The organism is Rhodococcus sp. UFZ-B548 (assembly GCF_903819475.1).
In the GTDB taxonomy this organism is placed as follows: domain Bacteria; phylum Actinomycetota; class Actinomycetes; order Mycobacteriales; family Mycobacteriaceae; genus Rhodococcus_F; species Rhodococcus_F erythropolis.
Genome location: NZ_CAIJDS010000014.1, coordinates 63,529 through 121,199 on the forward strand (window position 1 = coordinate 63,529; position 57,671 = coordinate 121,199).

The 57,671-nt window shown below is 62.5% G+C and carries 51 protein-coding genes and 1 pseudogene (1 of these 52 running past the window's edge); 24 read left to right on the plus strand and 28 right to left on the minus strand.

All coding sequences use genetic code 11. The features are described 5' to 3' along the window. The 3 genes from H7C86_RS14595 to H7C86_RS14605 form a co-directional block, all read right to left on the minus strand. Positions 1-2,546, minus strand: a 2,546-nt coding sequence (locus tag H7C86_RS14595) for an isopeptide-forming domain-containing fimbrial protein (RefSeq protein ID WP_259349124.1), incomplete at its 3' end; no start/stop codon positions are given. 979 nt (positions 2,547-3,525) lie between these two features. Continuing rightward, positions 3,526-4,221: a glycoside hydrolase family 25 protein gene (locus tag H7C86_RS14600; RefSeq protein ID WP_370334015.1), complete on the minus strand. Its 696-nt coding sequence runs from the start codon at positions 4,219-4,221 to the stop codon at positions 3,526-3,528. Between the two features lie 107 nt (positions 4,222-4,328). Continuing rightward, positions 4,329-5,666 (minus strand): amylo-alpha-1,6-glucosidase, encoded by a 1,338-nt coding sequence (locus H7C86_RS14605; RefSeq protein ID WP_019746148.1) that lies wholly within the window; start codon positions 5,664-5,666, stop codon positions 4,329-4,331. Between the two features lie 110 nt (positions 5,667-5,776). Between H7C86_RS14605 and H7C86_RS14610 the strand changes: the two genes are divergently transcribed. From H7C86_RS14610 to H7C86_RS14620, 3 genes are all read left to right on the plus strand, one after another. Continuing rightward, entirely contained in the window at positions 5,777-6,475 is a 699-nt protein-coding gene (locus tag H7C86_RS14610) for a haloacid dehalogenase type II (protein WP_069146768.1), read from the plus strand. 72 nt (positions 6,476-6,547) lie between these two features. Continuing rightward, entirely contained in the window at positions 6,548-7,459 is a 912-nt protein-coding gene (locus H7C86_RS14615) for a cation transporter (RefSeq protein ID WP_080909396.1), read from the plus strand. Between the two features lie 119 nt (positions 7,460-7,578). After that, positions 7,579-8,940, plus strand: coding sequence for an HNH endonuclease signature motif containing protein (locus H7C86_RS14620; protein WP_031330967.1), 1,362 nt, complete (start codon positions 7,579-7,581; stop codon positions 8,938-8,940). A gap of 49 nt (positions 8,941-8,989) precedes the next feature. Here H7C86_RS14620 and H7C86_RS14625 read toward each other — a convergent pair whose 3' ends face one another. Beyond that, a complete protein-coding gene (locus tag H7C86_RS14625) occupies positions 8,990-9,991 on the minus strand; it encodes a PHP domain-containing protein (RefSeq protein WP_182261734.1) in 1,002 nt (333 codons plus the stop codon). Positions 9,992-10,051: 60 nt separating this feature from the next. On the opposite strand from H7C86_RS14625, the gene H7C86_RS14630 reads away from it, so the two are divergent. Beyond that, complete coding sequence (locus H7C86_RS14630; protein ID WP_031330968.1) at positions 10,052-10,462, plus strand: TIGR03668 family PPOX class F420-dependent oxidoreductase; 411 nt, start codon at positions 10,052-10,054, stop codon at positions 10,460-10,462. Positions 10,463-10,606: 144 nt separating this feature from the next. Beyond that, the gene (locus H7C86_RS14635) at positions 10,607-11,359 is read left to right on the plus strand and encodes a cyclase family protein (RefSeq protein WP_021332577.1); all 753 of its coding nucleotides are present in this window, start codon (positions 10,607-10,609) and stop codon (positions 11,357-11,359) included. Here H7C86_RS14635 and H7C86_RS14640 read toward each other — a convergent pair. The 4 genes from H7C86_RS14640 to H7C86_RS14655 form a co-directional block, all read right to left on the minus strand. Then, on the minus strand, positions 11,356-12,888 hold the full coding sequence (locus H7C86_RS14640) for a GGDEF domain-containing protein (RefSeq protein WP_021332578.1): 1,533 nt from the start codon (positions 12,886-12,888) through the stop codon (positions 11,356-11,358). The two genes, H7C86_RS14635 and H7C86_RS14640, sit on opposite strands and share 4 nt — an antisense overlap. A gap of 149 nt (positions 12,889-13,037) precedes the next feature. Further along, positions 13,038-13,916, minus strand: a complete 879-nt coding sequence (locus H7C86_RS14645; protein ID WP_069146765.1) for a metal ABC transporter permease — start codon at positions 13,914-13,916, stop codon at positions 13,038-13,040. A 3-nt stretch (positions 13,917-13,919) separates the two neighbouring features. Beyond that, entirely contained in the window at positions 13,920-14,651 is a 732-nt protein-coding gene (locus H7C86_RS14650; RefSeq protein ID WP_019746157.1) for a metal ABC transporter ATP-binding protein, read from the minus strand. Beyond that, a complete protein-coding gene (locus H7C86_RS14655) occupies positions 14,648-15,574 on the minus strand; it encodes a metal ABC transporter substrate-binding protein (protein ID WP_019746158.1) in 927 nt (308 codons plus the stop codon). Before H7C86_RS14655 ends, H7C86_RS14650 begins: the two co-directional genes overlap by 4 nt. Positions 15,575-15,651: 77 nt before the next feature. On the opposite strand from H7C86_RS14655, the gene H7C86_RS14660 reads away from it, so the two are divergent. From H7C86_RS14660 to H7C86_RS14675, 4 genes and pseudogenes are all read left to right on the plus strand, one after another. Continuing rightward, positions 15,652-16,329 (plus strand): SDR family oxidoreductase, encoded by a 678-nt coding sequence (locus tag H7C86_RS14660; protein WP_020971446.1) that lies wholly within the window; start codon positions 15,652-15,654, stop codon positions 16,327-16,329. Between the two features lie 139 nt (positions 16,330-16,468). Further along, positions 16,469-17,248 (plus strand): TIGR04222 domain-containing membrane protein, encoded by a 780-nt coding sequence (locus H7C86_RS14665; RefSeq protein ID WP_182261735.1) that lies wholly within the window; start codon positions 16,469-16,471, stop codon positions 17,246-17,248. Beyond that, positions 17,182-17,991: pseudogene (locus tag H7C86_RS14670) on the plus strand (TIGR04222 domain-containing membrane protein); the annotation flags it as partial. The gene H7C86_RS14665 and the pseudogene H7C86_RS14670, both read left to right, overlap by 67 nt. A gap of 280 nt (positions 17,992-18,271) precedes the next feature. Next, positions 18,272-19,072 carry a TIGR04222 domain-containing membrane protein gene (locus tag H7C86_RS14675; protein WP_259349125.1) on the plus strand — a complete coding sequence of 267 codons (801 nt, stop codon included), beginning with the start codon at positions 18,272-18,274 and terminating at the stop codon, positions 19,070-19,072. Here the strand turns inward: H7C86_RS14675 and H7C86_RS14680 are convergent. The 5 genes from H7C86_RS14680 to pdhA are packed head-to-tail and all read right to left on the minus strand — an operon-like array spanning position 19,001 to position 24,895. Further along, positions 19,001-20,107, minus strand: a complete 1,107-nt coding sequence (locus H7C86_RS14680) for a Glu/Leu/Phe/Val dehydrogenase family protein (protein WP_182261737.1) — start codon at positions 20,105-20,107, stop codon at positions 19,001-19,003. The two genes, H7C86_RS14675 and H7C86_RS14680, sit on opposite strands and share 72 nt — an antisense overlap. Positions 20,108-20,131: 24 nt before the next feature. Beyond that, the gene (gene lpdA / locus H7C86_RS14685) at positions 20,132-21,541 is read right to left on the minus strand and encodes a dihydrolipoyl dehydrogenase (protein WP_220463459.1); all 1,410 of its coding nucleotides are present in this window, start codon (positions 21,539-21,541) and stop codon (positions 20,132-20,134) included. Further along, a complete protein-coding gene (locus H7C86_RS14690; RefSeq protein ID WP_133728188.1) occupies positions 21,541-22,764 on the minus strand; it encodes a dihydrolipoamide acetyltransferase family protein in 1,224 nt (407 codons plus the stop codon). The genes lpdA and H7C86_RS14690 overlap by 1 nt, the downstream gene beginning before the upstream one ends. Beyond that, complete coding sequence (locus tag H7C86_RS14695) at positions 22,761-23,765, minus strand: alpha-ketoacid dehydrogenase subunit beta (RefSeq protein ID WP_113683365.1); 1,005 nt, start codon at positions 23,763-23,765, stop codon at positions 22,761-22,763. The genes H7C86_RS14690 and H7C86_RS14695 overlap by 4 nt, the downstream gene beginning before the upstream one ends. A gap of 2 nt (positions 23,766-23,767) precedes the next feature. Next, complete coding sequence (gene pdhA / locus H7C86_RS14700; RefSeq protein ID WP_182261738.1) at positions 23,768-24,895, minus strand: pyruvate dehydrogenase (acetyl-transferring) E1 component subunit alpha; 1,128 nt, start codon at positions 24,893-24,895, stop codon at positions 23,768-23,770. A 154-nt stretch (positions 24,896-25,049) separates the two neighbouring features. Between pdhA and H7C86_RS14705 the strand changes: the two genes are divergently transcribed. The 3 genes from H7C86_RS14705 to H7C86_RS14715 are packed head-to-tail and all read left to right on the plus strand — an operon-like array spanning position 25,050 to position 26,714. After that, on the plus strand, positions 25,050-25,520 hold the full coding sequence (locus tag H7C86_RS14705) for an Lrp/AsnC family transcriptional regulator (RefSeq protein WP_020971454.1): 471 nt from the start codon (positions 25,050-25,052) through the stop codon (positions 25,518-25,520). 46 nt (positions 25,521-25,566) lie between these two features. Then, on the plus strand, positions 25,567-26,391 hold the full coding sequence (locus tag H7C86_RS14710; RefSeq protein ID WP_182261739.1) for a DUF692 domain-containing protein: 825 nt from the start codon (positions 25,567-25,569) through the stop codon (positions 26,389-26,391). Next, on the plus strand, positions 26,388-26,714 hold the full coding sequence (locus tag H7C86_RS14715) for a hypothetical protein (RefSeq protein ID WP_084325607.1): 327 nt from the start codon (positions 26,388-26,390) through the stop codon (positions 26,712-26,714). Before H7C86_RS14710 ends, H7C86_RS14715 begins: the two co-directional genes overlap by 4 nt. On the opposite strand, the gene H7C86_RS14720 is transcribed toward H7C86_RS14715, so the two are convergent. From H7C86_RS14720 to leuS, 10 genes are all read right to left on the minus strand, one after another. After that, positions 26,703-27,497 (minus strand): family 1 encapsulin nanocompartment shell protein, encoded by a 795-nt coding sequence (locus tag H7C86_RS14720; RefSeq protein ID WP_020909834.1) that lies wholly within the window; start codon positions 27,495-27,497, stop codon positions 26,703-26,705. The two genes, H7C86_RS14715 and H7C86_RS14720, sit on opposite strands and share 12 nt — an antisense overlap. Next, entirely contained in the window at positions 27,494-28,552 is a 1,059-nt protein-coding gene (locus H7C86_RS14725) for a Dyp-type peroxidase (RefSeq protein WP_044480584.1), read from the minus strand. Before H7C86_RS14725 ends, H7C86_RS14720 begins: the two co-directional genes overlap by 4 nt. Before the next feature lie 68 nt (positions 28,553-28,620). Further along, a complete protein-coding gene (locus H7C86_RS14730) occupies positions 28,621-29,577 on the minus strand; it encodes an SMP-30/gluconolactonase/LRE family protein (protein ID WP_084325608.1) in 957 nt (318 codons plus the stop codon). A gap of 33 nt (positions 29,578-29,610) precedes the next feature. Continuing rightward, a complete protein-coding gene (locus H7C86_RS14735) occupies positions 29,611-30,567 on the minus strand; it encodes an alpha/beta fold hydrolase (protein WP_134998684.1) in 957 nt (318 codons plus the stop codon). 1 nt (position 30,568) lies between these two features. Then, entirely contained in the window at positions 30,569-30,943 is a 375-nt protein-coding gene (locus H7C86_RS14740; RefSeq protein WP_003942502.1) for a nuclear transport factor 2 family protein, read from the minus strand. A 65-nt stretch (positions 30,944-31,008) separates the two neighbouring features. Then, a complete protein-coding gene (locus H7C86_RS14745; protein ID WP_153213423.1) occupies positions 31,009-31,689 on the minus strand; it encodes a HEAT repeat domain-containing protein in 681 nt (226 codons plus the stop codon). Between the two features lie 63 nt (positions 31,690-31,752). After that, positions 31,753-33,258 (minus strand): MFS transporter, encoded by a 1,506-nt coding sequence (locus tag H7C86_RS14750; protein WP_029256798.1) that lies wholly within the window; start codon positions 33,256-33,258, stop codon positions 31,753-31,755. A gap of 282 nt (positions 33,259-33,540) precedes the next feature. Then, positions 33,541-33,954 carry a hypothetical protein gene (locus H7C86_RS14755; RefSeq protein ID WP_182261740.1) on the minus strand — a complete coding sequence of 138 codons (414 nt, stop codon included), beginning with the start codon at positions 33,952-33,954 and terminating at the stop codon, positions 33,541-33,543. 408 nt (positions 33,955-34,362) lie between these two features. Further along, positions 34,363-35,466, minus strand: coding sequence for a methylated-DNA-(protein)-cysteine S-methyltransferase DNA binding protein (locus tag H7C86_RS14760; RefSeq protein ID WP_020971470.1), 1,104 nt, complete (start codon positions 35,464-35,466; stop codon positions 34,363-34,365). Between the two features lie 145 nt (positions 35,467-35,611). Beyond that, positions 35,612-38,458, minus strand: coding sequence for a leucine--tRNA ligase (leuS, locus tag H7C86_RS14765; protein ID WP_070384681.1), 2,847 nt, complete (start codon positions 38,456-38,458; stop codon positions 35,612-35,614). A 101-nt stretch (positions 38,459-38,559) separates the two neighbouring features. Between leuS and H7C86_RS14770 the strand changes: the two genes are divergently transcribed. After that, on the plus strand, positions 38,560-39,054 hold the full coding sequence (locus H7C86_RS14770; RefSeq protein WP_070384682.1) for an SdpI family protein: 495 nt from the start codon (positions 38,560-38,562) through the stop codon (positions 39,052-39,054). A 5-nt stretch (positions 39,055-39,059) separates the two neighbouring features. Further along, complete coding sequence (locus tag H7C86_RS14775) at positions 39,060-40,019, plus strand: DUF1648 domain-containing protein (RefSeq protein ID WP_259349126.1); 960 nt, start codon at positions 39,060-39,062, stop codon at positions 40,017-40,019. Here the strand turns inward: H7C86_RS14775 and H7C86_RS14780 are convergent. Then, entirely contained in the window at positions 39,988-40,683 is a 696-nt protein-coding gene (locus H7C86_RS14780; protein ID WP_182261741.1) for a FadR/GntR family transcriptional regulator, read from the minus strand. The genes H7C86_RS14775 and H7C86_RS14780 overlap by 32 nt on opposite strands. Before the next feature lie 162 nt (positions 40,684-40,845). Between H7C86_RS14780 and H7C86_RS14785 the strand changes: the two genes are divergently transcribed. Next, positions 40,846-42,015 (plus strand): MFS transporter, encoded by a 1,170-nt coding sequence (locus tag H7C86_RS14785; RefSeq protein WP_182261742.1) that lies wholly within the window; start codon positions 40,846-40,848, stop codon positions 42,013-42,015. 4 nt (positions 42,016-42,019) lie between these two features. After that, positions 42,020-43,000 (plus strand): bile acid:sodium symporter family protein, encoded by a 981-nt coding sequence (locus H7C86_RS14790; protein WP_182261743.1) that lies wholly within the window; start codon positions 42,020-42,022, stop codon positions 42,998-43,000. 266 nt (positions 43,001-43,266) lie between these two features. Here the strand turns inward: H7C86_RS14790 and H7C86_RS14795 are convergent, their stop codons facing one another. Beyond that, the gene (locus H7C86_RS14795) at positions 43,267-43,872 is read right to left on the minus strand and encodes a YqgE/AlgH family protein (RefSeq protein WP_020909845.1); all 606 of its coding nucleotides are present in this window, start codon (positions 43,870-43,872) and stop codon (positions 43,267-43,269) included. Between the two features lie 53 nt (positions 43,873-43,925). Further along, positions 43,926-44,621, minus strand: coding sequence for a TetR/AcrR family transcriptional regulator (locus tag H7C86_RS14800; RefSeq protein WP_042953485.1), 696 nt, complete (start codon positions 44,619-44,621; stop codon positions 43,926-43,928). A gap of 134 nt (positions 44,622-44,755) precedes the next feature. Here H7C86_RS14800 and H7C86_RS14805 point away from each other — a divergent pair, with 134 nt between their 5' ends. Continuing rightward, entirely contained in the window at positions 44,756-45,697 is a 942-nt protein-coding gene (locus H7C86_RS14805; RefSeq protein WP_182261744.1) for an NAD-dependent epimerase/dehydratase family protein, read from the plus strand. A gap of 24 nt (positions 45,698-45,721) precedes the next feature. Here the strand turns inward: H7C86_RS14805 and H7C86_RS14810 are convergent, their stop codons facing one another. Further along, positions 45,722-47,068 carry an MFS transporter gene (locus H7C86_RS14810; protein WP_259349127.1) on the minus strand — a complete coding sequence of 449 codons (1,347 nt, stop codon included), beginning with the start codon at positions 47,066-47,068 and terminating at the stop codon, positions 45,722-45,724. Positions 47,069-47,229: 161 nt separating this feature from the next. Here H7C86_RS14810 and H7C86_RS14815 point away from each other — a divergent pair, with 161 nt between their 5' ends. The 4 genes from H7C86_RS14815 (at position 47,230) to H7C86_RS14830 (ending at position 51,459) form a co-directional block, all read left to right on the plus strand. After that, positions 47,230-47,796, plus strand: a complete 567-nt coding sequence (locus H7C86_RS14815) for a TetR/AcrR family transcriptional regulator (RefSeq protein ID WP_020909849.1) — start codon at positions 47,230-47,232, stop codon at positions 47,794-47,796. An 87-nt stretch (positions 47,797-47,883) separates the two neighbouring features. Continuing rightward, positions 47,884-48,507 carry a TetR/AcrR family transcriptional regulator gene (locus H7C86_RS14820; protein WP_182261746.1) on the plus strand — a complete coding sequence of 208 codons (624 nt, stop codon included), beginning with the start codon at positions 47,884-47,886 and terminating at the stop codon, positions 48,505-48,507. Beyond that, positions 48,491-50,128, plus strand: a complete 1,638-nt coding sequence (locus H7C86_RS14825) for an acyl-CoA dehydrogenase family protein (protein WP_080909383.1) — start codon at positions 48,491-48,493, stop codon at positions 50,126-50,128. Before H7C86_RS14820 ends, H7C86_RS14825 begins: the two co-directional genes overlap by 17 nt. A 23-nt stretch (positions 50,129-50,151) precedes the next feature. Next, positions 50,152-51,459, plus strand: a complete 1,308-nt coding sequence (locus H7C86_RS14830) for an MFS transporter (protein ID WP_182261747.1) — start codon at positions 50,152-50,154, stop codon at positions 51,457-51,459. Here the strand turns inward: H7C86_RS14830 and H7C86_RS14835 are convergent. Continuing rightward, a complete protein-coding gene (locus H7C86_RS14835) occupies positions 51,443-52,894 on the minus strand; it encodes a CCA tRNA nucleotidyltransferase (protein ID WP_029256806.1) in 1,452 nt (483 codons plus the stop codon). The genes H7C86_RS14830 and H7C86_RS14835 overlap by 17 nt on opposite strands. A gap of 111 nt (positions 52,895-53,005) precedes the next feature. Here H7C86_RS14835 and H7C86_RS14840 point away from each other — a divergent pair, with 111 nt between their 5' ends. The 3 genes in view from H7C86_RS14840 to H7C86_RS14850 are tightly spaced (each overlapping or abutting the next) and all read left to right on the plus strand, a layout consistent with a single transcriptional unit that may run on beyond the window. Further along, on the plus strand, positions 53,006-53,593 hold the full coding sequence (locus H7C86_RS14840; RefSeq protein WP_019746192.1) for an NUDIX hydrolase: 588 nt from the start codon (positions 53,006-53,008) through the stop codon (positions 53,591-53,593). Then, on the plus strand, positions 53,590-55,944 hold the full coding sequence (locus H7C86_RS14845; protein ID WP_020909854.1) for a DUF6049 family protein: 2,355 nt from the start codon (positions 53,590-53,592) through the stop codon (positions 55,942-55,944). Before H7C86_RS14840 ends, H7C86_RS14845 begins: the two co-directional genes overlap by 4 nt. Beyond that, positions 55,941-57,671 carry the 5' end (the start) of a lipid II flippase MurJ gene (locus H7C86_RS14850; RefSeq protein WP_182261748.1) on the plus strand. 2,265 nt of this gene lie beyond the right edge of the window, so only the first 1,731 of its 3,996 coding nucleotides appear in the window; the start codon lies at positions 55,941-55,943; its stop codon lies off the right edge, out of view. Before H7C86_RS14845 ends, H7C86_RS14850 begins: the two co-directional genes overlap by 4 nt.

A 57,671-nucleotide genomic window follows, 5' to 3' on the forward strand; every position in this document is an offset into this window, starting at 1 on the left:
ACATTGGTACCCGAGGCCGGATCCGCAGTCTTCGCGACCGTGAACCCCGGAACCTTCACCGGGTGTTCGGTCGTCACCGGCGGAGGAGTGATCTCCGGACCGGTCGGCGGCTTCGCAGTACCGGTGACCTTGTTGTTCAAGACTGTGCCCGCGGCAACGCCGTCGTTGACCTTCACCTCATAGGTGAGAACGACGGACTTACCGGCTTCGAGAAAACCAGTCCACGAAAGGGTGGTGCCCGACAGAGTCGGATCAGCGGCAGGAGCACCGTCGACGGTCGCCTTCAGCGAACCGGGAACGACAGCGGCGTTATTGAGAACCTCACCCAGATCATCGTTGATCTTTACCGGATCGAGCTTCGTCTTACCGGTGTTGGTTCCGGTGACGGTGTACTTGATCGACTCGCCCGCCTGAACCGTCGAACCGGAAATCGGATCAGCAGTCTTCTCCAGTTTGAAGCCGGGAACCGAGTGATTCGTCTCCACCGTAGGAGGAGTGATGTCCGGACCGGTGGGTGGCTTCGCAGTACCGGTGACCTTGTTGTTCAGAACCGTGCCCGCGGCAACGCCGGCATTGACCTTCACCTGGTAGGTCAGAACAACAGACTTACCAGCCTGGAGATTGGCGGACCACGACAAAATGCTGCCCGACAGGGTCGGAGCAGCGACAGCAGCACCGTCGACGGTCGCCTTCAGCGAGCCCGGAACGACAGCAGCATTGTTGAGAACCGCACTCAGATCGTCTTTGATCGTCGCGGGAGTCAGGGCCGTCTTGCCGGTGTTAGCACCGGTGACCGTGTACGTAATGGTATCGCCGGCCTGAACCGTCGAACCTGTCGCGGGCACAGCGGTCTTCGCGACCGTGAACCCGGGCATGGGATGCGTCGTGCAGAGATTGGTTGCAGGATCGCATGTTGTGGGAGGAGTTGTTGTCCCCGGAACGAGGTAGTTGTTCAGGACTTTGTTGCCACCGTCTTTGACCGTGACGGTGTAGGTGACAGTCCCTTTGCCGCCGGCTGGCAATGTGCCGCCGACTTTGATTTTGTCGGCGCCGTCCAATGCAGCGGTGAGTCCGCCTGTAGCAGCACCGACCGCAACCGTTCCGTCATCAATGACGTCGGCAAGGAAGTCCGTGTAGTCGATCGTTGCCGGCGCAGTGCCGGGATTCTCGAAATTCAGAGTGTAGGTGATTGTTTGGCCGATATTGACCGTCTCACCGGTAGGTGGTGACGACGACTTCTTCACGAGAACCGGAGTGTTCTTGACCTTGCAGTACACGTTGTCGCCCGGTGTGAGTGCTGCCTGCGCAACGTCCCCGACCCTGAGCGCCTGGGTCACACCGTTTACCTGGCAATCCCATGACGTCGCATAGTTCGCGGTCTTGGTCGCCGAGGTAGTTGGCTTCTCCCAGAACGTGACAGGAGTAGGTGTCGTATCTGCGAGGAGCGTACGCCAGCCAGTCGATGCCGTCGTATCTGTAGCGCCGGTCGTGGTGCTCTTGATCTCGGTCGCTGCAGCAGCACCCGCGTTTGCGTGGTGGCCGGTGCTCATGCCGATAGTGAAATCGTCACCGGGGGTGACGCGCGTGAGGTCCTTGTCGATCTTGACCTTCGAGAGCAGGACACCGAAAGCCAGACCCTGACGAGAGGTCGCCAGAACGGTATTACCGAACGTCGCCGCGAAGTTGGTTGGAGCGGTCGATGCAACAACCAAAGTGCCCGGCGAATACTCCTGGTTGTTGACCAGGTTCCAAGAATCGCATCGGACGGTGGTGGCGGGCATAGCCGTCAGCCCACCGTCACAAGCGCGAATTCCGGGATAGCCAGGTTCGTCAACACCAACTGTGCGCGCGATTTGTCGCAGCGGCTTGTCCGAATTGAAGGTGAGGAACTCTTTGTCGGTTGATGTGTTTGCGTCAGTCGACTCGGCATCGGCTGCTACGAGACCGTAGTTGTACACCGTGCCATTGGGCCCGGTCATCACGATGTTCTTGAGCGACACCGTCCCGCCGGATTGTCCATTCACGGAGGACTTCTGGTAGATCGCGGGCTTGATCGTCGACGGCACACCCGTGTAGGCGGACGTTCCCAGCGCTGAGTAACTCAACGTGGGGAGTGCCTTCGCTTCGACCCCCTGATGCGTCTTTCCTGCTACCGAGTCGGTGAGGAAAGCCTTGAAGTTGATCTTGTAGCCCTCGGTGAGCTGGATTTCCATCGACTGCCCGGCCGCGGATGTGGCCGCGGCTTCGTTGAGCGCCGACATGTCGATCCAACAGATGTTCTGCGAGAAAGGGCCAGTGTTAGGGGCGCTGAAGGCACAGCCCTTTGCGGGCTGTTCGTCCGGCAGGACAGCAGCACGAGCCGGCGTCTGAGCCTGAACGGGACCGCCGAGCGTCGCGGCCGGCTGCGCTGATGCAGCTACTGCCGTCGCGCCGGAGAGGCCGAGAATCATCGCGATGGCGGTCCACACCACCGTCCACGCTCGCACCCAGGGCGGGAGCCCTGCGGTGAATAAGGCCGACCTTGTCGGCGGTATGTCGTTAGGCATTTCTTACTCCCCAGGATGTGCCTGATCGATGTTCGGTGGACGGAGATGCGAGAGCGCTGGCGCGAACTCCCGATTGATCGGTTGGTTCGGGTCGATCCGCCTGTTTTCGGCTGATCGACCTCACACCGGACGCTGTTGCCGGTCCTGTCATTCGAGCTCCTCTTCGGAAACACCTGCGTGTTGGAAGAGCCGCCCTGAACAGGACCTTGGCCCTCGAAATCCGTGCAAATCGAGAGCAACCTTCCAGTTATCTGGTTCAAGATAACAGATAACCGGGAGCTTGCCCATCGAAAGTCAGACAAAGCAGACCGATCGACGTTTTTGTTCGTAGATCGGACAAGCTTCGAGGAGCAGCGTTGTTCAAGCGGACAATTCAGCCCTCGGAGTACGGCACCGCTCCGAACGCGATGGCATTCGGCGTTTCCGCTGACCAGATCGGGTGACGACCAACTTCGAGGGCGACAAGGAATCTGGACAAATGCCCAATATGGATAAGGCCTGTTGGATGCGCCACAGCGCCTCGAACCATGAGCGGGAACTCCGTACTGAATGGAGGCCGATCACCCGTGCGAGCACGTCGAAATTTTTCGAATTGATCCAGACCACACCCGGCGACGGCTGCCGGTAACGAAGTACTCCGGGGCTCCGATAATTGGATTGCGAGGTGCCATCTTCGACCGAAACCGAGCGGGCGCCTTCGAGCCAGACCCAACTTCAAGTCCGTTTTGTAGCTTTTCAATTGGAGCGGTCCTGCTCATTTTCTGCCATAGCTATCTTCTGATCCTGCTCAGCTAGTCGAAAGTTCAGCGACTGTGGCTACCACTCGGCAGAATTCTCGTAACTGGCGAGCAACAACCGGACTAACCGGCCAAGATTCGCAAGAGTGCCAAAAAGGGCCCTTCCGCGTTCCTCGAGACAAATGCCTCGAGGGCGAAAGGGCCCGAACCGGGCACCACGGAGCCAAGGGCCCCGCCGCAAGCTAGCTGCTGCCGAACCCCACACTGTTGGCGTAGCGATCGAAATCGCCCTGCGCTCCGCTGTAGACGTTGATATCAGTGTTTCCGGTGATCCCGGGGATGCGTCCGGTGCTGGTGTACTGCCAGAAGGTCCAGTTGGACCAACCGCCGGGCAGCGGGCCCGGAGCGTTCTGCCCGTTGTAATCGGCGATCCACAGCGGGTAGTGGTTGAACTCGGTGGTGTTGGCCATCTGAGTGCGCCAGAAGTTGGGATACGTGTAAATGATTGGCTGCCGCCCGGTGAGTGCCTGGACTGTATTCAGGTAGCGATGAGTCCAGTCGATGACCTGACCGGCGGGCAGTCCCTTCGCGTCCTCGAGATCCAGTACGGGCGGCAGGTCACCAGGTCCGTTGATACCCAGGACGATCGCCGAATAGAAGGCGGCCTGGGCTTCGGGGGACTGGCGAACATCTGCGTAGTGGTAGGCCCCGCGCGAGACGCCGGCAGCCCGCATGACCAGGCAATCCTGGATGAAGTACGGATTGACGTAGTTGAGCGACTCGGTGGCCTTGACCATCGCGAACTCGTGCCCTGACGCCTTGACCTGGAACCAGTCGATTCCGGTTCCGTCCACGTGCTGCCACGACGAGACGTCCGGGCCGCGGGGAGCGTCGGCAGCGGCGAGGCCAGGTGCCGTGATCGCGATGGCAGCTGCCATCGCGATCGGGGTGAGCTTGCCCAGTGTCCTGACGATCCGTCGCTCGACCATTTCCCGAGAGTAAGGTCGACTAGTCCGTTTTGTCCGCTAATTCAGGGAATGTTCACTCAACCGAGCCAATCGAGAACAGCCGCCGCGGTCCACGACTGTTGCATGCTGCCTAGCGGCTCACCGGTGAAAGGCTCGTAGTACTCGGCAAAACTGCCATCACTGGCCTGCCGCAACCCCTCCGAACGCAAGACGTGCGATCGCTCGGCCCACCCCCGACGCGCGAACGCCCACGAGAACAACCACGTGATCACCGGCCACACTGGGCCACGCCAATACTCCCGAGGACGGAAATCGCCGGAAACCGGAGACGTCGACGGTGGGACGGCAAATCGCATGTCCGGGTGACCACAGAATTTGGGCCCCTCGAAAGTACGCAACAGAGCGCGCTCGGCATCGCGGCTCAGGCCGCCACACAGCAACGGCGCAAACATCGCGATGGTCTCGGTATGAACCCATCGTCCGGTGCGAAGATCGAAATCCTTTGCTGCACCCGATCGTTCATCGGTGGTGGCAATTACGCCCTGCCGGAATCGATCTGCCCAACCGCGCAGATCACGGACGTCGGAGTTTGGTCGCGAATGCTCCTCACCGATAGTTGCCAAAACGTCACATGCCATCGAGAAAACCGCACTGACAAACACGTCCTCCACGGCAAAACTCATGGCAGTGGCGAGTTGAGAATCCTCGTACCTCACGGCCTTCATCTCTTCGAGAAGCCAAAGGTAGCGGTCGTATTCGTGATCCGTGGGTCGCTGAGACAAGTCGGTCACCACAGCGAGATCAGCGCGCTGATACGCAGGCACTTGTCCCGCAACAACATTCGCGTATGCCAGATCCCATCGCGGAGAATTGTCCATCCCCGATTCCCACCCGTGATAGAGCGCGATGCGGCCGTTGCCGTCGAGATCGCGGGCCTCCGCCAACCAGCGGTGCCACCGAACCAGATCGCTCCAGCGCCGGTCGAGGAACTCTTCCGCGACCGCACGCGTCGTACGTCCGTGCCGACGCGAATGATCGAGAATCCGCTGCACCGCAATCGCGTGAACGGGGGGTTGGGTGATTCCCGACGTAGCGGTACCCAAAGGAGCATGCGCTGCCAGCGCATTGACATCCCAACGCGTCGGGCCGGGGAAGTAGCCGTCGACACCGTTCGCGAACACGATGTGCGGAATCATTCCGTTCTTCCACTGAGCCGAAAGCAAGGTATCGAGCTCTACTACCGCCCGTTCGACGCTGAGCGGCGCCAAACCTACCGCGACGAACGCGGCGTCCCAGCTCCACATGTGGGGATACAGCTTCGGGGCAGCGCTGGTCATCGTGCCCAGGTCGTTTCCGCGCAGCAGGTAGGCAGCTCGGGCGGCGAGCTGAGTCGGGGTAAATCCGCGGTCGGCCATAGATGTCTATTTTGCGACGCGCGGCGCCTTTGCGCTCATCGAGCACGAATCGGGCGCCGCAACCGCGATAATGTGGCAACACCGTCAGGCGATCTCGAAGTGGAGGGCTTGTGCGCGAGAAGATCAAAGCACTGCTGTTCGACGTCCAGGGCACAGCGACCGATTTTCACAGCACCCTGTGCCGAGAGGCCCGTCGGATCACCGACGCCGACGTCGACTGGCCAAGATTCGTCAATCTCTGGCGCGCTGAATACTTCGCGAACACCTCCGAGGCCGACGACTCCACAGGCGAATGGGTGACAGTACATTCGGTGTACCGCGAGGCTCTGCGCAAGCTGTTGGCCCGCGAGAGCATCGAACTTTCCGATGCCGAACAGGAAGAGCTCACCACCGCCTGGAAATTCCTGGACCCGTGGCCGGACACCGTCGCAGGCCTGACAACCCTGCGCCAGCAGTACACGATCGCTGCCTTGTCCAACGCCGATGTGAATGCCGCAGTCAGCATCTCCCGGCACGGAAATCTGCCATGGCATGCCGTCTTCACCGCCGAAATGGCCGGTGTCTTCAAACCAGATCCGAAGATCTACCACCTGGCTGCTCGATACCTCGGGTTCGACCCGGCCGAGATCATGATGGTTGCCAGCCACAAATATGACATCCGGGCGGCCAAAGCTCTCGGGTTCCGCACAGCCTTCATAGCCCGACCACTCGAATTCGGAGCCAGGGGCAATCCCGATGTGTCATTCTCCGACGAGTTCGACATCAACGCCGAGGACTTTCTCGATCTGGCAGCGCAATTGGTCCACTGATGCCGTGCCTGCGCGTCGTTGCTGGTATTCCTACGTGAAGGAATATCGAAACGGACAGGCGGTTTGGATTTCATGGGCACCAAGGAAGACAGCGCTACCCGCGAACGCAAGGCCCTGCGGTACTCGCTCGTGGTCGCAACGGCGTTGGCTGTGGTCGCCGCATTCTGGGGCTGGATCTCGCAGTCCCAGGTGATCCTGCTCGACGGTGTGTACGCCCTCATCGGAATGGTGTTGACGGCGCTGTCGCTGCGGGTCTCGCGGATAGCCGACTCGGGCCCCACCGCACGCTTCCCGTTCGGTAAGGAGGCATTGATCCCGGTAGTCATCGCTGTCCAGGGCATGGCGCTACTGGCGACGCTCGCCTACGCCGCAGTCGAGGCAGTTCGTGTCATCCTCGCGGGCGGAGCCGACGTCACCGCGGGGTCTCTGGTGGCATACGGCGCTGTCAGCGCAGTGGTGTCGATCATCATCTGGCGATACGTCGGACAAGTCGACCGCACATCTGATCTGCTCGTCGCCGAAGCCAGGCAATGGGGAGCGTCGGCTGCCTTCAGCGCGCTGGTCGCAGTCGGTGCTGTCGCCGCAATGATCCTGGGCCGCACCGATTTCTCCGACGCCGACCGATATGTCGACTCCGTCTTGGTCCTCCTCGGCTGCGCGATGCTGGTCCCGCAACCGTACGCACTTCTGCGAACCGCACTGATCGAACTCCTCGAAGGTGCTCCCGGCGAAAATGTTCAGGCCCGCGTGCACGAAGCCATCACCGCCGTCCGCGACGAATTCGGCTTGGACGAACCGACTCTCACCATGAGCAAGGTGGGTCGCAAGCTGTATATCGAAGCGACGTTCATGGTCGCGCCACACAGCTGGGACATCGACGGTGAAGACGCAGTTCGACGCTCGTTCGCCAACAGCCTCGCCGATCTCCCCTACGAACCATGGCTCAACATCGAACTGACCACAGATCCGGCGCTGATGCTCTAGAGGCGGAATCTCCTCTCGAACAACAGAATCACGACGGCCGGGCCCACCGCACCTTCCCGAAAACGTCCTTGACTCGAAAGTATGTTCGAGTATGATGGGAGATGGAACGGGGGGTTCTCATGACGATCGACATCACCGACGACGCTGTCACTGCCGTGGTCAACAGCTCCGCTGTGGGTGTGCGCGGACGATTGTGGCGGCTGCACCCCACCGACGTCCGCGAGATCGCCATCACCGCGTCAGCGGAAATCCTTCGCCTGGAAGCCATTCGAGTGGCCGCCGTCGACACCCTGACGTTGAACCCGGACGAACAAGTACTCTGCTACCGCGGCACCGGACAATGGCTCGCGAACCACACCATGCTGCAAATCTCCACCGGCAGAAGAATCGCAACCCTAGGCAAAGCCCTACGGTCATTCCCCGAGATCGAAGACCAATTCGACTCCGGCGACCTCACTTTCGAGCACGCAGCACTGATCGTGGCGTTCTGCGAATCCCCACCCAAAACAATGCCCGACGCCGCGCTACCGTACTGCCGCGACACACTCCTCGCCGCAGCATCCGGCGTCGAAGCGACCACCGTCAAACTGCGCTACGCCATCAGCGTCCTCGAGCACATGTTCGAATCCGACGACATACCACCAAGCGAAGACACCGACCGCAACGAACTGCGCATCTCCCCGACCCTCAACGGAAGAGTCGCCGTCCGAGGCGATTTCGACGGAGTGACCGGCGAGATGCTTCTCTCCGCCCTCTCCAGCCTCTCGATGCCCACCCCCGCCAAGGACGGCACACCCGACAAACGACCCGCCGCCACACGCAACGCAGACGCCATGGCAGAACTCATCCGGCGCTACCTCGACAACGCTGCCACCGGCATCGACGGCGGCCAACGCCCACACCTGAACGTGCACATCAACGCCAAAGACCTGGCCTACCACCGTGAATGCGCCACAACGGGTGATGGCTCAACACCTGGCCCGTCCGAGGACGACGATCCCGGCATGCCGGATCTCGACATTCCCGATCTCGACAAACAAGATCTCGATGTCGGCCACATGCCCTGGATGGGACCACTGAGCGTAGGCCGCACCCGCATGATCGCCTGCGACTGCATGCTCGGCGCCGTCCTCCTCGACGAAAACGGTGCCCCACTCGACGTCACCCCACTCAAAAGGCTTGTCACCGCGGCACAACGCACCGCCCTGATCGCCCGCGACAAAGGATGCGCCTTCCCCGGCTGCGACTGCGTCCCCGCCTGGACCGACGCCCACCACATCAAACACTGGGCCAAAGGAGGACCAACCGTCATGGACAACCTGGTCCTGCTCTGCCGAACCCACCACACCCTGATGCACCGAAAACCCGGATTCACCGGAAAATGGGAAATCCAGGTAGGCGCTGATCACCTGCCCTGGTTCATCCCCCCGCCAGGCATCGACCCCGACCAGAAACCCCGCCGCTCCACCACACGGATCTGAACCCGGAGGTCACCGAGCAAACGCCTCGGTGACCCATTCCGGCGTGCTCTCAATTTCCCGCCCACTCCAGAAGACTTTCGGCGGTCCACGTATTGATCACCCGATCCGTTTCGACGCCGCACTTTTCGGCCCGGTCACAGCCGTAGCCCTGCCAAGCCAGCTGACCGGGGGCATGGGCGTCGGTATCGATGGAGAAAAGACAATCGAGATCGCGGGCCAACTCGATCAAACGCGAAGGCGGGTCACGACGCTCCGGTCGGGAGTTGATCTCGACGGCGGTCCCTGATTCTCGGCAAGCCTCGAACACTTTCTCCGCATCGAACTGCGACTCGGGCCGGGTTCCGCGAGCACCCTCGACAAGACGCCCAGTGCAATGCCCGAGAATATCGACACGCGGATTTCGCACTGCAGCAAGCATTCTGCGGGTCATCGCCTCGCGTTCGGACCGCAGCTTCGAGTGCACGCTCGCCACCACGATGTCGAGTTCGTCGAGTAGATCGGGATCCTGGTCGAGTGAACCGTCCTCGAGGATGTCCACCTCGATTCCCGTGAGGATGCGAAAGGGAGCCAGTTCGGCATTCAAACCGGCTATCACGTCGAGTTGAGAACGTAGGCGCTCCGCGGACAGCCCGTTGGCAACAGTGAGGCGAGGCGAATGATCGGTGAGGGCGCAGTAGTCGTGGCCGAGTGCTGCTGCGCGTCGCATCATCTCTTCGATGGGGCTTCCGCCGTCGGACCAGTCGGAGTGTGTGTGGAGATCGCCGCGCAGCGCTTGGCGCAATGGGCCGTCTCCGATGGGCTCGGCCTGCCCCCGCAGTTCCTCGAGATACTCGGGGACGCCGTCGTACGACTGGGCGATGATCATTGCCGTCTTGGGCCCGATGCCGGTGAGAGCCTTCCAACTGTCGGCCTTCCGGCGAGACTCCTTCTGCTCGTCGGACAATCCAGCAAAGACCTCCGCAGCTCGGCGATAGGCCTTGACGCGGTGCGTTTCAGCGCGTGATCGTTCGAGCCAGTAGGCGATCTCCCGAAGCGCTTCATCCGGTTCCATGAGACCACTGTTCCGTCAGCAGCGGCTCGCGGCAAGCCTTGATCCCCTTACGCTGTGAATATGGACGACCCGAGAGCACGATTTGAAGCCGCGCGGGTGGCTCACCTGGCAACGGCAGATGCGGCCGGCGTTCCGCACATCGTGCCGCTGGTATTCGTTTTGGTCGGCGACACCGTCTATTCCTGCGTCGACCACAAACCGAAGACCACCACCGCACTTCGCAGGCTCCGGAACATCACCGAGACGGGGCGTGCGAGCCTGCTCGTCGATCATTACGACGACAACTGGTCCGCACTCTGGTGGGTCCGCGTCGACGGACGCGCGGAGGTCCTCGGCCCCGGCACCAAGGAGTCCGAGAGCGCAATCGACGCTTTGGCCGCAAAGTATCCGCAGTACGTAGATCACCGACCGCACGGACAGGTGATAGCCGTCCGCGATGTGGAGTGGTCGTCATGGTCGGCAGCAGCCTAAGGTTCTGTCCTAGTGTTCAAGGAGCGAAAGTGATTGCAACACTCTCAATTCGGGCAAATTGGCGGGGGATCGATGAAACGACGACAGTTACTTCAGCGCGCAGCCACAGGCCTGGCGCTGGTAGCGGGACCTCAGGTGATCGACATGGGTAGCAGTTCCGGAAGCAGCCAAGACGCAACAACCCCGTTGGATGAGCTGTTGCAAGTCGTTTCGCTCTCCCACGTGAACGACCCCGCGACGACGCCGATTTTTCCCGGCGATCCCGCGTTCACTCTCGACACAGCGGCAACCATCGCAGACGACGGCTACTACCTCCAGTACGTCAAGGAGGGTGAACACACGGGCACACATTGGGGCGCACCCGCGCACTTTCAGGAAGGTGGACTCACAGCCGACCAACTCGATCCGGCCGACCTCTTCCTTCCCGCAGTGAAGATCGACATCCGGGACAAGGCTGCCGCCGATTCGGACTATGCGCTCACGGTCGCGGACCTTCAGGAGTGGGAAACGCGCAACGGCAAGATCCCCGATGGAGCGGCCGTAGTTCTCTGGACCGGTTGGGAATCGCGCTGGGGTAGCGAAGAATATGCCAATGCCGATGCCGAGGGTGTCACCCACCAACCCGGATTCTCGGTGGACGCGGCGCAGTGGCTGATAGACACCGGACGCTTGGGCACCCGCGGAGCATTGGGAACCGACACCTTCGGTCCCGACCTCGGAAACGACGAGACCTACCCCGTCTCGACGCTCCTGTACGACAAGCATCGAATCAGCCTGGAGAACTTGAACAATCTTGCCGCCCTGCCAACCACCGGGGCGAGCATCCTTGTCGGTGGCGCGATCAACAAGGCCGGATCGGGTTCACCGGCAACGATCTTCGCACTCTTACGGCGCTAGTCTTCGCGGCGATCGCAGTAGACGACAACGGCGCCCTTCCCGCTTCTCTTCGCCTCGTACATCGCCGCATCGGCTCGGCGGAGAAGAGCGTGTGCACTCAGCGGCTCGTCCGCCAACTCGAACTTCGCGACACCAACGCTCGCACCCACCGACACCGATGTTTCTGCAGTCTGATCAGAACTGAGCGCGTCGACGATCCGGCGGGCTACGACGACGGCGTCGTCGATCGGGCCCTGCAGAAGTACCGTGAATTCGTCGCCGCCGAATCGAGCGACAAATGCACTCTCGGGAACCGCTTCGCGCAGACGCGCCGTGAGGGCAACCAGTAACCGGTCACCGGCCGGGTGCCCGTAACGATCGTTGACCTGTTTGAAGTCGTCCAGATCGACAAGCATCAGCACCCAATCGGAGTTCGTGAGGCGGTAGTTCTCGATGGCGCTCGCGAAGTGTTCGTCGAATGCGGCCCGGTTGGCGAGCTCGGTGAGTGGGTCGTGATGCGCTCGGTACCGGAGCTCGTCCTGCGCAGCGGAGATCTGTTGGAGGAGCGCGTCGTTCTCGAGGAGCGTGAGTATCTGGCGCACCAGCGCGAGAACCAGCACGCCGACGCCGAGTATCACGACCACGGCATCGAGGTTGCCGACGATCAGTGCCTGAACAGTCACGATCGTCGCGATCACCGCGATCAACAGATACGGCAGCAGCAACTGAGTCCGATCACTTCGCCACTGCTGTGGCGCGTCGCGGTTCCGAGGCTCGGTTCGCTTCGTCAGCGCCGCCAAGGCGATCAAAGGCGGCCCCGCGATGAACCCGGCATCGGCGATGGTCGGCATACTCTCGGCGCCGATCGCCACCAAGTACGCGTACAGACTGTCCGAAAGGGAGAGCATCACCAACCCGCACCCGAGGAACGTCAGCGGTTCGCGGATCTCGGCAACGGCCTTCGGTCCGATGACCATCAGCAAGACCATCGCGATCAGAACGAAGTCGGTGATTGGATACATCACCGCGACAAGAAACCCGAGAGACCCTGTCGGACCGGTATGAACGACGGCACCCAGGGCGGTCGTCCACGTGAGGATGAACAATCCACCGACAACGACAAGCCCGTCGAGCGTCAGCACGAGCCAGAGATGGATCGGGCCGATCGCCTCACGCCGGGGAGACTCACGTACCAGCGACAGAAGCGCCGGTACGGCAAACACCGGGAACATGAAGAAACCGATGTCCGCGATCGACGGCGACGGAAGTGGTACGTGGAGAACTGAGCGGTAGAACGCCCAGAAGAACATTCCGAGGGTCCAGCCGGCCATACCGAGAGCCATCAGAGTTCGCCAACGACGCTCGACTCCGTGATGGCGCCGCGACGTCCACCAACAGACCGCAGTCGCAGTGGCGCCGCCGACGAGCTGGGCGACATCGTCCACCAGAACCGAGGTTCGTGGGCTGAGCAGCCCGGATCCGGCGAGGACGATGACCGCAACAACGACGCCGAGAACCAGCCACGTGCGTCGTGCTCGGAACTGCGTCATCGAAGGGCCCATCGGTGTTCAAGGCGTCACCACCGATTGTCTTGCAGCCGGCATCGTTGCGGCCGGAATGTTTGTGGTGACGAATGCCCGTACGAACCTACCCGATTTGGTAGCGGATTGTTAACTGGACGAACGATCAAGACCGCCCGTCAAACCACGGCGCTGTATTCCGCTCGGGTCCTACGCCGCTGCGAAGTCCATTTCGCAATGACCCCCTGCGACGGGCTGAACAGGTACACCAGGGCGAACACGATGCCCTGCGTCATCACAACCATGCCCCCGGAAGCTGTGTCGAGGTAGTAGCTGACGTAGATACCCGTAATCGCACAGATTGCGGAAACCACCGGAGCTATCACCAGCATCCGCGAGAACTTCTCAGTGAGAAGGTAGGCCGTCGCGCCGGGGATGATCAGCATCGCCACCACCAGCACGACCCCGACGGCTTGCAGCGCCACAACGGACGTGAGTGCGAGGACGCCGAGTAGCAGCGCTCCGAGACGCTTGGGCGAAAGACCTATCGCGTTGGCATGGATCGGGTCGAAGGCAAACAACGTCAGATCGCGACGCTTGATCAACAGAATGCTCAACGCCAACGCGCCGAGTATCGCGACCTGCAGAAGATCGGACGAGCTCACCCCCAGCAGGTTGCCGAAAATGATGTGGTTGAGATCGGTCTGGCTGGGGGTCACCGAGATGAGAACCAAACCGAACGCAAAGAGAGTCGTGAAGACGATACCGATCGCGGCGTCTTCCTTGACGCGGCTGGTGTTACGGATCAGTCCGATCAGTGCGACGGCGATCAGCCCGAAGATCAAGGCCCCGATGGCAAATGGAGCGCCGACGACGTAGGCGAGGACAACACCGGGCAGGACAGCGTGCGAGACGGCATCGCCCATCAGTGACCACCCGATGAGCACCAACCAACAACTGAGCACCGCGCAGACAACCGCCGCCACAACCGCAACGGCCAACGCGCGCACCATGAATCCGTACTGGAGAGGATCAAGTAGCAGTTCTACGAGGTTCATCGATCAGGTCCTGTCCATCACGTCGAGACCGAAAGCCAGGGCGAGGTTTTCCGGTTGAAGCACGGTGTCCGGGTCGGCGTGCACCAGGACCTTGCGCATGAGCAGTACCGCCTCGTCGCAGAGTTTCGGCACGGCGTGGAGGTCGTGAGTCGAGACCAAGATCGATCGGCCGTCGGAAGCCAACTCTCGTAGCAGCGTCGAAATCGTTGCCTCGGAACGCTTGTCGACGCCGGCAAACGGCTCGTCCAGCAAGAGTATCGACGCGTCCTGTGCGATACCGCGTGCGACGAAGGCGCGCTTCTTCTGACCACCCGAGAGCTGACCGATCTGACGATCCGCAAATTCTGTGAGCTCTACCCGCTCGAGGGCCTCTGCCACCGCCTCGCGATCTGCACGCCGCGGACGTCGCAAGAACCCGAGGTGGCCGTACCTACCCATCATCACGACGTCACGGACACTGATCGGGAAGGTCCAGTCGACGTCTTCACTCTGCGGCACGTATCCGACGCGCCCGCTCTTGCGCGCAGCGGCTGCGTCGAGACCGGCGATTCTCACAGAGCCGTTGTCCGGCTTGATCATTCCCATGATCACCTTGAACAGGGTCGACTTTCCTGAACCGTTCATACCGATCAGTCCGCAGACGCTTCCGGAATTCAACGTCAGATCGACATGGTCCAGTGCGTGGACCTCGCCGTAGTGAACGCTGACGTTTTCGACGCGAATGGCTTCGTTCATGATTTACCGCCGGTCAGACCGCCGAGGATGACGTCGGTGTCGTGGCGAATCATGTCCAGGTAGGTGGGCACGGGACCGTCGGCTTCGGACAGCGAGTCGACGTACAGCGTCCCACCGAATTTCGCACCGGTCGCCCCGACAACCTGCTGCATGGGGGCATCCGAGACCGTCGACTCGCAGAAGACGGCGGGAACGGAATTGGCCCGGACGAAGTCGATCGCGGCGATGATCTGCTGCGGCGTCGCCTGCTGCTCGGCATTGACCGGCCAGATGTAGGCCTCGCTGAGTCCCGCGTCCCTGGCCAGATAGGAGAACGCACCCTCACAACTGACGAGTGCACGCTGACCGGCGGGCAATGCCGCCAGCCCACTGACCAGGCCGTCCTGCACTGCTTGCAGTTCCGCCTTGTACTTCGCGCCGTTCTCCGCAAATGCCGAGGCGTTGTCCGGGTCGAGGTCGCTGAAAGCAGTCACCATGTTGTCGACGTAGATCTGCGTATTCAACGGAGACATCCATGCATGCGGATTGGGCTTGCCCGCATACGCGTCACCGGCGATCGGAATGCCTTCGACACCGTCGCTGACCACGACGTGTGGCACGTCCAGACCGTTGACGAATTTCGCGAACCACGCCTCGAGGTTCATGCCGTTGTCGAGGATCAGATCGGCTTCGCTCGCCCGCCGAATGTCTCCGGGCGTCGGCTCGTAGCCGTGAATTTCCGCCCCTGCCTTGGTGATCGACTCGACGCGAAGGTGATCGCCGGCAACGTTCTGGGCGATGTCCGACAGCACGGTGAACGTGGTGAGCACCACCGGGCGGTCGTCGTCGGAGCCGGAATTCACCGCAGAACAGCTGGAGAGAAGCAGGGCGGCGAGGGCGGCAATTCCCAGGCGGCGGAAGTTCTTCGCGTCGCGAGTCGTCATGGTCGAACTCTAATATGTGGGTAAACAAATACACAAGTTCGTCTAGCCGAACAATCCTCACTCGATAGGCTCGGACCATGCGTCCTACTGCCTTGATCACCGGTTCCAGTCGCGGCCTCGGAGCTGCCATCGCACGCGAACTGGCGCCGACACACGACCTGCTGCTCGGTGCACGATCCGCGCAGGCCCTCGAACCGATCTGCGCCGAACTACCCGGATCGACGCCTCTACCCCTCGACCTCACGGACTACGACGCCGTCGCGGTCGCTGCCTCGTCCATCACGACGCTCGACGTGCTGGTACACAACGCCGGCGTGGCCGACATCGGAACCATCGAGGAATCCTCGGTCGATCAGTGGCGGCGCACCCTCGAGGCAAACGTCATCGCCGTCGCCGAACTCACTCGTGTCCTCCTTCCTGCCCTCAGGGCAGCCGGTGGCCACGTCGTACTGATCAATTCGGGTGCCGGACTGCGCGCCAACGCCGGCTGGGGCTCGTACGCGGCCAGCAAGTTCGCCCTGCGCGCGTTCGGAGACGCCCTGCGCCTGGAAGAGCCGTCCTTGCGGGTCACCTCCATTCACCCCGGTCGAATCGACACCGACATGCAGCGCAACATCGTCGCCGGCGAGGGCGACGAGTACGACCCGGAGCGCTTCCTGAAGGGCTCCACTGTGGCGCGTGCCGTACTCACTGCCGTCGAAACACCGTCCGACGCACACCCCACGGAGATCGTGCTTCGACCTACCGGCCGGTAAATCCCCAGTTCGCCGGTAACGGAATGATGACGATGGCCACCCGGATATCGCTTTTCCGGGTACTGGCCCGATACTGACATCAGTTGTCGGACAAAGAGACTGGACTGGTTCTCAGGAGTTCATCGAGAGGTGGTGTGCGATGCATGATCATACGAATACGTGGGGAATTTCCACCGAGGCTTTCCTCGGGTGGTACGTCGCCGCTGCCACCGGAGCTGTGGTGATCGCACTTGCGATCAGAGGCGTCGCCATGCGCAAGCCCACACCTGCATTGCGCACACTCACACCACCGGAGATGGGTGTACTGACCAGCGACGAGCGTGCGGTACGCGCTGCCGTGGCAGAACTCGAGAGTGCTGCACATTCTGCCGGCCAGGGTCAGCATGACCGCTTCACCCGCATCGTCCGCCAGCGGATCGACGACGCCGGTGGAACTGCCGTGCCCTCCCGGCTCGTGCCGACACTTCCGCTGCCGCTGTTGGAGCTTCGTAGCGACCTGGTGCAGGCCGGCTACCTGAACGGCAATCGTGAACACACTTTGACGCGATTGTCCGTGGTACCGGTCGTTGTCGTCGCCGTGGTCGGCACGATCAGGACCGGATTCACTGTCGTGAACGAGAACCCGGAGGGATACCTTCCGCTCGTTGTCGTCTGCCTCGCCCTGATTGTCGTAACCCTTCTCCGCCTGAGCCGACGCACTCGTTTCGGCCAGGTCGAATTGAGTCGCTTGAAGGACGAATACTCCTACCTCACACCGAATTTCCAACCGTCGTTTGCCACCTACGGGGCGACGTCGGCGGGTATTGCCGCGGCACTCTTCGATCCGGGTCGCGACGGCGGTTGGGCACCCGGATGCGGCGGCGGGTCTTCACCGTCCAGTTGCTCGACCTTCTCGAGCACCGTGAGCTGTGGGGGGTGAGTGCGGTGAACAACTACTACTCAGCCGACACGTGGGGGATCCCCAGCCAGACTTTCCTTCAGTGGTACCTGGTGGCGGCTGCCGTCGCGATCGGACTCTCGCTGTACAGCCGAATGACTGCGCGCCGGTCGCCCGTGGTCGTCGACTCGGTCCGTCGGCCGCTCACTCCTCCCGAGATCGGCGCCTTGACCAGTGACTACCAGGCCGTTCTGGCGTCGATGGCTATTCTGCGCAGCGCCGAACTGATCAGCACCGAAGGAAAGACCAAGCTGGCACTCACTGCGGAGGACAAGAGTCGTCTCGACTGGTTCACCCGTACCGTGCACAAGCGACTCGGAAACGGAAAGGTCCCGCTGCGGCAGGTGCGTCTGATGGGACGGCTGAACGTCGCACTCGCACAACTACGTACGACGCTGATCGACGAGGGATACTTGCAACGCCCGCAGGACGGGCTGACTGCCGCCTTTCGGACCGTTCCGATCCTGGCGGTAATTGGTCTCGGCGTAGTCCGTCTCGTCGCCGGCATCGCCGGCGGTAAGCCGGTCGGGTTTCTGCTCCTCACCATCATCGTTCTCGCGCTGATGATTCCACTTCTCCGCATCAAGCGTCGTCGGACAGCTTTGGGCGACAGCGAGCTTCGACGCCTCAAGCACGAAAACTCGTACCTCTCACCGAAACTGCGGCCCGCGTACTCGAGCTACGGTCCCTCGCTCGCCGGACTCTCGGCGGCGCTCTTCGGTTCGGGAGCTCTGGTTCTGATCGATCCCGCGCTGGCGGGAGCAGTGGCTGCGGGCGCCGCGTACAGCCCGGGCGGCGGGGGTTCGAGCTACTACAGTTGTGGCTCCTCATCCGGATCATCCGGCTCGGACGGCGGTGGCGGCAGCGGTAGCAGTTGCGGCGGCGGGGGTGTGGGGGATGAGCACGCATGCAGCCGACACTTGGGGGATCCCCAGCGAGGATTTCCTCTACGGCTACATAGCCGTTTCGGCCACGCTCATGGTTCTCACTCTGGTGTGGCGTCTGATGATCCGGGCGCGCCGGTGCAGGTATTCCGCCGGGCACGGGTATTCCGCCGAGCAACTGACCCCTCCGGAAGTCGGCATGCTGACAGACGAGTCACGCGCCATCGCAGCATCATTGGCAATCCTGCGTAGCGCTGATCTGATCACCACCGACGGCGCTGTCCTGCGCCCGTTGGGCCCTGGCGACGAAACCCTGGACTGGTACACCCTCACCGTGTACCAGCGCCTGGCCCAGCAGGCTCTGCCCCATCGTCGGCGGCAACTCGCCGAGCGCATGACGGTGGAAACAGCTCGCCTACGAAACTCTTTGGCGGACCGGGGATACCTGACCTCCGACAGCACCAGGCGTTCAATCTTTCTCTCCACAGTACCGCTGAAGATCCTGGTGGCCGTGGGTATCGTCCGCATTGCTTTCGGACTGCACAACGACAAGCCCGTCGAGTTTCTGATTCTCGCCGTACTCGCCACCGGGTTCAGCATCCCGCTGCTCGGGCTCAACTTCGATCGCACCACCTCGGGCAGTGCGGCACGTTCGGAACTGACCACGGCACACGCCTACCTGTCCCCGCGCAACAAGCCTGCCTTCTCTGCCTACGGACCACGCTTGGCGGGGATGTCCGCCGCTCTCTTCGCCGGTTCGGCGATGCTGATGATCAATCCCGCCTTGGCCTCCGCCGCCGGAATCGGTGCCGACGGCAGCGGAAGTAGCGGGGGTTCGGACGGTGGCGGTTCAGACGGGGGAGGCGGCAGCTGCAGCGGGGGTGGCGGATGTGGCGGCGGCGGTGGTGGATGCGGGGGATAGCCGCGTCCGGGCGAGCAGAAGCGCTGCGGCCTCGGTAGTGATGCCACGTTCCTCGCTCAACGAATACACCTCGTCCAGAGTTCGACCGATCCCTCGGGTTCGTTCGACGACATCGTCTTCGTTCCACCCCAGGACTTCTCGCCCCACCAGGTGAAAGGCTCCGCCTGCGTTCGCGACGAAATCAGGGGCACAGAGAACCCCGCGGCTTCGCAGAACCTCGCCCGCAGCGGCATCGGTCAAGATGTTGTTTGCTGCGCCCGCCACGGCCAGAGTCGGAATCGACGCAGCAACAGCGGAATCGATGATGCCTCCCATCGCACAGGGAGCAAAGAGGTCACACGACGTTCGAAGTACCTCGTCCGCAGGAACGATCGTGTGCCCCGCAAGAGAAGCCGCCTCGAGGCGCTGCGGGTCCGTATCGGCAACAAGCAGGCGTGCCCCAGCCTGCGCTGCGAGACGCACAACATCCCCGCCGACGGCGCCGAGCCCCTGAACCAGCACCTTTCGGCCGTCGAGTGTTCCGAGTCCACGACGGCGCGCCGTGGCCTTCATCGCTTCGAACACGCCCAGAGCCGTGGCGTGCGCGCTGGAACCGGCGCCACCATTGTCGACCGAACGCCCAAAGACGTACTTGGTGGTGCGACTGAGCTGATCCATGTCGGAAGAGTTGGTGTTGACGTCAGGACCGGTCCAGTAGTTTCCCTCGAGCTTGTCGATGTTCTCCGCGTGAATGTCGAGGATACGAGACCAAGTCGCCGAGTCGATCCGATTGCGCGGCGCGGGCAGTGCTATCACCGACTTCCCGCCACCCATCGGCAGGTCGGAGACAGCCATCTTCAAAGTCATTGCGCCGGCCAGCTTCCCGGCGTCCGCCAGCGCGTGACCGATCGAGGGGTAATGCGCCGCCCGCGTGCCACCCGACGCCGGTCCCAGACGGGTGGAGTCGATTCGGATCACAAAGGTCGTGTCGGTCTCCCGATCATGTCGGGTGACGGTCAGTTCACCGTCCCAGCGCAGTTCGTCGTCGATGCTCATTGCAGATCCTCTTCTGGTCATGGTTCAGCGGTGCGCGTGCAGTGGTGTTCCCGCGAGTGCGAGCATGGCCTCGCCCAACGCCTCGTTCTGGCTGGGGTGCGCGTGGATGAAACGCCCCACTTCATCGGGAAGTGCTTCCCAGGCGACAGCCAACTGCGCCTCACCGATCAGTTCACCAACCCGGTCGCCTACCAGGTGGACGCCGACGACGGGACCTCTGGTTCCGCTGCGAATCACTTTGATTCCCCCGGTGGTTCGCAGGATCTGACTCTTGCCGTTACCCGACAGGTCGTAGACGACGGTGGAGACGTCACCGTACTGCGTGCGCGCCGCCTCTTCGCCGAGTCCGACTGATGCAACTTCGGGATGTGAGTACGTCACGCGAGGAATCAAGTGTTCGGCGACCGGTATCGGATCCTTCCCGGCGATCTGTTCAGCCACAAAGTTTCCTTGTTGGAAACCTCGGTGCGCCAACGCAAGACCGGGCACGATGTCGCCGACCGCGTACACACCGTCCACGGACGTACGGAGGCGTTCGTCGGTGACGACAAAACCCTTGTCGAGGCTGATTCCGTTTTCTTCGAAACCGTTACCGTCCGTGCGGGGTCCGCGGCCGACGGCGACCAACAGTAGTTCGGTATCGGATATCGTTCCGTCGCCTAGTTCGACGCGGACCGAATCGGCTGCTTCTTTCGCGGAAACGATCTTTGTGTCTGTCTTACAGACGATTCCGCGTTTCCGGTAAGCCCGCTCCAGCTGCTTCGACGACCACGGGTCCTCCGCGGCGATCAGTCGCGGGAGTGCCTCGACGATCGTGACTTCGGCGCCGAACGAGCGCCAGAGGCTCGCGAACTCGACGCCGATGACACCGCCACCGAGCACTGTCGCGCTGGTGGGCACCCGGTCGAGTTCGAGCGCCTGGTCACTGGTGAGGATCCGGCGGCCGAGTTCTATGCCGGGCAGTTCCCGCGGATACGAACCGGTGGCCAGAACGAGTGATGTTCCGGTATAGCGGGTTCCGTCGACGTCGATGCTTCGCCCACCGACGTACGTTCCGTAACCGTTGACAATAGTGATCTTGTGTTGCGCCAACAAACCTTGCAGACCGCTGTACAGCCGCTCGACTGTTCCGTTCTTGTAGTCGTGCACCTGCGCGATGTCGATGCCGTCAAAAGATGCCCGGACTCCGAATTGCTCACTGGTGCGTGCCGAGTCGGCCACCTCGGCGGAATGCAGCAGCGCCTTGGTCGGGATGCATCCGCGGTGCAGGCACGTTCCGCCGACCTTGTCCACTTCGATCAGCGTGACCGACAATCCGAGTTGGGCGGCGCGGATGGCGCAGGCATAGCCGCCCGATCCGCCACCGAGGATCACGACATCACTGTGCTGTTCTGCAGTTGTCATCGGAGCCTTGATCATCGGAGCCTTGGTCATCAGAGCCTTCCCAGGACGCGGATCGGGTTCTCGATGTAGTCACCGAACAGCCTCAGGAATCCACCGGCTTCGCCTCCGTCACAGACGCGGTGGTCGAAGCTCAACGAGATCTGAGTGACCTTACGGACGGTCAACTCGCCGTTCACCACCCACGGCTTGTCGATGATGCGTCCGATGCCGAGTATCGCCGCCTCGGGGTGGTTGATGATCGGAGTCGATCCGTCGACCCCGAATACCCCGTAGTTGTTGAGCGTGAACGTGCCGCCGGTCAGGCGGGCGGGTTCGAGTTTGCCGTCGCGCGCAAGGTCGGTGGTCACCCGAAGTGCTTGTGCGAGTTCGACGGTGCTCAGGGCGTCCGCATTTCGAATGACCGGTACCATCAATCCCTTCGGTGTCTGTGCGGCAATTCCCAGGTGGATGCGGGCGTGTCGGACGATCTCGCCTCGAGCAGTATCGACCGACGAGTTCAGTTCGGGGTACTGCCCCAACGCCGCGGTGGTCAGCCGAGCCAGCAGCGTCATCAGGCTGATCTTGTCGGAATCGGGCAGTGACTTGTTGATCTCGACCCGTGCCGTCAACAGTTCGGTGGCGTCGACGTCGACCCAGGTTGTCGCGTCAGGGATCTCACGGCGGCTGGTGGACAGCTTGTCGGCCACCACCTTGCGAAGCCCCTTGATCGGGATGCGTTGGTCGCTCACGTGCGACGTTTCCGTCTCCGGGCCGGTGTTCGACCCGGCCTCGACGTCAGCGCGCGTTATCACCCCGCCGGCACCGGATCCGGAGAGCAAGGAGAGGTCGATATCGTTGTCGACAGCCAGCTTACGAACGATTGGCGAGATCACGCGTACCGACGGAGCAGCTTTGCGACGGCGTCTCGGTGCATCCTCACTGGTGCCGTAGCCGATCAGGACGTTGCCCGAACCCGCGCGTTCCTCTTCACGGTAACGCTCGTGGTTGGCCGAAACGACCGCGTCGACACTGCCGCCACCACTCACAGTGATCAACGGCGTGCCCACCTTCAAGGTGTCGCCGTCCTTGCCATGTAATTCGACGACGGTCCCGGCGAACGGGATAGGCACGTCCACAGCAGCTTTCGCGGTCTCGACCTCGACGACGATCTGATCGATGGTGACCACGTCGCCGACCTTGACGTGCCACTCCGCAATATCGGCCTCGGCCAGACCTTCACCCAGGTCGGGGAGCATGAATACCTGATTGCTCATGCCGTCACCGCCCAACGGGTGTCCGGGGCGTCGTTCCACTGCAGACGGTCGACGGCGTCCAGGACACGGTCGACGCTGGGCAGGTGGTGACGCTCGAGCTTCGGCGCGGGGTAGGGGATGTCGAATCCGCTGACCCTGAGCACCGGAGCGTGGAGATGGTGGAAGCATCGCTCCTGCACGCGAGCAGCAATTTCCGCACCAACACCGGCAAAGCCCTGCGCTTCCTGGATGACGATGCAGCGTCCGGTCTTTCGCACCGACGCGGTGACCGTCTCGTCGTCGAACGGCACTATCGACCGGATGTCGATCACCTCGATGTCGCGGCCCTCGGCCGCAGCAGCCTCGGCGGACTTCAGTGCAACCTCCACGGACGGACCGTAGGCAATGAGCGTCGCGTCACGACCGGGGCGCCGGACGACGGCGCGCCCGATCGGCTCCCGTGCGGTCAGTTCGACATCGGCTCGCGAGAAGTACAGCTTCTTGGGTTCGAGGAAGATCACCGGGTCGGGGTCCTCGATCGCCGAACGTAGCAGTGAGTACGCATCTTCCACCGTGGATGGCGCCACGACCTTCAGGCCGGGCGTGTGTGCGTAGTAGCCCTCGCTGGAATCACAGTGATGCTCCACCCCGCCGATACCGCCGGCAAAAGGAACACGGATGACTATCGGAATCGACAGTGCACCCTTGGTACGGTTGCGGATCTTTGCGACGTGGGAGGCGATCTGCTCGAATGCCGGATAGGCAAACGCGTCGAACTGCATTTCCACGACCGGACGAAAACCGGCCATGGCCATGCCGATTGCGAATCCGATGATGCCGGACTCGGCGAGGGGAGTGTCGAAGCATCGGTCGTCGCCGAAGTCGCGGGTGAGGCCGTCGGTGACGCGGAAAACGCCGCCCAGGGTGCCGACGTCCTCACCGAAGACGACAACGTTGTCGTCCGCAGCCAGAGAGTCACCTAGCGCGGTGTTGAGGGCCTGAGCCATCGTGAGCATGGGCATGGTCAGTGTCCCCCTGTGTCAGCGGCTTCGGCGGCAAGTTCGGTTTCGAGTTGGGCTTGTTGCTCACGCAATTGCGGTGTCTGCTCGGCGAAGACATACCGGAACAGATCGAGCGGATCGTGCGGGCGGTCGACGTTCATGCCGGCGCGCAGTGTGGCGGCCTCGGTTTCTGCCTCTGCGGTCAGTGATTCCACGAAGGCGTCGTCGATCAGATCGTTTGCGCGCAGATACTTTTCGAGACGCGGCAACGGATCTCGCCCGAGCCAGCTTTCCACCTCGGCGCTGTCGCGGTAGCGGGAGGCGTCGTCGGCATTGGTGTGTGCGTCGATGCGATAGGTATGTGCCTCGACGATCACCGGTCCGTTTCCGCTGCGGACGAAGCGCGCCGCCTCGTCCATGACGGCCATCATCGCAACAGGATCGTTGCCGTCGACCTGCTCGCTGCCGATCCCGTAGCCGACGCCCTTGTGCGCCAACGTCGGTGCTGCGCTTTGACGTGACAACGGCACGCTGATCGCAAATCCGTTGTTCTGCACCAGAAAGACGACCGGTGCCTTGAAGACGGCGGCGAAGTTCAGCGCTTCGTGGAAATCACCCTCACTGGTGGCCCCGTCGCCGCAGAGCGCCAGCGCGACGGTGTTCAGGCCCCGTCGGGACTCCCCGTAGGCCACCCCCGCTGCATGCAGCAATTGCGTTGCCAGCGGGGTGCACTGCGGCGCACTGCGCAGCGCTACCGGGTCGTACCCGCAGTGCCAGTCGCCGGCAAGCATGCTCAGAATCTGCACCGGATCGACACCCCGAGCAGCCAACGCCATCGAATCCCGATAGGTGGGGAAGAGCCAGTCACTCGGCTCCAGACTCATCGCTGCCGCGATCTGGCATGCCTCCTGCCCTCGCGAGGACGGATACACGGCCAGGCGCCCCTGTTTGGTCAGCGCCGTCGCCTGCTGGTCGAAGCGTCTGCCCAGGAACATCTTTCGATACATCTCGATCAGGCGATCGTCGCTCGGTTTTGCGTAGCGCGCCTCGCTGCGCGTCAGTTCTCCAGCAGGGTCGAGGTACTGCACCGCGGAATCGGCCGGCAGGAACTTTTGATACCGCAGTTCCCCCAAGGGCTCGACAAGAGTCACTTCTACCTCCAGAAGACGTTGTGTCCATCAGTATTCGCACTTCGGCGACGTAATGGCAGAAGGCGTCGAAGATTCAAGACAAACGGCCTATCATGAGGATTCGGGCAGCAATATGTCCATAAACCGACTCGACTACCGAAGCAGGAATGGACAGATGGCCACCGAACCGCACGCTCTCGATGCGATCGACCGCCGCATCATCGCCGAACTGGTCGCAGACAGTCGCATCTCCATGCGTGCACTGGCCGAGAAAGCGCACATATCTCGCGCTCACGCCTACGTCCGCATCGAAAGGCTCGAGGACGCCGGAATCATCACCGGATTCACGACGCGGATCGCCCATGAGAAGGCCGGACTCGGCTCCTCGGCGTACGTGGCGCTCTCGATCAGGCAGCACTCGTGGAGGGGTCTGGCTGCGTCGTTGAAGGCACTGCCGTTTGTCGAGCACTTCTCCCTCCTCGGCGGCGACTTCGACGTTCTGGTGCTGGTTCGAGCCCCGGACAACCAGGAACTACGCCACACCGTTCTCGAAGAACTCCAGGGACTCGACGGGGTTCTCTCGACCAAAACGTGGCTGATCTTCGAAGAAGGCAACGGTCCGGGACCCAACTGGCTGCCCGGCTGATCCGTCTATAGTCGCCGTTAGCAGTTGCACACGGGAGGTGACTCGAATGACCCTGTACGGCCTGGGAATCGGTTGGCGTCCCGAGGTATCCGGAATCATCGCGCAGCTAGACGGCCTGGCATTCTGCGAAGTCATTGCCGAATCCATCGGAAACGAGATACCGCCGCACCTCGGTTCGCTGGGAGTTCCGGTGGTCCCGCACGGAATCTCGCTCTCCCTTGGCGGGGCCGAGGCGGTAGATCAGGCACGGATCGATCACCTTGCGCATGCAGCCCAGCTACTGGACGCCCCCTTGGCGAGTGAGCACATTGCATTCGTGCGGGCGGGCGGCATAGAGGCCGGGCACCTGCTCCCACTGCCACGCACCTACGAAGCGATCGATGTCTTGGTACGCAACATCACCCGCACTCAGGACGGTCTACCGGTGCCGTTTGCCGTCGAAAACGTTGCCGCCCTTTTCGACTGGCCCGACGACGAGTTGACCGAAGGGGAGTTTCTCTCGGAGATCGTCGAACGCACCGGGGCTCTGCTGGTTCTCGACATCGCGAACGTCTATGCCAATGCCCTCAACCGAGGGCGTGATCCCTGGGCCGAGCTGATCCGGCTACCACTCGAGCGAATCGCATACTGCCACATCGCCGGTGGCAGCATCAGCGACGGCAAATACCACGACACGCATACCGATCCTGTGCCCGAAGCCGTGCTGGAACTCCTTGCGCAGTTCACCGCCGCCGGTCACCATCCCGCGATAATGCTCGAGCGTGACGGAAACTATCCGCCGGCACTGGAATTGCTCGACGAGCTCGATGCCATCGCCGACGCGTCGGGGCTTGATCGCATCACCGCGGGCACCGATTGGTCACGCACATGAGCGCGCTCGGTGAGCGTCAAGAGGCACTGATTCGCGCACTGGTGGCAGGCGGCGAACTACCCGAAGGCTTCGACAAAGACGATGCTGCCGTTCTCTCGACGGCACTGCTCCGAAAGCGCGCAGGAGAAGTGGCGCACCACCTTCCGGTCGTGCGCCACACTCTCGGCGATCGCTATCTTCGGTTGTTCACAGCGTGGGCGGACGGACGGCCGAAGACGTCTTCGCACGCGGACGCCCAGGCTTTTGTCGCCCACCTCCAGGACATCGGCGAACTGCCTCGCTCGCCCTGGCATCAGAGGTTTCGAAGGCTCTTACGCAAGTGAGACAACGGCTTCGCTGGTGTACATGAGGAACGTCATCGATTCCTGGAAGTACAGCTCGACGGAGTTCGCATCGTGCGAGAGGTAACCGATGGACAGGTCCTGGCCCAGATGCAGTTCGTAGTCACCACCACGCGTCGACAGCAGGAAAGCGCCGTCGATGGCCGGGGCCCAGATGATCTCGCCGTCGAGAACGCGTCGCAGGTGCTCGCGGATGGGGTAGCCGTGATCGGAGGTCTCGTTGATCGCGGTGAACGCGTCGGCGTTCAGGAGCAATGAGTACGGTCCGTTGACACCGGCCAGGCGCAGCGACGTGATCGCCTGGCTGATGGCCTCCGGGTAGTCCTTGGCGTCGATGGGGAGCTTCAATTCCGGGTTGGAACCGCTCGCCCGCACGCCGGTGATGCTGGCTGCGGGGTATCCCTCGAAGATGGCGCGGTCCTCGGCGAACGCGATCTGCTTGGCGGCATCCTTGACCGGCTGCCAGTCGGAGTCCTTGGCGCCGCGTTCGACGTCGTCGATGGCCTGACGGCTGACGGTGAACGGGACCCGCAGTTCGATGACCGGCTGCGACTGACGAGCGTGTGCGATGACGCCGTCGGCCAAGGGATTGATCGGCACCTGATGTCCGAGCGGGATGGCCGCAAGATCGTCACCTGACGGGCCCTCCACGTCCACCACACGACGACCGGCGACGTGGCGCTTGAAGGTACGGCTCGCCTCTTCTTCGATCTCGGCCCAGGCTGCTGCCGAAATGGGTGCTAGGTCACGGTGCAGGTTTGTCATTGCTGGGCACTCCTTTTGAGGCTGCCGATTCCGAGAGAACCGTCAGAGATGGGCGCTGTGAACGTCGCTTCGGGAACGAGCCTGGTCGGCGCGTCCGGGGGATCGTCGAGAAAGTCCGCCGTCGGAACGAAGAAATTGATTCCGGTGACGGCGGTCGAGAAATCGAGAATGCGGTCGTAGTTGCCGACGGGATTCCCGATGAACATGTTGGTGAGCATCTGCTCGGTGACCGTCGGCGACGCCGAGTAACCGATGAAATAGGTACCCATCTCAGCGGAGCCGACGTGGCCGAACGGCATGTTGTCGCGCAGAATCTGGATCTGCTCACCGGATTCGTCTTCGATGACGGTGAGTGCGGTGTGCGAGTTGGCCGGTTTGGTGTCGTCGTCCATCTCGAGGTCTTCGAGCTTGGAGCGTCCGATGACGTTCTCCTGCTCCTCGACGGGCAGTGAGTTCCACTCCGACATGTCGTGGAGGTACTTCTGGACGATGACGTAACTGCTGCCTGCGAAGTCCGGATCCTCGTCACCGACGGTGACCGCAACGTAGGCGGCCTGCCCGGACGGGTTCTCGGTGCCGTCGACAAAACCCATGAGGTCGCGTTGTTCGAAGTACTTGAACCCGTGGACCTCGTCGATCACCGACGCGGCGCCGGCCAACCTGTTGGTCACGACCGTGGCGAACTCGAAGCACAGGTCCATCTGACGGGCCCGGATGTGGAACAACAGATCGCCCGGTGTGCGGGGAGCGTGGTGTTTGTCACCGGTCAACTCGACAAAAGGATGCAATTCTGCCGGCCGTGGACCCTCGAACAGACGGTCCCACGCATCCGAACCGATGCCGACGACGGCGGCCAAGCCACCGGCGGGAACCCGGAATCCGATCGAGCGTTGCAGTCCGGAAATATCGGCCAGAACGTCGTGAACTGCCTGCTCACCACCCTCGTCGATGGTGAAAACCAGGAAGATCGCAGCTTCGGTGAGCGGGGTCAGCAACGGCTGCGGTATCGCGGGAAGGGCCACTTCGGCCTCGTCGATCTCACTCGTTTCCGCCATGCAGACCAGTATGGACGATTCCGGCAGTCCCGGCATCAGTAGTGGGTAAGACGAGTGAAGGTGTCGCGTTACGGTGTCGCGGCCTGGGCACCCGCATCGAAGCCAGCCGGAATCTCGAAGATCTTTCCGTCGAACCCAGCGCGGTAGAGATGCCCGCTCGCGAATCCGGAATTGCCGCGCCCATAGGTCAACACACTCGACGCCTGCAGTCCGCTGGTGAGCGAGCAGTACTGGCCAGGTCCGTCGATCCGCCACACCTCACCACTGATGTCCGTGGGAACGATTGCGCGATCTCGCGAGTCCAGGGTCAAACCATCTGGAGCAGAGAAGGTTTCGAGACCGCCGAGATCGACCAACGATTCCGAATACCCTGGATTGTCGACGGAGATGCGGCTGACACCCGGGTTTGCGAACGTGCGCGAGACGTAGAGCCAGCGATTATCGGCGCTCAGGGCTGCACCGTTTGCACTCGGGAAGGTCGCCCACGCCGGGTCGACGGCACCGCCTGGACTGACCTTACCGATCAACGAACCGAAATCGTTGGTGGCATAGATCGTTCCGTCGTGCGCGACGGCGAGGCCGTTTGCAGCGCTCAGACCACCGGCGATCGGCGTCACGGCACCCGAGTTCACGTCCACCCGCGCGACCGACGCAGCACGCGTCAGATCGCCGATCAGCACGCCGGCGTTTGCTCCGGTTCCCACCAGCAGTGAACCGTCCGGACCCCACGCGAGTGCGCCCGCACCGCCGGGAACCGTCGCGATCGGAACTGCGGCCTGACCAGGCGCGTCGACGCGGAAGATTCGACCACTCACCAGATCTGTCGTGTACAGGCGACCCTGAGCGTCCACGGTGACACCCTCGAGGGCCGCGCCCGGAATCTGGGCGCTGAGGATTGCGGGGGACGATCCAGGGCAGGGCGGCGCGGCCGCGGCACCGGACACACCCAGAGCCAGAAGCGAACCGGCAACAAGAGCACCGGTGATACCTACCCGAATACCGCGATCGAAGATCCTGGTGCGCATCTGCGCAACGCTAGACCTTCGGCCCGATTTCGCCTAGAGCGACCGAAGGAAAGAGATCAAAAGTTCATTGACCTCGGAAGCACGTTCCTGCTGTACGAAGTGCCCCGCGCCGCCGAGAAGGTGCACACCCCGCAGGTCGGGGACGGTGTCCTTCATGCGGTCCAATGCCTTGGGGCCGCTCATCGCGATGACCGGATCCTCGGCGCCCGCGACGAAGAGCGTCGGGACGTTCACGTGCGCGCCGTCCAAATCCGCACTGCGTTCCCAATTGGCGTCGTACGCCCGGTACCAGTTCAAACCACCTGTGAAACCCGTTGCAGTAAAGGTCTTTACATAGACGTCCAGATCATCCTCGGTGAGCCACGACCACGGCAATGCAGGCGCCTCAGGCAGTACGTCGAGGTAGCCGTTTCCTTCGGCCGGGTTCTTCCAGACGTCGAGGTACCGGTAAGCCCCGGAGAGGGCATGGAAAAGCCGCTGAAGAAACTCACGTGGACGGGCGTCGAGTTCGCGCTCCGCGACACCCGGTTCCTGGAAATAGTGAATGTGCAGAAAATGCTTGCGCGCCATCGCGGCGTAGATGGTCGAGGGTTTTGCGGGAAACCGGTCGGGCGCATAGGGGACCGCCAACGAGACAAGCCCCGCAACACGATCGGGATGGCGCAGAGCGGTGGTCCACGCGACCGGCGCGCCGAAATCGTGGCCGACGAACACCGCTTTGTCGATTCCGAGAGCGTCGAGTAGATCGATCAGCCGGTTCGCGACGGCATCGTTGGTGTAGTCCTCGACCGCTTCGGGGCGGGTAGTGCCGCCGTAACCGGGCATGTCGAGTGCGATCGCCCGAAAACCCGCTTCCGTCAACGCTGCCGACTGATGCCGGTAGCTGTACCCGAGGCCGGGAAAGCCGTGACACATAACCACAGCTGTCCCAGAACCGGAATCGTCAATCTGCCAACGGAATCCGTCGACATCGATCGTCTTGACCGTCATGTCAGGCGGTGATCATGTCTTCCTGGTTCCAGAATGCACGCATCGACAGGATCTTTCCGTCGTCGTCGAAGGTCATGACGTCGATGGGTGCGATGGTCAGGGTCTGCTCGCCGAGCTTGGTGATCAGCGAGAAGTGGAATGCCGCTTCGTTTCCGGCGATGCGGAGGGTCTGAAGGTGAGCTTCTTGGTCGAAATTCTCGATCACGGAGTAGAACTCGAGAATGGACTCGCGGGTGGTGCGAACGTCGGTACCAACCGGGTCTTCAACGGTTGCACCCTCGGCATACAGGGCCACAACCTGGGCGGCAGTGCCCGTGGCAACTGTCTCGATGTAGGCGTCGACGGTCTTGCGGATTACCTCTGCGGACGGTGCCATGGTCTACCCCTCGTAGTTAGAACAGGTTCTAATTCTGAGGATAACCTACGTCTCTGGTCCACGGGTCAGGTTTCGAGCACCTTGCGCAGGCGAGCCTTCTTCCGGTTCTCCCGGACGATCCAGACGACATCGGCGTCATCCGACGCCTCCAGGGAGACGAATGCCGGCAGGGCATTCTCCGGATCAGCCGCGACCGCGACGCTCCAGCAGTATCCGAGCGCCTGCCGGAGAGTACGTGTGTCGGCGTCACGACGGGCATCAGCTGGTTGCGAGACGATCCACTCGGTAGCGTCTCGGCACACCTGGACGGCCAGCGCAGCGTTGGTCCTGTCCTTCAGCAACCGTGGCTCGCAGATCCCGGCAGCCGCTGCGCGCAGCGTCAATGGATGGGTGGAGCGCGCCCACTGCTCGATGATCGCCCGGAACAATTCCGGATCCGTGTCGCCTATCGCCTGAACGGCCATCGCGGCAGCTTCACGTGCACGCCACGAAGCACTGGTGGTCGCCTCCGTCAGACTGTCCAGAGCAGCCTCGTCGCGCGAACGAACAAGGATGAATCCGAGCCCGACGATCCCACAGCAGCGGATGTATTCGTCTTCGGACTCCACCGCCTGCAGGATGTCGTCGTCATCGGCGCCGCGCGCGAACTCGAGCATGAGCGCGAGGTTCGCGCGCGGGCCGGGCAATCCTGAACGCTCCTGCAGATAACTCCACAGTTCATCGCCGTCCAGATCCGCGAATGTCATGGGCGTCCTTTCCTCAGTACACCCAATCCTGTCAGCCCGGATCTACACGCGCAGCATTTCCGATCAGTGAGCAGGGAGAAGGGACGTCTCCTGCGCCGCGCCGTCTTCTGCGCCGATCTGGACGATGTTTCGCGGCAGGAATACGGCTGCGATCGCGCCCAGAACTGCTGCAGCAGCACCGATCAGGAACGCGATGCGCATGCCCTCGTCGGTGTAGAACACAGCGCCCTCCATCGCCATCGCGATGTGCGAGTTCAACACCGTGAAGGCGATGACGGGAAGCACTGCGGGGAAGATGCTCTGGAAGACCGCGACCATGCTCGCCGTGGTTGCCTGCAACTGCGGCGGCACTGCCTCGATGAGCAGGTTCGGAATGGAGGCGTAACCCATACCCATACCGACACCGAAGATTCCGGCAAAGATGATGAGCAGCGGCTTGTTGTCGTGAATGGTGGCCGTCAAGGTGAATCCGACTGCCATGAGTATCATTCCGATGATCATCAGCAGACGGGGTCGAATGTTGCGGCCGACCAGGAAGCCCACGATCAAGCCGCCGACCACCACCATGCCGCCAAGGGGCGCCTGGAAGATCGCGAATCCCTCTGCTGTCACGCCGAATCCGTATCCCAGGCCGAGAACTGCTGGCGTCATCACCATCATCGGCAGCAAAATCGTGAAGACTCCCGACGCGCCGTAGCAGAACCCGGCACCGACGGCGGTGAGCATCACCGAACGCTTACCGAAGTAGCGCAGGTCGATCAAGGGCTCACGGATGGCTCGGGCAGAGGCAACCCAAGCCGCCAGCAGTGCGACGCCACCGATCAGATAGGCCAGTGTCGAGCCGTTCTTCCAGCCCCAGGTCGGTCCGAAGCTGACGCCGATCAGAATTCCGGCGATGCCCGATCCGAGTAGTACCGCACCGATCAGGTCCAGCGAAGAACGCAGTCGTACAGCTGATTCCGCCGTCGAAGCGAAGATCATGCCGCCGAGCAAAACCAAACCGATGACGAAGAACCAGAAGATGCTCCGGAACCCGTGGTTGTCGATCAACCAACCGGTGAGGAACGGCGCCGGAATAGCGATCAGGCCCATGCCGGAGGTTGCAATACTGACAGCCAGCGCAACGGTTTTCGGCGGAAAGACATCTCGAATGAGGGAGTAGCTCAGGAAGAGGCAGGGAACGAGCAGACCAGTCAGGGACCGGCCCAGAATCAAGACTGCATAGCTCGGCGCAATCGCCGAAATGAAGGAACCGACCGCTGCGCCGGCGACCGCAAAGAGCAGGACTTTTCGTTTGCCGTACATATCTGCGAGCTTGCCGAGCAGCGGAGACGCGACCGCCCCCAGCAGCAGGAACGACGTGAGCAGCCAAGCGCCCTGCGTTGTTTGATAATGCACCGAGATGGCGGGCAGCGCCGTGGAAATCATCATGTAGCTCACCGCGAGCATTTCGAGAAGAAGAACGATCGACGCCAGCGAGAACACCAGTCGCGGAGTCCACCTCTCCGGTATCGACGTCGATTCGGGCAGACTGGGAGACGAACCGTCGCTGTGGACATGAGACGCCATGGCTGAAGAATCCTTTCGGGACACCTGCGAATTCGATTGACCCCCTGCCGAATACCGTCGGCCGGGGCCTTGCGGGGAAGTGCAGTGGAACGACAGCTACCGTTCTCGGCAACGTGTTACCTGCATCACAGCCCTCGCGTCGAACGCGCGCTACAGAATGTTCCGCGGAGCGGGACAATCAGGACAACGACTGATTGGCGTCACGAACTCGAAACCGCCCTTGGATTATGAGCAACGGCAACGATTCTCGGCTCGAACTTGAACGTGGGGAATTCCTACCGTTCACCGGTTCGGGTTGACGATGCCGAGAGGGAAGGGTTCGCCGCCGAGCGCACTGGCTGGGAAACACGGAGACGAGGCACTGACAATCAGGTCGCCATTGGTATTCGCAGAGAGATCGAACGCATAGCCGTCGGATGTGCGCGCGGTCGCCGATTTCAGCCCACCTTCGGCCGCCAACTTCTTCCATCCGAAGTCCTGCCACACCCGGAGGATGGTGTCGAAGTATTCAGCGGACTTGCCCGGTGGAATACCGACCACCCAGTACTTGACGATGACGTTCAGCGGCCGGTTTCCGACTGTATCGTCGTCGATGCAAGGCAGAACAGTTCCATTCCCAAACAATCCGCTGGGAGCTTGAGGATGCTGACGGGACAACGCGGCATCGCTCGGAGTCTGAGCCAAAGTATCGGTCAAGTATCGGATAACAGACTGACGCGCAAGAGATTCGGTCAAATTTCTGTTCACTGATACGCCACGAACCATGGCTTCACCTTCTACGTCAGATTCCTTCGCGCATCCTGCCAGCGCAATCAGCACCCCGAATATCACAGCCGCACAACGCGTAGGCATCGAGATCCTTCCGGTGACGTCGATCATGACGATGCGGTATTCGATATAGGGATGTCGCCGGAAGCCGGGATACCGATCTAATCGATTTACAAAAGAATGGAATTGAAATTCTGCGCACGTGACCGAACAGCAATGGTACAGAGCTCAGACATCCATGCCCCCACCAATGCTGTCGAACCCCTGTACGCGACTCAAGATATCAGCTCTACGTACAGGATGCTCCACGCGAACCGCGCCGATCACATTTTGAACTCAGCTGTCCTCATCCGTTTCCTGGAAGTTGCTTGCAATGTCGTAAAGAGTCCGGCCGCCTCGCAGCCACACGCCCGGCCCCGAAAGGACGTGTGGCTTCGATTGCGTTGCCTGTTCGATGATGTGCTTTCCAAGGCCCGTAAGAGACCACGATGTACCGCCCGGTTCTGCACACCAACGCAGTACTTTGGTTGTGCCGCCGACCCATTCGGCACGCCCACGGTTCTTGTCTTCCGAAATCCATCGTTCGACATCCGCACGAACGGCAGAATTGACTGATGTGCCTAAATCAATAGTGAGAAGTTCGCCCGGTTCGATGAGCCCGTATTGCTGAATGATGTGGACCGATTTCTTGTTGCGTCTACGCTCAACGATTTCCATCGTTACCTGGTCCACGGCTTCTTGCGGGATCCCCGCCGTAAGGATTCTGGTCTCAATTCCCTCAGCTGGGAACTCGCAGTGAAATGTAAGGCACAACTGCTGTGACACTTCGGGTTCCGAATCACCGATCGCGAAGAGCGTGGCCGTGTGGATTTCGATGTCGAGTGCTGTCGGGGCAAGTTCTGTAAGCCATTTGACGGTCGTGTAAACCTGCGGGTGGAAACTCTCGGCGATGAGTACGATTTTGGGGCGCGTGAGGAGATCAGGAGTCCATTCTCCTTCTCCAGCCACCACCGAACGCAACCTGTTCAGGGCTTCAGCGCTGGTAATCGTCGGCGTATCGTCAAGTTTCTGCTGATTGCACCAGTCCGCATGCGCTTCGGCCAGTGTATCCATGGTGAATGATGCAACCATTGCGGCGTACGTCAGTGCCTGCAGATGTATCTTGCTGTCGGAGCCGCGCTTTAACTCTACGACGATCAGTTGGCCAGATGGGTCAAGGGCCAACACATCGAGGCGGGACTTTTCGCGATCGCCCGACGGTAATGCCCACTTGTCATATTGAGTCGCCACTATCTGCACGCCTGTGCCGAGAACGTCGGGGTTGGCGACTACCCAGCGCTCTAAATCTGACTCCACCAGATTGTGTCGCTTGAGCGTGGACTGGCCGAATGGGAGGGCGTTCTGACCATCGATGCGGAAGACCCTCGCAGCATTGAGCACACTTGATCCATTTCTGTTACCGACTGAATGTAACTTTTCTGCTGGACAATATATCTCGCAATCAATCTGGGGTCATCTACCAGATACGACTGTGCGCCGTTTCGGTAGCGGTAACTACCAAAACGGCGCACAGGGGCCGAAGGCCCTACAGAACTATGTTGACCATCTTGCCCGGCACAACGATCACCTTGCGGGGTGCGTTGCCCTCGAGCAGAGCGACGATCTTCTCGTCGGCCAGCGCAATCTCTTCGACAGCCTTGCGATCGGCATCCGCCGGGACGCTGATGCGGCTACGAACCTTGCCGTTGACCTGGATCGGGTACTCGACGGTATCCTCGATGAGCCACTTCTCCTCGACTGCCGGGAAGGGTCCGTGCGCAAGGGATTCCGTGTGACCCAGACGCGACCACAGCTCTTCCGCGAGGTGCGGCGCCAGGGGAGCGAGCATCAGCACCAGCGGCTCGACAGCAGCACGCGGCGCACCGCCCGGGAACGCCTTGGTGAGGTGGTTGTTGTACTCGATCAGCTTCGCGGCGGCCGTGTTGTCGCGCAGCGCCGTGTAATCCTCGATGACACCGGAAATCGCCTTGTTGAGCGCACGCAAAGTCTCCTCACCGGGCGCTTCGTCGGTGACACGGGGCTTGCCGGTCTCCTCGTCGATGACGACGCGCCACACTCGCTGCAGGAATCGCGCAGCACCGACGACGTCCTTGGTAGCCCACGGACGCGAGGTGTCCAGCGGACCCATCGACATCTCGTACACACGCAGAGTGTCTGCACCGAACTCGGCGCAGATCTCGTCCGGCGCAACGGCATTCTTCAGGCTCTTGCCCATCTTGCCGTACTCGCGGTTGACCTCGGCGCCTTCGTAGAAGAACTTGCCGTCACGCTCGACAACCTCCTCTGCCGGCACGTAGACGCCGCGGGCATCGGTGTACGCGAATGCCTGGATGTAGCCCTGGTTGTACAGGCGGCGGTACGGCTCGCTCGAGGACACGTAGCCCAGGTCGAACAGAACCTTGTGCCAGAAGCGCGAGTACAGCAGGTGCAGCACTGCGTGCTCGACGCCGCCGACGTACAGGTCGACTCCACCGGGATCGTTGGGGCCGTGCAGTTCCGGACGCGGGCCCGTCCAGTACGCCTCGTTCTGCGGGTCGCAGAAGGCGTCCTGGTTGGTGGGGTCGATGTAGCGCAGCTGGTACCACGAGCTACCTGCCCACTGCGGCATGACGTTGGTGTCGCGGTGGTAGGTCTGCAGACCGTCACCGAGATCGAGCTCGACGTTGACCCAGTCGGTCGCCTTGTTCAGCGGGGGAGAGGGCTCGGAGTTGGCGTCGTCCGGATCGAAGGACACGGGTGCGTAGTCCTCGACCTCCGGAAGCACCACGGGCAGAGCCGAATCCGGCAGAGCGTGTGCGTTGCCGTCCGCGTCGTAGACGATCGGGAAGGGCTCGCCCCAGTAACGCTGACGCGCGAAAAGCCAGTCGCGCAGCTTGTACTGGATGGTGCCCTTGCCCTGGCCGCTCTCCTCGAGGCGACTGATGACGGTCGCCTTGGCCTCGGCAACGTCCAGCCCGTCGAGGTAGTCGGAGTTCACCAGCGGGCCGTCACCGGAGTACGCAGCCTCCGAAACATTGCCACCGGCAATAACTTCGAGAATATCCAGACCGAACGCGTTCGCGAACTCCCAGTCACGGTGATCGTGTCCCGGAACTGCCATGATCGCACCGGTGCCGTAACCCGTCAGAACGTAGTCGGCGATGAAGATCGGAACCTTGTGTCCGTTGACCGGATTGACGGCGTAGGAACCGAGGAAGACGCCCGTCTTCTCCTTGTTTTCCTGGCGCTCCAGGTCGGTCTTGGCGGCAATCGACTTACGGTATGCAGCAACAGCTTCCGCTGGAGTCGTGGCACCGCCAGTCCAGCGCGCGTCGACACCTTCGGGCCACTCGTCCGCGACGAGCTTGTCCACCAAGTCGTGCTCAGGAGCCAGCGTCACGTAGGTGGCGCCGAACAGCGTGTCCGGACGGGTAGTGAACACATCGACGCCGTACTCGCCTGCCGCAAAGGTAACTTCGGCACCGTACGAGCGTCCGATCCAGTTGCGCTGCATGGCCTTGACCTTGTCCGGCCAATCCAGGTACTCGAGGTCGTCGACCAGGCGATCGGAGTACGCGGTGATGCGCATCATCCACTGCTGGAGATGCTTACGGAAGACTGGGAAGTTTCCGCGGTCACTACGACCGTCGGCGGTGACTTCCTCGTTGGCCAGGACGGTACCCAAACCGGGGCACCAGTTGACCATCGAATCCGACTGGTAGACAAGGCGGTACGAGTCCAGAACCTTGGCCTTCGCGGCCACGTCCAACGAAGCCCACTCGCGTCCGTCTTCCAGAGCGCGCTCACCGGAATCGAACTCGGCTTCCAACTCGGAGATACGACGCGCCTTGCCGGCTTCCTTGTCGTACCAGGCGCCATGGATCTGCAGGAAGATCCACTGCGTCCAGTGGTAGAAGTCGACATCCGTCGTCGCGAGACTACGACGCTCGTCGTGGCCCAGACCCAGGCGTCGCAGCTGGCGCTTCATGTTGGCGATGTTGGACTCGGTGGTGGTCCGTGGGTGGGTACCCGTCTGCACGGCGTACTGCTCGGCCGGGAGACCGAAGGCGTCGTAACCGAGGGTGTGCAGGACATTGCGGCCCTGCATGCGATGGAAGCGCGCGAAGACGTCCGTAGCGATGTATCCGAGCGGGTGACCGACATGCAGGCCCGAACCCGAGGGGTACGGGAACATGTCCTGCACGAAGAGCTTGTCGGCGGGAACACCGTCGGGCGAGGAGAGCGGACCGACCGGATTGGGCGCGTTGAACGTGCCTTCCTCACTCCAGCGGTCCTGCCAGTGCTGCTCGATCTGGCCGGCGAGCTCCGCGGTGTAGCGGTGCTGCGGAGTTGCGTCGGCTGGTGAATCGGGGGACTGCGGAGACTCGGTCACTGTGGTCGCTATCTACTTGGCTGACGGAAATACCGATAACCAGGGTAGAGCCTGCACGACCCGGGCATACCATCAACTCCACTCGCGCCTATCCTGTATGGGTGATCGTTGTCGCTGTGGTGCTATTCGTGCTCGCTGTCGCCGTCGGTGGAGTTGCTGTCGCCGGACTGATCGGCAAACTCCCGCGCAACCGCTGGGCCGGTGTCCGCACCGAGGATTCCCTGCGGAGCGAGGAGTCGTTCGCCCTCGCCAACAAGGTGGCCGGTCCGACCATGCTCGCGGCCGCTGGAATGTTGGTCATCGGCGGAGTCGCAGCACTGACCATCGGCGGAGTCTTCGGCATTGCCGTCGCGATCATCGCCGTCGTCGTCGCCATCCTCACTGCCGGTTTCGGTGGAGGCATCGGCACCCGCGCAGCCGCCGCGCTCCCGCAGCAGAGCGGATGCGGTAACGACTGCAACTGCGGCGGACACTCCGAGCCTGCCGCCGACGAGCCGGTGGCGGAGACCCCCGAGGCCAAGGCGAACGCTGCCGCTTGCGGCACCGCTTCCTGCGGTGCCTGCGCGCTCAGGGATGCTTGCCAGCCGGCTCATTGATTCACGTGAAACATCGCGTGGTCGACCCGGCCGGGGTCGTATTCGGGCTAGTCGTTCCGCTGTTGTGTGCGGTCTTCGGCTTCGTCCTGACAAAAATTTGGGAGCCCCGCCTCCCGGAACAGATCGCGACTCACTGGACCACCACCTCGCCGGACGGATTCTCCACCCCGTCGGCCAACGCCTGGACCATTGCACTTCTGACGCTGCTCTTCGGTGGCGGCCTGAGTGCGATTGCTGCTCTTGCTCCCGCGATGCTGATGATGCGCCGATTCATGTTGGTTGTCGGGCTGAGCGTGGTCGGGCTCATCACGACAGTGAACTTCGCTTTGCTCTACACCCAACTCGATGTCACCGATCCATCCACGACGTCACTCCCGCTGTGGTCTATCGGTGTCGGCTTTGCCATCGGCGGGGTGCTGGGGTGGATCGGCGCCTCATTCCTGCGTGACTACCGCGTCCGCACTCTTGCCACGATCGAACCCTCGGCCGGGTTGCCGCGAAGCCGCTGCGCTCTCCCCATCTCCGACGACGTCGGATTCAGCACCAAGGGGTCGGTGATCCTCACTGCGATCACTCTGGCGCCCGGAGTCGTCATGGCGTTGGCGACGCGGTCACTCTGGCCGCTGTTCATCTTCGGGGCACTCGGCCTGCTTGTCGTCAGCTTGGTTCGCTTCCGGGTGATCGTCGACGAACGGGGGATCCGGGTGATCAACATGGGGATGGCTGCGATGACCTACGACATAGACGAAGTTGTCGGAGCTGACATCGCGGAGATCAAACCGTTCGCGGACTTCGGCGGCTGGGGACTCAAGACCAAGGGTCGTCGCAACTACGGCGTCGTCACCCGCACCGGACCAGCGGTGGTCATCACGTTCGCTTGTGGCGACCGACTCACGATCACGACACCCGAAGCCGAAGACATCGCCGGGTCACTCAATCGATTGTCCGACGCCCGGACTCGCTAACCGCCGAGCCTGAACCGATCGCTTCCTGAGTCTTCTCGAGATACCCGCATGCCGCCGCCCTGGCTTTGATGACATCGCGCTCGGCGATGGCTTCGGCAACTCCCTGATGATGCGAAGACGTCAGCGACGGCGGATGCACCCCTTCGGTCACCTCGTAGGTGGCTCGAACTGTTTCGAGGATTCCGGCAAACAGATCTTTCAGCACGGGATTGTGGGCGGCATCGACAACGGCAATGTGAAACGCGAGATCGACGTCGACGAAGTTCTCCGCTGGGACATCACGCTTGGCGGCCAGTTCACGAAGTATCCGAACGTCGTCGTCGCTGCGACGCTCACACGCCAACCGGACCGCTTCCATCTCGAGCGCACGACGCACTTCGAAGACGTATTTCATCTCGTCGACGGACGCGTGTTTGCCGAGCAGTCCGCCGATGTCGGTCCGAGCGCGCACGAAGGTCCCTGATCCTCGACGGATCTCCAGGACTCCCGTCGACGTCAGTGTCTTGATCGCTTCGCGCACGGTGTTCCGGCCGACGCCGAGAACACTCATCAGTTCCGGCTCGGTGGGAACACGGTTCCCGACGGTCCAGGCGCCGTCGGAGATCTGCGCGCGCATCCAATCGAGGGATTGCTCGTACGCGGACTCCTTGCGAACAACGGTCATCTACTCATCCTCACAGCATTCGCGACGATCATTCCACTCACCTACGATACGTAGGACGACCCATGTATTTTCGAACTCTGTCATCAGGAGGGGCTTCCCACGTCCGCCACAGCTGTCGCCACCGAAGAACGCACACGCCGCACCAATCGACACTTCTACGGCGTGGGCTACGTCCTCACCGTGATCCTCTTGGGCGCGAACATGCCCACCTCCGTCTACGGGCTGTATCGGACCGAGTTCGGATTCACGCCAACCATCCAGACGCTCATCTACGGCGTCTACGTCGCCGGCCTCGTTCCGGCGTTGCTGTTCTTCGGACCGCTGTCCGACGCCCTCGGCCGACGCACCGTGCTTCTGACTGCACTCGCGCTGAGCGTCGTCGGCACGCTCGTTCTGGCATTCGCCGACGCGACGGTGTGGTTGTTCGTCGGACGCGTTGCTCAGGGAATCGCGGTGGGCGCGGCCAGTGCGGCGGGCAGCGCCGCGTTGGTGGAGCAGGAACCGAATTTCGATCACCGACGGGCAGCGCTCGTATCGACGGTGACGGGCGCGTTGGGTGGTGCACTCGGACCACTCGTGTCCGGTGCGATCGCCCAGTACCTTCCGCAACCGCTGCGGTTGCCGTATCTGATCTTCCTCGTCGCGTTCATCCCGGCACTGATCGTGTTGCTGCTACTGCCGCGGATCGGGGACATCACACGCCCGAAGCGGTTCTTCCAGATGCCGCATGTTCCCGCCACCATTCGAGAGACGTTCTGGCTCAGCTCGCTCGCCGTCGCGCTGTCGTGGGGCGCTGTCGGACTCTTCCAGTCGGTGGTCCCGTCGTGGATGACCAGCCTGCTGAACATCGACAACCTCCTACTCGGCGGCGGGGCCGCTGCACTGGTCATGATCTGCTCGGTGATCGCGCAGCTCGGCGGGAGTCGTATGGACCCGCGGACGTCCGTCACCGCCGGCCTGGGAATCCTCGCTCTAGGAATGATCGGCCTACTCGTGGTCGACCTCGTACCGAGCCTTGCGCTGCTGGGCGTCATCACCGTGGTGGTCGGCGCCGGGCACGGTCTGGCGTTTGCCGGCGGCATGAAACGCGTCAACGCCGCCGCCCGAATCCACGCCCGCGAGAGCCACGGCGGAGTTCTGGCGGCATTCTTCACCGTCAGCTACGCGGGACTGGCGATCCCGTCGATCATCGCGGGTATCGCCATCACCATCCAGGGAATGCAGACAGCCATCATCGAACTGTCGCTCGTCGGGACGCTGCTGTGCCTGGCCGTGATGGGCTTCAACCTCCGTGGGGCTCGAGAGCCCGTCGACGCACGCCGTTATCCTTAGCCAGGTGAAGTTTCTCAGTAGGTTCTACATCGACGGGTTCATCCTCGGCATCATCATCGCCGGCGTGCTCGGAAGTGTGTTCCCGGTATCGGGTACCGCGGAGAGCATTCTGAACTGGGCCACCAAGATCGCCATCGGCTTCCTGTTCCTGCTCTACGGTGCACGGCTCTCGCCGCAGGAAGCCTGGAAGGGCGTCAAGCACTGGCGACTGCACACTGTCGTCCTTGCCGCGACGTTTGTGCTCTTCCCGCTGATCGGCCTTGCGCTGCGATTCCTGTCGCCGACCCTGATCAGCGACGAGCTCTACACCGGCATCCTCTACATGTGCCTCGTTCCGTCGACGGTTCAGTCGTCGATCGCGTTCACTTCGATCGCAAAGGGAAACGTCGCCGGCGCGATTGTCAGTGCGTCGTTCTCCAACCTGATCGGCGTCTTCGTCACCCCGTTGCTGGTGGTTCTGCTGATGAATACAACGGGCCAGGCGACGGTCGACCTCTCGTCGATCCTCGACATCGTCGTGCAGCTGCTGATCCCGTTCATCGTGGGCCAGCTGATCCGCCCGCTGGTGATCGGATGGCTGCAGAAGTATGCCGAGCCCACCAAGTACGTCGATCGCGGATCGATCCTCCTCGTTGTCTTCGCCGCCTTCAGCGAGAGCATGAAAGAGGGGATCTGGAGCACCATCACGATCTGGCAGATCGTGATCCTCACAATCGTGTGCTGCCTGATCCTCGCGCTGGTTCTCGGCGTGACCACTCTCGCGGGGCGCAAGCTCGGGTTCGACCTTCCCGATCAGATCGTCATCATCTTCTGCGGGTCGAAGAAGTCCTTGGCGACAGGCCTACCGATGGCGGCTGTGCTGTTTGCGGGCCAGCCCGTCGGCCTGATCGTGTTGCCGCTGATGATCTTCCATCAGATCCAACTGATCGTCTGTGCTGCGATGGCGCAACGCTTCGCGAATCGGGATCCGGTGAGCGTCAGCTAGCGAGCAACTCGCCTCGGGTCGCGTCGACGCAGCCACAACCGCCCTGCAGTTCAGCACAATCGATGGACAACGCATGGCGACTCGATGCCAGGTCGACGCAGTTCACGCCGGTGCATTCGAGTGATCCGTCCGCATGTCGCAGCAAAGAATCGTGGCAGTGATCGACATCCGAAACACAATCCGCGCACTGGATCTGACGCTCAGCGATCATTGCTGCCACCTCTCTCGAAAACGATGACACAGGAATATCATCGACCTCCGACAGATCAGTTTCGTTCCACTTCGATGGGATGGCTGGCCAGCATTGCCACGGGGAGCGGTTGGCGTCGTAGCACCCGTGCCCAGACATCGACTCGGGGCGGCGTCAGCACATCGGACGGCAGTGAGCTGATCACCATCCAGTCTTCACGTTCGAGCTCCGAATCCAGCTGGCCCAGAGTCCAACCCGAGTAACCGGCAAAAATGCGGATCCCTTCGACCAGAGGAGCGATGACCTCCGGGTCCGAGTCCAGATCCACCATGACAACTTTGCCGTCCACCCGCCGCAGGCCGGCGACGCCGTCGATTCGTGCACCGTTGCGAGCGATCCCCAGGCAGAGCGCGGAGTCACGCTTGACGGGTCCACCGATGTACAGGGCCGAAGGATGCGCGGTCAGCGGTGACCACTGCGGCAACACGTTCTGCACGGCCGTCTCACTCGGCCGATTGACGATGACGCCAAGGCTCCCGGCGTCGTTGTGCTCGATCATGTAGATGACGGTGCGGCGAAATGCGGGTTCCGTGAGGTCGGTCGATGACACCAACAAACTGCCCGGACGAACCTCCGGTTCTATCCAGGCCATTCGATCCTCGGGTTCTTCTGCGTGCGCCACAAAGACATCATCTCACCGACAACTGCGTGCGGAGGAACGAGACACAGGCGTGTTCAGGTCAGACCCGCCACATCGGCAAGTAGTGCCAGATGCCGCTCGAAAATCTCACTCGCATCGGTGAACGTATCGCTTCCGTACTGCCCGAACACCTCGAAGTTCACCGAACCGAACAGCGATACCCAGACGAGAGTTGCGCGCACCGCGGCATCCGGCGGCAGTTCGGTGCCCAGTTCTTTCCGCACTCCCTCGAGGTCCGTTGCCAGCGTGTCACTCAGGTCCGGGCCCTCTCGCACCGTGAGTGCACCCGCGCGATGGGCGGCGTCGATGATCCCGATCAGCCGGGTCACGACGAGGGTGCCAGGGCCGGTGGTCTGCTCGCCCGGAGCGTCGTAACCGGGGACGGGGCTGCCGAACAGCAATCCGTATCGAGCCGGCTCCCGGATCGCCCAACTCCGGACGGCACGCCCGAGAGCAATGAACTGTCCGCGAAAATCTTCTGCTGCAACGGCATTCACGGCGGAGTCCACTTCCGCGCCCAGTTCCGTGTACCCGTCCACCACCAGCAAGGTCAGCAGTTCGTCACGACTGGCGACGTAGCGGTACACCGCTGAGGACACGACTCCCAGATCACGCGCGACGGCCCTCAAGGACAACGCGGCGGCGCCGACGGCAGCAAGATGCTCGCGCCCGATCCGGGTGATGTCCTGCAGCGTCTGTTCGCGCGCCCGCTCACGGGGAGTCCCAACCATGAGTCCATCTTGCCCCATGACCGAGAGCACTATCAACAAAAGAGAGCACTGCTCTTGACAGCACTGAGACGCGGGTGCATTCTTGAAAACGAGAGCAGTGCTCTCAGTTCACCCGAAACGAGAAGGAGCACACCATGTCGAACCTCGAAATCGTCACCGGAGCAGGACCCGTCGGATCCGCCGTCGCGCTACAGCTCGCCGAGCAGGGAATCAACGTCCGGCTCCTGACCAGGTCCGGCAGCGGGCCCGAGCACCCGCTGATCGACCGCCGACGCGTCGACGTCTCGGATTCCGAGGCCCTGCGCTCGGTCAGCGAGGGCGCCACGGCCATCTACCACTGCATCCACGCCGCCTACAACGCAGCCGATTGGGAGCGGGAACTCCCGGCGGCCGAGAAGGTTGTGCTCGACGCAGCCGCATCCATCGGAGCCGTCGTGGTCTTCCCCGAAAGCCTCTACGCCTACAACTCCGACACCCTGATGACCGAATCCGATCCACGCAACGCCACCGGCGGCAAGCGCGGAGTGCGCACCGCGCTGCTGCGTGCTCGCGAGGCCTCCGCAACACCCACCGTCAGCGTCGTGGCCTCGGACTTCTTCGGCCCCCGCGTCCGCACCGCCCACGCCGGCGAGCGCATGGTTCCGAAGGTCATGGCAGGTAAGAAGATTCGTGTCATCGGTTCCGCAGACCAGCCGCACTCCTTCACCTACATCCCCGATCTCGCGGCGGCGATGATCGCAGCAGCACACAACCCCGAACTCTGGAACTCCGTCATCCACGCACCCACCGGCCCCGCGCTCACTCAGCGCAAAATCGCCGAGGCCTTCGCCCGAGCCGCCGGGGCGACCCCCGCCAAGGTGGGTGTCCTGCCCGCCTGGGTGCTCGACGCCGCCGGCAAGATCAACACCGACAGCCGCGAACTCGCGGAGATGAACTACCAGTTCACCAAGCCGTTTGTCATGGACTCGAGTGCCAGCGAAGTGCTGCTCGGACTCTCGCCGACGCCGCTCGATCAGGCCGCCGAAGAGACCGTCGCGTGGTGGCGCGCGGAACAGGCTCGCACCGCTGCTGCCTGAATCTGGCGGTGGGCCGGGCATCACTCAGATCTGCGTGAGATAGCGTCGACTGAGAGCGACGATGGCCACGAAACACGCTGCAACGAAGATCATCCCGATGCGTGCCCCACCAACGGAGTTCGACGCACTCAGAGCGATGCCCAGGGCCGCGACGCCGATCGCCATGCCCGTTTGACGGGAGGTATTCAGTACCCCCGAGGCAAGTCCGGCGAACGATTTGTCGATCACTGCCATGGCCGCTCCATTGCAGCTGGGGCCGAACACACCACACCCGAGACCGACGAGGGCGGTCCCCGCCATCACCACAGGCCAGGTATCGCTGTCCCCGATCGCGGTGCACAGGAGCGCGCCGATCGCAGCAGTGGAAGCACCGACAGTCAGGAGCCAGCACATACCGCGACCTGCCCACACGCGATTGAGGACCAGCGTTCCGAACGTCCACAACACTGCAAACGGCAGAAAGAACAGTCCTGTCCGCAGCGCTGAAGAGCCCCAGTAGGACTGGATGAATATCGCGAGCATGAATTGCATGCCGTAAGCCCCGAATTGGAAGGCGAATCCGTTCGCTATGGATGCAGAGAACGCCGGCTTACGGAAGATCGACAGCGGCAGAACCGGATGCCGGGTCCGGCCCTCGACGACGAAGAACCCGACGAGCGCTGGCACACATCCGAGTAGCAACGCCAGCGCCAACGGATCACCCCACCCGCGGGAGCCGCCTTCGATCAAACCGGCTACCAGGAGGGCAAGTCCGGCGATGCCGAGGACCTGCCCGGGAACGTCATAGGATTCCGCATCGCGCGTCGCGGTTTCACGGACATGCCGCCAGCACAGCCAGAGGGCTATTACGCCGATGGGAACATTGACGAAGAAGATCGAGCGCCAACCGATGAACTCGGTGAGCAAGCCTCCTCCGATCGGTCCTGCGACCAATGCGATTCCGCCCGTTGCTCCCCAAATCGTGATTGCCTTGGCACGCGCGATCGGATCCGGATAGGTGCGTGCAATGATCGCCAGTGTCGTTGGAAGAAGTCCGGCAGCAGCGATACCCTGCAGGCAACGAAATGCCGCCAGCACAACCAGGTTCGGGCTGATGGCGCACAACAGAGAAGCCGCCGTGAAGCCGCCCAACGACCACAGGTAGACACTGCGAGAACCGACTCGGTCCGCCAGAACTCCCGCTGTGAGCAACAGGCTGGCCAGAGGAATCGTGTAGATGTTCACCAACCATTGCAACGCGGCAATGGAGCCACCGATGTCGCGTTCGATTGCCGGTAACGCGATGTTGAGAGCGCTACCGTCCAACAGGATCATCAAGAATCCAAGACAAACCGCAGTCAGTGCCAGCGCCTGAACACTTGAATCACTCACTGGTGCAGCATTTTTCGTTTCGTCAGACACTGAGTCGCCGACCGAGCTGTCAGCAGAGATGTTGCTCGTACCCATAGGAGGCCCCCGTCTCCGGAATTTCTGTACCTGCAAGTACAACAGCTTTCACAGAGACTGTACATACCCATAGGTACAATGTCTTCATGGGTAGCGCGGAACGGCTGATCGCAAGCATGCAAGAACTGTTGTGGGAGCGTGGCTACTCCGGAACCAGCCCACGCGCCGTACAGGAAATGGCTGACGTCGGGCAAGGCAGCATGTACCACCACTTCCAAGGGAAAGCGGACCTGGCGGTCGCCGCGGAACATCTCATGGGACGCGAACTGCAAACGCAAATCAACGAGCGACTCAGCTCCGGCCAGACGACCGTCGACAAGATCGCCGCCTTCCTCACGATCGACGAACACGTCCTCCGAGGGTGTCGGCTCGGGAGATTGGTCCAAGACACTGAGGTCGCATCCAACGACGAGTTGCGAGCACCGATCCAGACCATGTTCGTGTGGATTCAACAGAACATTGCGTCCACACTCGAAGACGGGCGCAGCAACGGTGAAATCCGTCCCGATGCGAACATCGAAGCTCTCGCCGCCACCATTCTCGCAGTGCGGCAAGGTGCTTACGTCCTCGCTCGTGCTGCCCAATCCGAAGAACCGTTTCGAAAGGCGGCCGACGGGCTGATCGAAATGCTCACCCACGGAGTTTGCGTGTAAAAGTTCAACGATGCACCAGTAGCCGCGTCGCCGTTCTGCGCCAGTCAACTCTTGACGCAAGAACGGAACGGGTGTTCACTTCTTCACATGGCCTATCGCCGCACTCCGGCAGTACAAGAAAGACTGGACGCCCAACGCGCCCGACTGCTCGAGGCCGCCACGTCGGCAGTGGCAACCCACGGTTATGCGGGGTGTTCCATCGCCGCGGTGGCCAAGAACGCCGGCGTCGCCACCGGGACGCTGTATCGAAATTTCGACGGCAAGGGTGAATTGTTCGCCGAAGTGTTCCAATCAGTCTGCAGCCGTGAGGTATCCGCGGCCCGGGACGCCGGAGACAATGCCCGAAGTCTGGAAGGCAACCACCGCTCCGCGGTATCGGCGTCGGTTCGCACCTTCGCCGAACGTGCCATGCGTGCACCGGTTCTCGCCTATGCACTGCTGGTGGAACCGGTGGATCCACTCGTCGACGAACAGCGACTCATGTTTCGCGAATCGTTCCGCGATTGCCTGGCCACCGCAATCCGCTCGGCAGTCGACACCGGTGAGATACCGTCGCAGGACGCCACTCTGACGGCAGCGTGCATCGTCGGGGCAATCGGCGAGGCCCTGATCCTTCCGCTGCGCGGCGGCACCACGGATCCCACTGCGATCGACGCCATCCTCGCCTTCACCCTTCGATCGTTAGGGAGTTTCGATGACACCCACGCATGAAGTCACCAATCAGGTTCCGCCCCTGATCGATTACGACGCAGCCGAATACGCGCCGATCCTCGAGGCACTACACCGCGAGGGAGCTTCGGACGCAGCCGAAGAGGTTCATCGCGTCGGGGTCCGCGCCGGCAGCGCGCAAGCTCAGGAGTGGGGCGACCTGGCCGAGGAGCACCCACCTGTCCTGAGAACCCACGACCGCTACGGCAACCGCATCGACGAGGTCCGCTACGACCCTGCCTATCACCGACTCATGAGCACCGCAGTGGAATTGGGACTGCACGGCGCTCCGTGGGCTGACCCGAATCCACACGCACACCTCGTCCGCGCCGCGAAGATGGCCGTGTGGGGTCAAACCGACGCCGGCCACGGCTGCCCCATCTCCATGACGTACGCCGTGATCCCAGCGCTGCGGCACAACGCGGATCTTGCCGCTCAGTACGAACCCCTCCTGACCACCCGCCACTACGATTCGGCGCTGAAAGCTCCCCTCACCAAACCCGGATTGATCGCCGGAATGTCGATGACGGAAAAACAGGGCGGTTCGGACGTGCGTGCCGGAACCACAAGGGCAGTGCCACAATCCGACGGTAGCTATCTCCTGACAGGCCACAAGTGGTTCACCTCCGCACCGATGTCGGACGTGTTCCTCGTCCTCGCCCAGGCGCCGGGCGGTCTGTCGTGCTTCTTCCTTCCTCGGGTCCTGCCAGACGGCTCGCTCAACAACATGTACCTGCAGCGTCTGAAGGACAAGTTGGGAAATCATTCCAACGCGAGCAGCGAGGTCGAATACCGCGACGCTCTCGCGTGGATGGTGGGCGAGGAAGGCCGGGGCGTGCGCACCATCATCGAGATGGTCAACATGACCAGGTTGGACTGCACGATCGGCACGGCCACCGGCATGCGCGTCGGCACGCTGCAGGCAGTTCACCATGCGAATCATCGAAGTGCGTTCGGCGCCAACCTGATCGACCAACCTTTGATGCGCAATGTTCTCGCAGATCTGGCGGTGGAATCGGAAGCGTCGACTACCGTCGCGATGTGGCTGGCCGCGCTGACCGACCGCGCAACGTCGGGCGATGCCCACGCGGGCGCACTACGACGCATTTCATTGGCCGTGAGCAAGTACTTCGTCTGCAAGCGCGGACCGATCCACGCTGCCGAGGCACTCGAGTGTCTGGGCGGAAACGGATACGTGGAGGAATCCCGGATGCCGCGCCTCTATCGCGAGGCTCCGCTGCTCTCGGTGTGGGAAGGGTCGGGCAACGTCGCGGCGCTCGACACACTGCGGGCGATGGCGAAGCAACCCGAAACGCTGCAGGTGTTCTTCGACGAACTGAAACAAGCGAGTGGCGTGGACGCCCGCTTCGATCAGGCAGTGCGGGATCTCGAGGCGGCATTCGGCGATTTCGACGACATCGAATACCGGGCGCGAAAGATCGTCGGTGACATGGCACTCGCACTGCAAGCCTCGCTGCTGCTCCGCTACGGGCACCCCGCGGTGGCGGACGCGTTCTGCGCGAGTCGGCTCGGAAATAGCTGGGGGAGCGTGTTCGGAACCCTGCCGAGGGGGATCGACATCGCGCCGATCCTCGAGCGGGCCACCGTCAAAATCGGCGCCTGACCCACCCACTACAGTTTCCGCTTATGAACCGAGCCTCGAACCGCCGCGAGGCCTGGCAGCGCGTACTGCACACCCTGCGTGAATCACCCGGCCTGGGAAGGCTGGCGCTCGTCCGCTTTTCCAGCCAGTTCGGCGACGGAATGTTCCAGGCCGCGCTCGGCGGCGCAATCCTCTTCAACCCGGAACGCGAAACCGATCCGGTGGCGATAGCGGCCGGCTTTGCCGTACTGCTCCTTCCCTATTCGGTGATCGGCCCCTTTGCCGGCGCTCTGCTGGATCGTTGGGACCGCCGCCTGGTGCTCCTGTGGGCGAGCGTGCTCCGCGGGCTCTTCATCCTGACCACCGCGGTGCTGCTGGTCGCCGGCGGCGGTGACACTCTGTTGTTGACGTGTGCGCTTGCTGCGATCGGGGTCAGCCGCTTTGTCGGGGCAGGCGTATCCGCATCCCTGCCGAAGGTCGTCCGACAATCGTGGCTGGTGGCAACCAATTCCGTTCTCACAACGGCTGGTTCGGTGGTAGCCGCTCTTGGTGCTTCGGCAGCGGTGGCGATCATCGGCGTGATCGGCGCGGGGGATCGAGCGTCAGGCGCCGCCGTGGCCATCGCAGCACTGGGATCGGTGATCGCAGCCCTCGCCGCGGCCAGGTTCACCGCCCGCTCACTTGGTCCAGTGGCCGACGAAGTGACTCGTGCCAGCGCCGTCCGTTCGGTAACGACCGGACTGCGCACCGGGGCAACCGCTGTCTGGGAGGCGCCTGGCGTCACCACGGCAATGATCGGGATCGGAGCGCACCGCATCTGCTTCGGCATCAACACCCTCATCATGGTGCTGGTCCTACGCGACACCTCGAACGGCTCCCAATTACCTGGAGGGATGGCCGGATTCGGCGTCGCCGTCGGCGCAACGGCCATCGGAATGCTGATCGCGGCATTGATCACACCGTTCCTCATCCCGCGGATCGGTCGCTCACGGACGATCACGTACGCCCTGGTGTGCGCGGTGGCCGTCCAGCTCGTCTTCGTGACCACCCTGACGCAGGGATCGCTGCTGATCGCCGCCTTCCTGCTCGGCATCGCCGGGCAGTCCGTGAAACTCAGCGGCGACGCGGCCATGCAGATCGACATCGACGACGACCGTCGTGGCCAGGTATTCGCCTTGCAGGACACCGTGTTCAACGTCGCGTTCATCGGTGCGATCGCGGCAGCGTCGACGGTGATCGCACCCGACGGCAAGAGCGTCGGCCTGGCCCTTGCCGGCGCGGGTGTCTATGCCGCCGGATTGTCAGCGGTGCTGATCAACCGCAAGAAACGAGAAACTAACCCTGCTGGGTAGCCCACCACTTCAGCAGTTCGGCTTCGGCCTCGTCACGTTCGAGCGGGCCGCGATCCAGACGTAGTTCCTTGAGGAACGTCCATGCCTTGCCCACCTGCGGGCCGGCCGGGATGCCGAGCAGTTCCATGATGGCGTTGCCGTCGAGGTCCGGACGCACGCGAGCGAGGTCTTCCTGCTCCGCGATGCGCGCAATCCGCTCTTCGATGTCGTCGTACGTGGCCTGCAACTGCGCGGCGCGGCGCTTGTTACGCGTGGTGCAGTCGGCCCGGACGAGCTTGTGCAGCCGGGGGAGCAGCTCGCCCGCGTCGGTGACGTACCGCCGCACCGCGGAGTCGGTCCACTGCCCCTTGCCGTAGCCGTGAAAACGCAAGTGCAGGAACACGAGTTGCGAAACGTCGTCGACCATCTGCTTCGAGAATTTCAAGGCACGCATGCGCTTGCGCACCAGCTTGGCGCCAACCACCTCGTGGTGGTGGAAGCTGACGCCGCCGCCCGGTTCGTTGCGCTTGGTGTCCGGCTTGCCGATGTCGTGAAGCAGTGCAGCCCAACGCAATACGAGATCGGGATCGCCTTCTTCGAGGTCGATCGCCTGCTGGAGCACGGTGAGGGAGTGCTGGTAGACGTCCTTGTGTTGGTGATGCTCGTCGATCTCGAGCTTCATCTGCGGAACCTCGGGCAGCACGTATGCAGCCAGTCCGGAGTCGACCATCATGTTGATGCCGTCCACCGGGTACATGCCCAGCATCATTTTGTTCAGCTCCACCTGCACACGCTCGGCGGTGATCCGCTCGATCTGCGACGCCATCTCCTTGATGGCCTCGAAAACACGATTGTTCAACGTGAAACCAAGCTGCGAGACGAACCTGGCTGCGCGCAGCATCCGCAGCGGATCGTCGTTGAACGAGTTCTCCGGCGCCGACGGCGTATCGAGTTCTCCGGCCAGCAGGGCGTCCATGCCGTTCAGCGGATCGACAAACGTGTAGGAACCGTCCGCGCCGATCTTCATCGCCATCGCGTTGACGGTGAAATCGCGGCGCACCAGATCGTCGGCCAACGTCGTTCCGTACTCGACTATCGGATTACGTGAGACACGGTCGTAAGCGTCGGCCCGGAAGGTCGTGATCTCGATCTCCTGGCCGTGCTTGATGGCGCTGATGGTCCCGAACTCGATGCCGGTGTCCCACTGCTTGTCCACCCAGCCCTTGAGCAGAGCCTGAACCTTCTCCGGCCTGGCGTCCGTCGTGAAGTCCAGATCGCCACTGAAGCGGCCCAGGATCGCGTCGCGAACACTGCCACCCACCAGGAACAGCTCGTGACCGGCCTCGGCAAAACGCTCACCGAGCGGGTTCAACACGTCGGACAACGTGCCGAGCGTTGCAGTGGCGTCGGCAAGCAGTCGTAGGCGGCGATCAGCGTCGGAGGTAGGGACAGTCACGTGAAAGGAGCTTACTTAAGGTGCGCAAATAGCAGAACGCGCATACGAACGCGATAGACCGCTTTGCGCGGGTTACCGGGCAACGCTGCAAGGCCAACTAGTATCGATGAGGTGTCTGGTGCCGAACGAACAAACAGGAGTCGCCGCAACCCGCGGCGTCGACCTGCCGTCGGCAACCCCGATAAACCTTTGATGCGAACCGTCCGTGAAACGTCTGCGGGCGGCTTGGTCGTCGACGGCTGGGGCGGACCTCCCGAACGCCTCTGCGCTGCACTGATCGGCCGAACCGACCGCCGCGGACGCCTGCTCTGGTCGCTACCCAAGGGCCATATCGAGCAAGGTGAGACGGCCGAACAGACCGCAATGCGTGAGGTCGAAGAAGAAACCGGTATCCAGGGAACCGTCCTGGCACCGCTGGGCAGCATCGACTACTGGTTCGTGACCGAAGGTCGACGCGTCCACAAGACCGTGCACCACTATCTCCTCCGCTTTCTCGGCGGTGAACTCTCCGACGAGGACATCGAGGTCACCGAAGTCGCCTGGGTGCCGCTGACGGAACTGCACAAGCGACTCGCATACGCCGACGAGCGCAAGCTGGCCGAACTTGCATCGCAGATGATCGCCGAAATGCCGCGACCTGAAATGCACCGACCTGAAATCCCGCGAGTACAGCACCCGAAGGAACCGGACGCCGGATGAGAATGGCTCTGCGGCGGGCCGGTGTGGCCGCTTTGGTGATGGCCGCTGTCGGTTTCGGGCCCGCGACGACGGCCGTCTCCTGGGCCGCTCCGTCCAGCCAGCCCAGTGAGCGTGCACCGGCGCGAAACACCAACGATGCCAAATTTCTGCAGCTGACCATCGACTCCACCGCACCGACCACCGTGACGACAACCAGCGACCGCAACGTCGTGGTCAAGGGCACGGTGAAGAACGTCGGTGACCGTCCCGTCGAGGACGTCGGAGTGAGGCTGCAACGCGCTCCCGCGATCGACTCCAGTTCCGACGTGCGCGCAGCACTCGATTTCGACCAGGCTGTTTTCGACACGGTCGGCGAATTCGACACCGTTGCCACCACCCTCGACACCGGCCAGTCCAAGCAGTTCACACTCACCTTGCCGCTCCGGAGCACAACCGGGTTGTCTCTCGACATCACCGAACCGGGCGTCTACCCGATGCTCGTCAACGTGAACGGCACCCCGGAATACGGCGGGGCCGCCCGACTCGACGACGCACGCTTCCTGCTCCCAGTGCTCGGTGTGCCGGCCGCGGCCGAATCGAACGCCACATCCGGAACACCCAGTTCGTCCGCGACGGCCGTCGTTCCCCCCGACACGTCCGCCCCGATCGGCGTCACGCTCATGTGGCCGCTGGCCGACGCGCCACGACTCGTCGGCGGAATCCCGGGCGCGGTCAACGAGCCCGTGCGCCTGATCGACGACGAACTTGCCACCGAACTTTCCGACGGCGGGCGCCTGGACGCGTTGGTCGATGCGGTGGAGAACGCCACCAAGCCCGAGAGCGATACCGATCGCCGCGTCACGGATGCGCTCTGCCTGGCAATCGACCCCGACCTTCTGATCACCGTCGAGAACATGACTCGCGGATACCTCGTGGCCGACAACTCGTCAGATCCCACCGGACCGTCGCACGAAGGCCGTGGCAGCGACGCCGCCAACCAATGGCTCGGCCGGGTGAAGACCCTCGCCTCCTCGATGTGCACTACGGCGGTTCCGTTCGCCCAGGCCGATCTCGCCGCAGTCACCTCGGTGGCCAATCCGGAGTTGACGGCTACCGCGCTCGCACGCCCGGCAGACATCGTCGACAACATCCTCGGCGTGACGTCACTGCGAGATTTCGTCTGGCCGGATTCGGGTGTCCTCGACTCGGCCACCGCAGAGGTGCTGAGCGTGAATCCCACCACAGCGATGGTGGCTGACACCTCCGTCGACTCGGCAGCCCCGCAACTGTCGTCGCGGATAACCGGCTCACTCGACGCGCTTGCGTTCGACACTTCGGCAGCCGCAGCCTTGGCCGCCACCGGCTCGGAGCCGCAGGTCCCGTCGTACATCCCCGACGACACCGCGCCGACCATCGACATCGAATCGCGCAGCGCCCGGCGCCAGGACGCGCTGGGAGCGATGGCGTGGGCCGCGCTGACGCCGACTTCTCTGCCGCGCAATCAGATCTTCGCGCCGCCGCAACTGTGGACCGCGGACAGCAACGACGCCACCGCCGTGCTCTCGATGCTCGCGACCCTCATTCGCTCCGGTCTCGCCTCACCTCAGGCCCTGCCCGCACTACTCGGCAGACAACCGGGGGCCACTGACGCCGCCACGCTCGACTACCCGGACCGAGCCACCCAGGACGGTCCGCAGACGTCCGTCGTCGAGACCGCAACCACCCAACTTCCGCGTATCGACGGGCTCGAAGCATCGCTCGTGGACGATCCGGCGGCTTCGCTCACCCCCCGAGGATTCACGGCACCGCTCCGCGAAGATCTACTTCGCTCGATGACCTTGGCGGATCGCCGCAACGTCGACTCCGCATCGGTCAATCGGGCGGAGCGCGCTGCGACCATCCGCGCCGACAACGTCACCGAAGCCGTCGACGGGATGTACCGGGCCGTCAGCGTGGTGTCTCCGGGCGGCGTCTACACCCTCGCGTCGGGGCAGAGCCCGCTCCTGCTGGTGGCGCGCAACGAGCTGCCCATCGCCATCAACGTCGACCTGCGTGTGGAAGCCCCTCCCGAGATGCAGATCAGTGACATCGGTCCCAAACAGCTGCCACCGCGAGGTAGCCGACAGTTGACTGTGCCCGCCGAAATGAACGATTCTCGCAAGCTGGAAGTCAACTTCTCGCTGACCACGACAGATGGCCGCCAATTGGGTACGCCGACCAGCGTGACCGTACGGTCGAATGCGTACGGTCGTCCCCTGGCCGCCGTGACGGCGACAGCGGGAGGGTTGCTGCTGTTCCTGGCAGGGCGACGGCTGTGGCATCGATTCAAGGGTCAGCCGGACCCAGCAGATGAAGGGTACGAACGCTCATGACCGGGAATCCACCCGAGGAGGGTCGCCGCTCGGCGATCACCCGCAAGAGTGCCACGACCCGTTCGCATCCTCGGATGCCACCGTGGGAGCGCGGCTACCCGATTCAGCCGGTCAACCCCGACGCACGTTTCGACGACGCACCCACCATGACCATCCCGGTGATCCGCGACTATCCCAGATATCGCGAAGCCGAGATGGAATTCGCCGATCGGCAGGCGACAAAGTCGGACGAGTTCGATACCGACGCGCACGCCCTGGTCGGTGATCGTAAGGAGACGAACTCCCGCCTCCTCGCGGCGACGGGTTCCATCGCGATCGCGACGCTGACGAGCCGCATCACGGGATTCGCCAAGCAGTTGATGATCCTGATGGTCCTCGGCCCGGCCATCGCCAGTTCGTTCACCGTGGCCAGCCAGATCCCGAACATGATCGCGGAGCTCGTCTTGGGCGCCGTTCTGACCGCGATCGTCGTCCCAGTGCTGGTCCGCGCCGAGCGGGAGGACGCCGATCACGGCGAAGCATTTGTCCGACGCCTCTTCACGGCGTCGCTCGTCCTACTGGGCATGGCCGCGCTACTCGCGACCCTGGCAGCACCCGTACTCACCAAATACGTCTTCCTGTCCGAAGACGGCAAGGTCAGCACCGACCTGACCACGGCGCTGTCGTATCTACTTCTGCCGGCGATCCTGTTCTACGGGCTGTCGGCACTGTTCACAGCGTTTCTGAACACCAGGCAGATCTTCAAGCCCGGAGCCTGGGCTCCTGTACTCAACAACGTCGTCGTCCTCGTGGTGCTCGTGGTCTACCGCCTGACTCCGGGCGAGATCTCGCTTGATCCGGTCTCGATGGGCGACGCCAAGCTGCTCACCCTCGGCATCGGCATCACCATCGGCGTCATCGTGCAGGCAGCCAGCCTGATCCCCGCGCTTCGCCGCGAGAAGATCTCGCTCAAGCCGCTGTGGGGTCTCGACGATCGCCTGCGCCAGTTCGGCGGCATGGCCGTCGCCATCGTCTTGTACGTCCTGATCAGCCAGATGGGCATGATCTTCGCGACCAAGATTTCCTCACATGCCGACGAAGCCGGCCCTGCCATCTACAGCCAGGCCTGGTTGCTCCTGCAGCTCCCGTACGGCGTGCTCGGAGTGACGGTTCTGACCGCGATCATGCCGCGCCTGAGCCGCAACGCTGCGGCCGACGACACCCCGGCCGTCGTGGACGATCTGTCGGTCGCGACACGTCTGACCATGATCACGCTGGTTCCGATCATCATGTTCCTGACCTTCATGGGTCCGCAGGTCGGTGAAGCGCTCTACGGTTACGGCCGCTTCGGACCCGAACAGGCCGAACGTCTCGGCACTGCCGTGAGCTGGTCGGCATTCACGTTGATTCCGTACGCGCTGGTCCTGATCCAACTTCGTGTGTTCTACGCCCGCGAACAAGCCTGGACGCCGACGTGGATCGTTCTCGGCATCACTGCAGTGAAGATCGCTTTCTCGGCGCTCGCTCCGGTCTTCGCCTCCAACAGCGATCAGGTCGTGATCCTGCTCGGTGCGGCCAACGGTCTCGGATACATCACCGGCGCCGTCATCGGCGGATACCTCCTGCACCGCAGCCTCGGAAACCTGCAGATGGCCAACGTGGGCAAGACAGTCTGGTCCGTCGTACTCGCCTCGCTGGCCGGTTCGCTGACCATGCTCGCGGTCGACCGCGTCCTCGGATTCGATCAA

Bases quoted from the DNA above. Each gene is read 5' to 3' on its own strand.
- H7C86_RS14600 (WP_370334015.1), bottom strand. From the start codon at position 4,221: ATGGCAGCTGCCATCGCGATCACGGCACCTGGCCTCGCCGCTGCCGAC.
- H7C86_RS14605 (WP_019746148.1), bottom strand. From the start codon at position 5,666: ATGGCCGACCGCGGATTTACCCCGACTCAGCTCGCCGCCCGAGCTGCC.
- H7C86_RS14615 (WP_080909396.1), top strand. From the start codon at position 6,548: ATGGGCACCAAGGAAGACAGCGCTACCCGCGAACGCAAGGCCCTGCGG.
- H7C86_RS14620 (WP_031330967.1), top strand. From the start codon at position 7,579: ATGACGATCGACATCACCGACGACGCTGTCACTGCCGTGGTCAACAGC.
- H7C86_RS14625 (WP_182261734.1), bottom strand. From the start codon at position 9,991: ATGGAACCGGATGAAGCGCTTCGGGAGATCGCCTACTGGCTCGAACGA.
- H7C86_RS14630 (WP_031330968.1), top strand. From the start codon at position 10,052: ATGGACGACCCGAGAGCACGATTTGAAGCCGCGCGGGTGGCTCACCTG.
- H7C86_RS14635 (WP_021332577.1), top strand. From the start codon at position 10,607: ATGGGTAGCAGTTCCGGAAGCAGCCAAGACGCAACAACCCCGTTGGAT.
- H7C86_RS14640 (WP_021332578.1), bottom strand. From the start codon at position 12,888: ATGACGCAGTTCCGAGCACGACGCACGTGGCTGGTTCTCGGCGTCGTT.
- H7C86_RS14645 (WP_069146765.1), bottom strand. From the start codon at position 13,916: ATGAACCTCGTAGAACTGCTACTTGATCCTCTCCAGTACGGATTCATG.
- H7C86_RS14650 (WP_019746157.1), bottom strand. From the start codon at position 14,651: ATGAACGAAGCCATTCGCGTCGAAAACGTCAGCGTTCACTACGGCGAG.
- H7C86_RS14655 (WP_019746158.1), bottom strand. From the start codon at position 15,574: ATGACGACTCGCGACGCGAAGAACTTCCGCCGCCTGGGAATTGCCGCC.
- H7C86_RS14660 (WP_020971446.1), top strand. From the start codon at position 15,652: ATGCGTCCTACTGCCTTGATCACCGGTTCCAGTCGCGGCCTCGGAGCT.
- H7C86_RS14665 (WP_182261735.1), top strand. From the start codon at position 16,469: ATGCATGATCATACGAATACGTGGGGAATTTCCACCGAGGCTTTCCTC.
- H7C86_RS14675 (WP_259349125.1), top strand. From the start codon at position 18,272: ATGATCCGGGCGCGCCGGTGCAGGTATTCCGCCGGGCACGGGTATTCC.
- H7C86_RS14680 (WP_182261737.1), bottom strand. From the start codon at position 20,107: ATGAGCATCGACGACGAACTGCGCTGGGACGGTGAACTGACCGTCACC.
- lpdA (WP_220463459.1), bottom strand. From the start codon at position 21,541: ATGACCAAGGCTCCGATGATCAAGGCTCCGATGACAACTGCAGAACAG.
- H7C86_RS14690 (WP_133728188.1), bottom strand. From the start codon at position 22,764: ATGAGCAATCAGGTATTCATGCTCCCCGACCTGGGTGAAGGTCTGGCC.
- H7C86_RS14695 (WP_113683365.1), bottom strand. From the start codon at position 23,765: ATGCCCATGCTCACGATGGCTCAGGCCCTCAACACCGCGCTAGGTGAC.
- H7C86_RS14705 (WP_020971454.1), top strand. From the start codon at position 25,050: ATGGCCACCGAACCGCACGCTCTCGATGCGATCGACCGCCGCATCATC.
- H7C86_RS14710 (WP_182261739.1), top strand. From the start codon at position 25,567: ATGACCCTGTACGGCCTGGGAATCGGTTGGCGTCCCGAGGTATCCGGA.
- H7C86_RS14715 (WP_084325607.1), top strand. From the start codon at position 26,388: ATGAGCGCGCTCGGTGAGCGTCAAGAGGCACTGATTCGCGCACTGGTG.
- H7C86_RS14720 (WP_020909834.1), bottom strand. From the start codon at position 27,497: ATGACAAACCTGCACCGTGACCTAGCACCCATTTCGGCAGCAGCCTGG.
- H7C86_RS14725 (WP_044480584.1), bottom strand. From the start codon at position 28,552: ATGGCGGAAACGAGTGAGATCGACGAGGCCGAAGTGGCCCTTCCCGCG.
- H7C86_RS14730 (WP_084325608.1), bottom strand. From the start codon at position 29,577: ATGCGCACCAGGATCTTCGATCGCGGTATTCGGGTAGGTATCACCGGT.
- H7C86_RS14735 (WP_134998684.1), bottom strand. From the start codon at position 30,567: ATGACGGTCAAGACGATCGATGTCGACGGATTCCGTTGGCAGATTGAC.
- H7C86_RS14740 (WP_003942502.1), bottom strand. From the start codon at position 30,943: ATGGCACCGTCCGCAGAGGTAATCCGCAAGACCGTCGACGCCTACATC.
- H7C86_RS14745 (WP_153213423.1), bottom strand. From the start codon at position 31,689: ATGACATTCGCGGATCTGGACGGCGATGAACTGTGGAGTTATCTGCAG.
- H7C86_RS14750 (WP_029256798.1), bottom strand. From the start codon at position 33,258: ATGGCGTCTCATGTCCACAGCGACGGTTCGTCTCCCAGTCTGCCCGAA.
- H7C86_RS14780 (WP_182261741.1), bottom strand. From the start codon at position 40,683: ATGACCGTTGTTCGCAAGGAGTCCGCGTACGAGCAATCCCTCGATTGG.
- H7C86_RS14800 (WP_042953485.1), bottom strand. From the start codon at position 44,621: ATGGTTGGGACTCCCCGTGAGCGGGCGCGCGAACAGACGCTGCAGGAC.
- H7C86_RS14805 (WP_182261744.1), top strand. From the start codon at position 44,756: ATGTCGAACCTCGAAATCGTCACCGGAGCAGGACCCGTCGGATCCGCC.
- H7C86_RS14815 (WP_020909849.1), top strand. From the start codon at position 47,230: ATGGGTAGCGCGGAACGGCTGATCGCAAGCATGCAAGAACTGTTGTGG.
- H7C86_RS14820 (WP_182261746.1), top strand. From the start codon at position 47,884: ATGGCCTATCGCCGCACTCCGGCAGTACAAGAAAGACTGGACGCCCAA.
- H7C86_RS14825 (WP_080909383.1), top strand. From the start codon at position 48,491: ATGACACCCACGCATGAAGTCACCAATCAGGTTCCGCCCCTGATCGAT.
- H7C86_RS14830 (WP_182261747.1), top strand. From the start codon at position 50,152: ATGAACCGAGCCTCGAACCGCCGCGAGGCCTGGCAGCGCGTACTGCAC.
- H7C86_RS14845 (WP_020909854.1), top strand. From the start codon at position 53,590: ATGAGAATGGCTCTGCGGCGGGCCGGTGTGGCCGCTTTGGTGATGGCC.